Genomic DNA, 57671 nt, shown 5'->3' with positions numbered 1-57671 from the left:
AGTTGGCAAGCTGTTCATGTGACTGCCAATCGTCATGATCAATCGACAGTATCGGTATCCCGTTGTGTCCATGAGAGGTATGGTCCTTATTGTCAGCCGGTGTTGTCCAACTGGAAGAAGGCTCTTGTGCTGCCAAACTCATGTGACTGAGGGGTGAAGTATCATTAACAAGTGGTTGTTCAATACGCTGAAAACCCTTTAAACCTGAAATATGGTTAGTAAATTGCTGCCGGCTCCCATTTGAACTCTCATACCAATACTGGTGCATACGCCTATTCCCCTTATTAAAAAAATGTGATGTTTACATTAGCCTATGCCATATTCCTTTTTGTGGATGGTTAAATAACTAGGTCTACAAGCCCCTATTTAAAAGAATGGGTGCGTGATCCAGTAGATGTATGTGCCTAACACCACGCTCGGTTTTAAGAAAATATCTGTAATAAATGCTTGTCCGCTTCCATATGTATGAATGGAGACGTATCCCGGCTGAATGGTTGCCGGCTGCGAATTTTTCACACTGGAGGCACAATCATGAAAAAATTCAAACCACTCATCGTACTAGCATCGCTTCTTATTGCCCTGACCCTTATCATTCCGGCCGTGCTCGTGTTACCCTTTTCAGGCGAGCATCAGGCGAGCGGGAAATTAGGGGAAGACTTAACGAAGAAGGGGGGCTCCCAGACAAAAGAGGCGAATGCCACTCCTCAAGCCACGGATCCTGCGGTTGAAGTCGCGGTATTCCGTTCGGCCAAATCGAAAATTGAGACTGTCCAATTAGAAAACTATCTTGTTGGTGTGGTGGCGGCGGAAATGAATGCGGATTTTAAAGAGGAAGCTTTGAAGGCGCAGGCGCTGGCGGCAAGAACCTATATCGTAAATAGACTAGTTAACAAAGATACAATTGGTGTACCAAAAGGAGCGCAGGTCACCGACACACAAAACAATCAAGTATATAAAAATGATGATGAGTTAAGGAAGCAATGGGGCGCTGATTATGAATGGAAAAGGAAAAAGATTTTGGATGCTGTCCGGGCAACAGGGGGGCAGATTTTAACTTACGATGGAAAACCGATTGATGCTCTGTTTTTCTCAACGAGCAATGGGTATACCGAGAACTCAGAGGACTATTGGCCAAGTAAATTTCCTTATTTAAGAAGTGTATCGAGCCCTTGGGATAAACAATCACCGAAATTTACCTCACAAAAGGTGTTGCCTGTTAAAGAGTTTGAATCATTGCTTGGTGTGAAGATTGGTGCCGGATCCACAATTGGAAAAATTGTCGAGCGCACAACCGGCAAGCGTGTCGGAAAAGTAGATTTTAATGGGAAGGTTCTAACTGGAAAGGATGTCCGAGACAAACTAGATTTGCGGTCGTCTGACTTTGTCTGGGAGCGGAAGGGTGACAATATTGTCATTACGACAAAAGGCTTCGGTCATGGCGTTGGTATGAGCCAGTACGGCGCGAATGGCATGGCTGAGGAGGGTGCTGATTATCAAGAGATTGTGAAGCACTATTATCAAGGTGTGGAGATTTCACCAGCGGATCCGATGCTTGCAACACTTACGGCACAGAAATAGGTTTTATTATGGATGGAGCCAGGCCTTTGAGCCTGGCTTTTATGTTTGGGGATACCCCCTAGTTCAATAGATGAAACGACTTTCGAGTATCCCTCATAAATTTAGTTACCATCACAACGATAGATCATTTGCACCACACCAGAGGAGAATGTTCTTGTCTGAATCATTTTTAAATGGATTCTCTGTTTTACATCCATAAACAGCGGTTTTCCTTCTCCCAAAACAACAGGGTGAACAGATAATCTAAATTCATCAACAAGCCCCAAATTGATAAAAGTGGTAATGAGACTCGCTCCACCATAGAGCCAGATGTCTTTACCAGACGTGTTCTTCAATTTATTTACTTCTTCCAGAATAGAATCATTGATAAAGATGGCTTGATGATCAGTCACTTTTTGTGTTCTGGAAAAAACATATTTCTTTTTACTATGGACCAATTTCCACATTTCCTTTTCGGTATCCGGGTCATCACTTCTTTTTGGAGTATATTGTCCCCATAAATCGTAGCTTTTTCTACCATAAAAAATGGTATCAATTTGATTCAAGAAATCAGTAAACCCCATTTCAGGATCCATGATGCACCAATCAACTTCTCCATTTTTCCCTTCAATAAAACCATCTAACGTAACCGCTAAATCTAAAATAATTCTTCTCTGGTTTACGTTATTTGTCATAACTCTTCCTCCTTTTATCATTCCCAGTTACCACGTGAACCCGCCCGAGCAGTCCCGCAAGCCGCATAAACTTCCCTTTAAACAGGGCCCCGCGCACAAAATAGAAGCTAACGCTAATTCCAGTGAAATCTTTGACGAGGTCAAACCATGAAGCCGAGCGGTAGGCGTAGAAGGATTGATGGAATTCATCACTAACACCGTAAAGGGCTGCGAAAAGGGCACAGGCCACGTTTAAAGAAGACGTGAACGGGCGGCTGCGTGTCAGAAAGGCGAGCACGAGTAAAAAGTATAATATCGCGAACTCTATTAAATGGAGCGACTCTTTCAGATTGCGGTCGATAAAGGAATTGGGCAGCTCAACAAATTGATTAGATGGCAGGCTTGATTGAATAAATACCGCCGCCATGTAGAGTAAGGGCAGCAGTCGCAGCACCCATTTTAAGACTTTCATATCAGTACCTCCGATAAATTTTAAAAATAAATGCATAAAAACCCTCGCGCTGTCGAAAAATAAGTTTTAAAAAAATTTTTGGACTAGTGTATATAATTCTAGTTATCTGTTCAGAATGATTGCTGAGGTGATGAAAATGAGAGAGGAAGAAAACAAACGATCTTCTCAAAGTTCCAGCGTAAAACGCTTTTTCAAAAAGCGTTGGGTATTTCCAGCCATCTATATCGCAAGTGCAGCAATCATTTTAACCGGGGTTCTTTGGTATCAAGCAAGCAGCAGCAACACCGATAAGTATGATTACAAGTCTACGGACCTTGCCGGTAAAAAGGACCAAACACCAGCGGTTGAAGTCAACAAGCCATTTGAAAACTTTAAAATGCCGGTGGACAAAGCCACTGAAGCAGTTGTGAAAACCAAGTTCTATGATTTCCAAGGCAAAGCAGAAGACCAGGAATCAGCATTAGTATTTTACAACAATACGTACCAACAAAACACAGGTATTGACTTGGCGTTGAAAAACGGTGAAACGTTTGATGTCACGGCATCACTTAGCGGAACCGTCAAACGTGTAGAAGAAGATGCAACCCTCGGGAACGTCATTGAAATTGAGCACGACAATGGTATTGTAACACAATACCAATCCGTTAAAGACATAAAAGTAACGGTTGGCGAGCAAGTAAAACAGGGACATGTTCTTGCCAAGGCTGGGCAAAGCTTGTTCAATGAAAAAGCTGGAACACATGTACATTTTGAAATTCGTAAAGACGGCGTGGCAGTTAACCCAACAAGCTACTTTGATAAACCATTGAGCTCGTTGCAGGAAAATACCGAGTCTACAGAAATGCCGAAAAAGAAGCAAGAAGAACAAAAGATTGATGATCCTGCTTCCGACACTGAAGACGAATCAACCAATACTACAGATAATCAAAACTCTTAATAGCGTATCAAAGGGGAAGGGGAATACTTTTCCTCTTTTTTTTATATTCGGATTTTTTTCCTATTTCTAGCATATTGTTTATAATGGTAGAAAAGGGAGGGATTATGTTTGAAAAAAATAATAGGGATTCTGTTGCTGCTTGTCGTGATGGCCTCGATTGCCGGCTGCAGCAAAGAACCGACACCGGAGGAGCGATTTTCCGACTACATAGCACTTTGGAACAAACAAAAGTTTACGAAGATGTATGATTACCTTTCTAATGATGCAAAACAGACGATCACCAAAGATGAGTTTACCACTCGCTATCAAAAAATATACGAAGATCTTCAGATTACAGGCCTCAAGATTGATTTCAAAAAACCAAAAGAGGATAAAGATGCGAAGGAGAAGGTTACCTATTCTTTTAGTGCAAAAATGAACAGCATCGCAGGACCTATTCATTTTAGCCAAAAAGCGAAGTTACAAGAAGAAAAAAGAGACGATAAGAAGAACTGGTATCTAGACTGGAATACTGGATTCATTTTTCCAGAATTGAAAGAGGGCGATACGATTGGCCTCAGTACGGTTGCCCCGAAACGCGGGGAGATTGTGGATCGCGATGGGGACGGGATGGCGGTCAATGGGCAGGTGTATGAGGTTGGCGTGGTAGCCGGAAAGGAAGATCCGGCGGTTCTAGAGTCGCTTTCGGCGCTGCTGGGGATGCCGAAGGAGCAGATTACAAAGGCGCTCGGGGCGAACTGGGTGAAGCCGGGGCTGTTTGTGCCGCTCAAGAAGGTGTCGATGGATGACCAGGAGCGGATTGCGCAGTTGGTGGCGCTAGAGCCGGTGCAGACGCGGAAGGTGGAGGCACGGGTGTATCCTTTCGGGGCAGCCGCGGCACAGTTAGTGGGGTATGTGGGCTCGATAACGGCGGACGAATTGGAGAAGCGGAAGGACAAGGGCTACACGGACAAAGATGTGATTGGGAAGCGCGGGCTTGAGCAGGTGCTGGATGAGCAGCTGAAGGGCACGAGCGGCGTGAAGATTGTGATGAAGAAGAAGTCTGGGGATGCGGTGCTGGCCGAAAAGCCGGTGGTGGATGGGAAAAATGTAAAGTTGACGATTGATGCCGATGTGCAGGAGGCCGTGTTTGCGGAGATGACGGGTGCTAGTGCTGAGGGTGCAGCCGGTACATCGGGTGAGGCCGGGACGGCAGCGGTGATGAATCCTGTGACCGGTGAGACACTTGCGCTTGTCAGCAGCCCGTCGTTTGACCCGAATCAGGCGGTGCTAGGGTTCTCAGCGGAGGAATGGAAAGGGTTGCAAGATGACCCGCGAAAGCCGTTGACGACGCGGTTTAAGCAAGCATATGCACCAGGCTCGGTAATGAAGCCGCTGACAGCTGCGGTGGGCTTGGCAGGTGGTTCGATTAAGCCTGAGGAGGGAGTGCCGATTCTTGGCAAGCAATGGCAGAAGGATAAATCGTGGGGCGGTTACTTTGTGACGCGGGTGCATGCCGGGACGGATCCGGTGAATTTGGAAAAAGCCCTCGTGTATTCCGACAATATATATTTTGCCCAGGCGGCGCTGAAAATAGGGAAACAAGGATTTACGGATGGGTTGAAGAAGTTTGGCTTTGAGGAGGACCTCGGATATCCGTTCCCGCTTGAGAAGTCCGTGATTGGCGGCCTTGACAATGAGATTGCGCTTGCGGATTCGGGCTATGGGCAAGGGCAGGTCCAGATGAGTGTGGTTCATTTGCTTGCGTCCTATACACCGTTTGTGAGTGGCAACGACGGCAATATGATCAAGCCGATCTTGCTGGCGGATGAGGCGCAGGGGCAGGTGCTGAAGGAGGCGGCGGTCTCGGCAGAGCATGCGGGGCTGATTGCGGCAGATTTACGGAAAGTCGTGGGTGACGCGGCAGGTACGGCACATGCGGCGGAGATGGCGGATTATCCGTTGGCGGGCAAGACGGGCACGGCGGAGATGAAGCTAAAGCAAGGCGAAACTGGGACAGAAAACGGCTGGTTCATCGCATACAACCCTGACGATCCGCGGCTGATGGTCGCGATGATGGTCGAAGGTGTCCAAGGTCGCGGCGGCTCCGGAATTCCGGTGAAGATGGTCAAAAATGTCTTTATGAAAATCAAATAGTGTTCAGCGGGGCCTTGCTAGTGGTGGTAGTGTTAGCTACACCACTAGCGGGGCCTTTTGTTATTTGGGCCGACTGAAAGGACAGTAGTAAGCGGCTAACCACTTTCCTGTCCACTTTGAACAATTTACTCTCGGGTTTTGGAGATTTACTTGTCACCTTTCGGGATTTATTCTTCACGTTAGGTTTCCCACCCTAGCTTATTCTTCGATAAAAACCTGCTCGGGATGCCACTGATATCTCCGCAAATCGATTACTCCGTTCAACCCTACCTGGACACCCTCCGCTTCAAGCGACATCCACTGCTCATTGTAGGAATCGTCCTCCTGAATGGCAATTTGACCCTTAGCATTGATGACCCGGTGCCAGGGTAGGTGGTGTTTCTGACTCATGGAATGAAGGATGCGGACGACCTGGCGGGCTGCACGAGGGCTTCCGGCAAGCCCGGCGATCTGTCCATAAGTCATAATCTTACCTTCTGGTATGTTTTGAATAATTTCCACTACTGCTGCTGTAAAAGGTGTCATAGGGATGATCCTTTCTGATGAACATTTATTTTCTCCCATTATACTTGAAATGTGCTGAAGCTTGCTGAAAAGGAATCGAAATTTGCCTCATATTAGGCGAGTTTGAACCAGAAATACTGATATTAAGTGGTTTAAAATCATTTTTTCGCTCGACAAATTTCTCGGGAAATAACGACATCCGCAGACGATTTCCTCGAGAAACCCCTTGGGACACGTGCATTCCCCCGAATGTCGAAAAAAGTGAAATTGTCCTATTTTCAAAAGATCCGACGAACACCCTTGTCCCGATTGTGGATTTTGTGCATAAACCCGTATCCAAGCTAATAAAATGGTTACAAACCTTTACAAAGAGAGTGTTTGAGGTGAAGAGTCGTTTGAAATTAGCGGGCATTCAGTCGGAGACATGATTATTCATTGTATTGTCAGAAGGGTAATACTTTCTGCCGCATGGTGTAAATAGTACTAATGGTGACAGGCACCATTTAGGAGACAGCAATAGTGTAAACGGTGACAGGCACCATTTACACAACACACACCTTTATAACTGTGCGGAAGCAGTATTCGTCGAAGTGATAAGCGGGTCTCATTTCACACTACTCACATCCATATTAGGGAGGGCGAGAGTGTGCACGATTACATCAAAGAGAGAACTATCAAGATTGGAAAGTATATCGTGGAGACGAGGAAAACGGTTCGCGTGATTGCGAAGGAGTTTGGCGTATCCAAAAGTACAGTCCATAAGGATCTAACAGAGAGACTTCCTGAAATTAATCCAGAGCTGGCAAACGAGGTTAAAGAAATTCTAGATTATCATAAATCGATCCGTCATCTCAGGGGTGGAGAGGCGACAAAAATGAAATATCAAAAAGAAGAAAAGGAAGGGGAGGCTGTTAAATAAACAGCCTTTTTTTCTTCAAACAGTACCACTTTTAAAAAAATTCCTCCTCTACCGACACATTTCCACAAAAGTCTACGTATTTTTATTAAATCGTTATGGAAATTTTAATGAATATGGTAGAATAGACAATTAGGAAAAGTATGTGGATTTTGTCTCCAAGGAGGAACGAAAAAAGAATGTTTGCAAGGGATATTGGAATTGACTTAGGAACGGCCAACGTGCTAATTCACGTAAAAGGCCGTGGAATTGTGCTGAATGAACCTTCCGTCGTGGCAATTGATAAAAATTCAAACCGCGTTTTAGCTGTAGGTGAGGAAGCTCGCCGCATGGTTGGCCGGACACCAGGAAACATCGTCGCCATCCGCCCGTTAAAAGACGGCGTGATTGCAGATTTTGATGTAACAGAAGCAATGTTAAAGCATTTTATTAATAAACTAAACGTTAAGGGCTTTTTATCGAAGCCGCGCATTTTAATCTGCTGCCCAACGAACATTACAAGTGTTGAGCAAAAGGCTATTAAGGAAGCTGCTGAAAAAAGCGGCGGCAAAAAGATTTACCTTGAAGAAGAGCCAAAAGTGGCAGCAATTGGTGCTGGAATGGACATCTTCCAGCCAAGCGGAAATATGGTAGTAGACATCGGGGGAGGAACAACGGACGTTGCTGTGCTTTCAATGGGCGATATCGTGACTTCTTCCTCCATCAAAATGGCCGGCGACAAGTTTGACATGGAAATTCTCAACTACATCAAGCGCGAGTACAAGCTGTTGATCGGTGAGCGCACGTCTGAAAATATTAAAATCAATATCGGCACCGTATTCCCAGGTTCTCGTTCGGAGGAAATGGAAATCCGCGGCCGTGACATGGTGAGTGGTCTACCGCGCACGATTACAGTTCGTTCTGAAGAAATCGAAGGCGCATTAAGAGAATCAGTTGCTGTGATCGTTCAGGCGGCAAAAAGCGTTCTTGAGCGCACACCACCAGAGCTTTCAGCTGACATCATTGACCGCGGCGTCATTTTAACTGGCGGCGGCGCATTGCTGCACGGCATCGACATGCTGCTTGCAGAAGAGCTGAAGGTACCTGTGCTTGTTGCGGAAAATCCAATGGACTGTGTGGCAATAGGCACCGGGATCATGCTGGATAATATCGACCGCATTCCTAATCGGAAATTAGGGTAAACCTTTTTTGGAAAAGTAAATCTGGCTCCTAAGAGGAGTTCGGATTGGTAAATGATGTTCGACAACAATCTTCTTGATTTGGGTCGTAGGACATCTTACCATATAAAAAGTCCAATGTAGCAGGCAGGACAAGCCTCGCTCATTGGGCTTTTTTTGGCTGGACCCTGGGTCCGATCATCAATTTTTCGCCAAAAATCTATCCTTTTTTGCAAGAATTGACTTTTTTCTGTAAAATATTAATGTGTTATCGTGAATAATTTTTTATAATAGAGAAAATGGACTTTTTGTAAAGAAATTTTTATAAAATAATTAGGATATAATAGGAAGTAAACTTGTGATCCGAACGGAATTCGGTTAAAGGGGAATAAGGAATGTCTGCAGATAATCTAAACCAGCAGCAAGCAAGGACGAGAGAAGAATATAAAAAAGGTAACCACGATGCTGACCACGAAAAAAGACTAGTGAATGTGGAAAAGGCGGATGCCGTTCCAAGTCCAACTAAACGCATCCGAATTCGCATGATTCCCATTTGGCTTCGTTTGCTGCTTTTGGTTGTTTTCATCTTTGTCAGTGTGGTAGCTGGTGCGGCTGTGGGGTACGGCGTGCTCGGCGGCGGAAAAATGGCAGATGTGTTTAAAGAGTCAACATGGACGCATATACTTGATTTAGTGGATAAGAAATAGCGGTAATACAGGAAAAATAGGGAAGGGACCCGGATTGCCCTTTCCTTTTGTCTATCATTAATAGTAGAATAAGGGGTAAATACTTGTTCCTAGTAGGAGGTACTAATTACATGCTTGATATTGAACAAATTAAAGAAATTATTCCGCACCGCTATCCGTTTTTATTGGTTGACCGTATTTTAGAGGTGGAGGAAGGAAAACGAGCTGTTGGAATTAAAAACGTTTCTGCCAACGAGGAATTTTTCAATGGCCACTTTCCGGATTATCCTGTCATGCCGGGTGTTTTAATCGTGGAAGCTCTTGCGCAGGTAGGGGCAGTCGCCGTTTTGAAAAAGGAAGAAAATCGCGGCCGCTTAGCTTTTTTTGCAGGAATTGACAATTGCCGCTTTAAAAGGCAAGTAAAACCCGGCGACCAGCTTCGCCTTGAAGTAGAAATGGTGCGGATCCGCGGGCCGATCGGCAAAGGCAAAGCCGTTGCGACCGTTGATGGCGAGGTTGCTTGTGAAGCAGAAATCACGTTTGCGTTAGGGGACAAAAAAGAATAATGTTGGATAAACGACTGGGATCTCGATCCTGGTCGTTTTTTTCGTGGATAAATGTTCCTGTCAACAATTTTTTCACAGTGGGGAAGCTAAAAACAGACCATTACATCTCAGCGGTCAATTATTTAGTGAAAGGGGCTTTTCGCTTGAAGAGAAAGTTATTTTTATTACTCGCAGGTTCTGTCCTATCCGGGGTGCTGCTTGTTGGCTGTAACAATAATGATGATCAAAATCCGCCACCACCAACAAATAATAATGTGAACACACCGGCGGACAATGATTTAAATGATAATTTCGATCGGAACAACGACTTGAATGATAACTTCAATCGGAATAACAATTTGAACGATAACTTCGATCGGAACAACAACTTGAACAACGATCATCACTATCCAGAGTCAGAAGACAAAAATACGGATACCGACAAAGACCCGGGTAAGGACAACAATACACCAAGAGAAGACATCATCGAGGATGACATCGACAGAAACGACGCAGACAACAAAGACGAATAAAAAGAAAGGGTGGCAGGCGGCTATTTCTTGGTGCCTGACACCCTTTATACGGTATTGACAGTGGCAAGTGCTCAAATGGTGCCTGACACCCTTTAGAATTCGCCGCCGGTTGCTACTAATGCTACTACTAGTAAAATAATAGAGACGATGATTATGATGTAAAGCAGTATGGATACGATGGTTATAATCCAGCCGAGAACTTTGCGTCCTGTTCGAATGAAATAAATCCCTAAGGCAATGGGGCCAAAGAAAAAACCTAAAATAGCCCAAAGCCAGCGACTTTTATTGTGCTTCGGCGCATCAAGGTATAAAAAAATAGCAATTATAATACCGATGATAAGTCCAAATGATCCTTTCAACATGTTTCCCCCTTTATATAAAAATTTACCAATACTATTAATATCACAATAATTGGCAGAAAATCAACAAAAATGTAAATAATCCCCCGAATTTTATCCAAAAGAAAAAACCAGTCCGAGGACTGGCGGCTTTTGTCGAACGAATGTCTAGCAAACAGATTAAGGATTTTTTACTTTAATTTTTGGTTTGCTCTTTATCTTTTCCTTGAATTCCCTGAGGAGATCTTCGCCTTCCAGCCCCTTTTGCATCAAATTGTCGAGCAGGAGCTCGGAATAATCGCTTTTATTGCGGCGCAAATGGCCTTCAAACAAGACGCTAATGTAGTTTTCAAACTTAAGCAGAGAGGAAATCTTGGTTTGAAAATAGGCCGGAGCGTTCTCCTTCTTCGTGATCACCGCTTCCACAATAATATCCTGATTCTGCTCGGAAATTTTTTTAAAATAATCATAGAGGGACATGTTTGTATACGCCTCGAGCAGCCAGGTGGAGTGTTCGTCCTCCTTATTTAAAATCAAGCCATCTACTAATGGCACCTCGACAGAAGAATGATCGCCAACGACATCCAATGAGTACAACTTAAACGATTTCATAGCAGCCTCCTGTTTATTTTTCCTAAATTATAACATACGCGACAGAAAAACAAATGTCGAAAAATATTTGTTGAAATTTGCAGAAACTGCCTTATGTGAAAAAAGTCCCTATTTTTTGACAAAAAAAGGGGTGATAACCGGCAGTCTTTGACAAAAACCACGCTGATAAACGCATTATCGCTATTTTACAACAATCAGACCTTGGGACTATGATAGAACCATCAAAGAAAAAGGAGTTGAAAGAATGATAAATCAGGTTACACTTGTTGGTCGGCTGACGCGGGATCCGGAATTAAAAAAGACGCCGGATGGGACGGCTGTATCACAAATATCGCTGGCAGTAAATCGCCACTTTCGCAACCATAATGGTGAAATTGAGGCCGATTTTGTACCGTGCACATTATGGCGGAAGGCCGCGGAAAATACGTGCCACTATTGTCGAAAAGGATCAGTTATCGGGATTACGGGCAGACTCCAAACCCGCCATTATGATAACAAAGAAGGCAAAAGGGTGTATGTTACAGAGGTGGTGGCTGAAACGGTCCGTTTCCTGAGCGCCAAACCACATGATGCTTCGCCTGAGCCCAAAAAGGAGGAAATGCCAGTTGGAAATTAATGATGACGCTGTCAACAACCTGGAGCAACTGCTGGAAAGCTTAATTAAAATGGTGGGAAAGGCCAATAAAAATGTCGACAGCCTGCAGAAACGCGTCAGTCAATTGGAATGGCTTATAAGAGAGCAGCAACTAGAGAACAAGGAACGTGGCCCCATTCAAATCTACTCCAGATACCCGCACGAATCTGCAAACAAATTTCCCATACACCTTTGAATCCTGGATTACTCGACCAAATACACCACAGATCTGCTTCATGAATTGTTTTTTGAAAAGACTTCCCTCGCACTGGTTCCGGTTGTTAGAGAAAATCAAGCACGCCTCCGTTATCATCCTCATTTTTCCGTCCGGCAGCCATTGCCGGATTTTTTTTATAAAGAGAAAGTATAAAAATCAGCGGCCCGGGAAAACTAGTAAAAAACCCCCCTGTTTTTTTAAAAAGAAGCCGCTGAACATGTGTCAGCGGCTTCTTCGATGTTACATTTTGTCCTTATGACGTTTATCTAACTTAATAAAGTTTACAATACAGTCTGCATAAAAACTCCTGCGTTTCGGACCGATGAGGGAAAGGTCAACAAGAGCCTTTTTTAATTCCGGTTCCAGTTCCACAAGCTTCAAAATCAGTCCAATGTCCGGATCCTCCGGATTTTCCTTCAGCACAAATCCGGGGGCCTCAACGTTTGGCAGCAACTGATCAAGCTCTTCCACCAGGTAGTCCTTCTCTACATTATATACTTCCGCAAAACGAATAACTGTTTGGTAATTCGGTATCGCTTTCCCTGTTTCATAACGACTGACTGTCGAACGGTGCATGTTCATCATGTTAGCCAGTGTTTCCTGCGACCAGTTTTGCTTGTCGCGCAGTTCCCTTAATTTTTTCGATAAAGACATCCTTTTCACCGCCGTCATAACATTGATGTTTTTAACTTAACGGTTTAAAAGTGTGCAAAGACCAAATGTGACAGTTGTGCACATTGATGATTGTGAAAAACGTGCACACCCTTTGAAAAAGGATTCTATTGGATAGGGGGCGTGCAGGAAAATGAATAGTATTGTCGAATAATAATGTTCGATAATTGTAAATTAATGGAGGTCCTTTATTTGAATAACACCAGTTCCATCATCCTGATTGGTAAAAAAGCTACAAACCAAGAATTACAGATCACATGCAAAACCAGCTCATTTGAAGAAGGGCAACTAATACCCAAATCAACTAAGAACTCTCCCTACCGAACCATCCCACTAGATGATAATGCAAATATTTCCTTTTATTTTCGGGATTGCAATGTAGAGTTTAATCTTGATGAACGATCGCTTTCGATTGCTGAGGGTGGTCGATTGCTAACAGAAGAGGATGCCTTCGACGTGTTAGCGGATTTTGCGATTAAAGAAGGGAGTAAGATTTCCTTCCTAAGAATTCCACCATTGCGTAAAAAACGGATGGGCAAGCGAGAGAAAGTGCAGGTCGTGTCAGAGGAGAAGAAACTTGTGGGGGATCTACCATAAATCGGAAAAGATGAATGAAGGGGCCACCGGAAACAACAACCGGGGCCTTTTTTGTATTCCCCACTCATTGCTCATGATGAGCTGTCCGCCCTACATGGACACTGTCCATGAATGGTGCCTGTCACCCTTAGTGCTATGTCCGTAGTGACAACGAAATTACCCCAAAAGTAGACACTGTTATGCCACAGATTTGACACTTTTTCGGAGGATTAAGACAAAATGTGATACACATTTAATATTTTTGTAACATAACTGGTACATTGGTTTGTTATAAATAGGGTACTAAGGAAAGGAGAAAGTGTATGCAAACGACAAGAAAGCGTATCATTCTCGTGTTACTTACCATGATGTTATGTGTATCAGGTTCAATGGTTACATATGCACAATCAAACAGCGATGCCCTACATAATGCCAAGCAGCAGCTAGACGAAAAAGAGAGATTAGTAGAGCAAAAGGTACAAGAACAGAAATCGGTCACTAAAGAAATACAAAATATTAAGCAAGAGTTAGAATCTGTTTACAATGAGATTACAAAGAACAAAGAAGAAATGGCAAAAACTCAAGCGAAAATTGATGAAACGAACAAACTCATCGAAGCGAAAAAAGAGGAAATTGTTGTGCTTGAGGACAAAATGCTCGCCCGCCAAGATATTATGAAAAAACGGGCAGTAGCGATGCAGCAAAATAGCAACGTCAATCTGATCGTGAACCTATTCTTTGAATCTGATAGTATTTCAGATTTCATCCAGCGTGCCAGTGCTGCGTCACAACTAATGGATGCCGATAAAGATATTTTGACGGCACAAAAAGAAGACCTTAAACAGATTGAAAAAGATAAAGAAGAGATTGATCGTCAAGAGAAGGTTTTAGAAGAAGGTCAAAAGGCGCTTGCTGCTCAGCAGGCAGAACTTGATCAAAACATGCAAAAACGACAACAAACCCTGTCTGCCATGCAGGAAAGATATACCCAAATTGCTCAGCAAGTAGCGCTTGCCGAGCAGGAGAAATCCGGGCTTGAAAATCAGATGAGAGATATTCAAGCTAAAATTAGTGCAGAGCAAGAAGCGGCAAGTGCGCGGGGAGCTGCTGCATCCGCTTCGTCAACCCCATCTCAAGAAAATGTCGGTGTGGCGATAAACGGGAAAGAGATGTATGTTACAGCGACCGCATACACTCCATTTGATGGTGGAACCATTACATCGTCTGGCTATAATATTGCAGCCAATCCAAATATGAAATTGATTGCAGTGGATCCGTCCGTTATCCCAATGGGCAGCAAAGTATGGGTAGAAGGGTACGGGGTAGCCATTGCTGGTGATACAGGCGGTGCCATTAAAGGTCATAGAATTGATGTACTTATGCCAACAAAGGCAGCTGCGTATTCATGGGGCAGAAAAACTGTAAAAGTTGTAGTTTTGAATTAGAAGCTTAACATCATACACGGAATGCAAAAAAGAGACCTAGCACGGGGAATCAACCTGGATGGGTCTCTTTTTTTGTTCTTTTGAATCCTAAAATTGGATATTTATGTTAAAATAGAAATAGAAAGTGTGGCGAGAATCCCCAGTGTAATGGAGGGAAGATATGTTAACGATCCCTAAAAATAAGTGGCTATTGTTTGGTTTATTACTCACGCTAGTGATGGGTTCAAATGTATTGGTTTATCATGCTGAATGGGCCGGCTCTCCTCCACCTGGAATGGCATTGGGCTCCTTATTTGACTTCATCATTACCGTGCCGTTACTTGTTTACGTTTTTATCATAAGAAAACGCTATTCGCTGAAGTATGTGCTGCCTGTTATGATCGCGGGATATGGTGCCGCAGGATTGATTATTCCAAAAATCTACCTATTAGGCTTTTCCTTTGTAAAATATATCTTATTTGCTGGCGAGGGTGCGTTTTTAGTAGTTGAGCTCTATGTAATCTTTAAGCTACTGGTGAAAATTCCGGCGATCATCAGAAGTTACCGGACAACCGAAATCGCAGCTGCAACGGAAAACCCAACCTTTCAACATCGAATGGAACAAGCATGGAATCAACAGATGAGACCCACTCGGGTGCGCGATATCTTTTTCTCCGAAATGACGATGGTTTATTACAGCATATTCTCTTGGAGGAAGAAACCTATATCTGGAGAGCGATCGTTCACCTATCATAAAAAAACAGGTGCGATTGCACTCTATATTATGCTCATTCACGCGCTTGTCTTGGAATCGGTCGGGTTTCACTTTCTGCTTCATTCATGGAATCCTACGGTCGCCATCATCGCATTGGGGCTAAATATTTATACGTTATTATTCTTTGTAGCAGAAATCCAGGCCATTCGCCTTTGTCCAATGATCATTACCGACACCCATTTATACCTGCAGGTCGGTTTCATGAAAAGGTTAACTGTACCTCTCAAGGAAATTAAAAGTTTTCACTATTATCAAGGTCCTGAGAAATTAACAAAAGTGGAAGCGCAGCATGTTTTTGATGCAACCGTAGCAGACTTTATGAAGGAAAAACCTACCTTTGAGTTGGAGTTTGTGCAACCGGCAGAAGCTAAGCTCCTCTATGGATTTAAGAAAAGGGTAAGGAAAGCGCACCTAAGGCTTGATGAACCGCAAAGGTTTTACACTGCACTCTCCGAAAAAATGAATAACATGGGCAATGTCTAAAAGTGCTTGTTAAGAAAAAGGGGGAAGATTCAAGTGAGTTTATCAGTGACGTTAGTAGTACTTGGCGGTTACCTTTTATTATCGTTGATTCTATTACCTATGCAGTATTCCTATGTGAAGGAATTGAAAAAAATGGACCAAAAGCGGAGGGAGCAGGGAATCAGCCAGAACGAAATGTATGACAGAATGGGTTTTGAACAACAGCAATTGAGTTTCAATGCGCAAGGAAACCCGCTATTTATCGGCGCAAATATATTCGCAACCATCCTTTATAAGTGGAAACATAAATAGAAAAAGAAAAATGCAAAGGCGCGGAGCCTTTGCATTTTTCTTTGCTGCCTTTTGGATGGATGGTGCCTGTCACCAATAACCACCCAGCTACCTTTGCCATCATCCTAAATAAACTAAGTTCTTCAGTTCATCGGTTGATAATTCGGTGATCCAGTTTTCGCTGGTGATGATTTGGTCGTTTAGGAATTGCTTTTTCTCGAGCATAGCGTCGATTTTCTCCTCAAGCGTCCCAGTGCAAATCAGCTTATGCACATGGACGAACCGTGATTGGCCAATCCTGTACGCACGGTCGGTGGCCTGGTTCTCAACGGCCGGATTCCACCAGCGGTCATAGTGGATGACGTGATTCGCCGCAGTCAGGTTCAAACCAGTTCCGCCCGCCTTCAACGACAGCAGGAATACAGGGAATTCTCCATCTTGGAATCGCTCAATCATCGTATCACGCTGCATTTTCGGTACGCTGCCATTCAAAAACGGCACCTCAACCCCAAATTTCTTCTTTACAGTCGCGCGGATCATTTCGCCCATTTCGATATATTGCGTGAAGATGAGACAACTTTCACCCTGTTCCAGAACAGCATCCACCAGCTCAACAAGCTTCTCCAGTTTATTCGACCGCTCTAACAGCTCGCGCCCTGCCGCCCGCTCCTTTAAATAGAGGGCGGGGTGGTTACACAATTGTTTCAAGCGACTAAGCATTTGTAAAATTAATCCCTTGCGTTCAAAGCCCGACAATTTTTCAATTTCAGCAAACGTGTCATGAATCAACTGCTCATACAAGGAGGCTTGTTCTGCCGTAAGTGGGCAGTACTCCTTTTGCTCCAGCTTATCAGGGAGATTAAGGGCAACCTCTTCATCCCTTTTCGTCCTGCGCAGTAAAAATGGCCGAATCAACGATTGGAGCTGCTGAACCTTTTCCTTCTTCTCATTCTTTTCAATCGGAATGACGAACTTCTTCTGAAACTGGCCCAAACTGCCAAGATACCCATGATTGGTAAAATCAAAAATCGACCACAGTTCGGAGAGACGATTTTCCATTGGTGTGCCCGTTAACGCGATATGATGGCGGCCGCGTAACTTGCGCACCGCCTTGGATTGCTTTGTCTGCGCATTCTTGATGTTCTGCGCCTCATCAATCGCGATCGAGCTCCAAACTAGCGATTGAAACTCTTCAGAATCGAGGTGGCTTAATCCGTAAGACGTCAATACTACATCGGCAGCTTGCACTTTCTCAGAAAAAGCCTCCTCCTTTAGGCGGTTTGACCCATAATGTAAATATACTTTCATCTCGGGAGCGAAGCGCTCCAGCTCCTTCTGCCAGTTCCCCAGCACAGACGTCGGACAGATAATCAACGCCGCATTCGTCGGAACCTTTTTCTTAGGAGCATCCGCTCCCGCCGCGTCTCCAACAACAGTTTTCCTCTTCCGCGTAGTGCTATTGGTGACAGGCACCATTTCACTACCCTCCACCGTGTTAATAGTATCAACGGTGTCAGGCACCACCACTGAATCCCTGACTTTCAGCAGGTAAGCGATGAGTTGGACGGTTTTGCCGAGGCCCATGTCGTCGGCGAGGCAGGCGCCAAAGCCGTGCTCCCGCAAGAACCAGAGCCAGCTCATGCCAAGCTGCTGGTAGGGGCGGAGTTCACCGTTCAGCCCCGAGGGAACATCCGTTAAAGGGATTTCATGCACTTCCGACAATTGCTTGATCATCTGTTTCCATTGACGATTCAATTCAATTTGAATTTTCGCAAACGCCTTCGGATTTTCCAGCTCGTCGCCCTCAGACTCGCCATGATCTACCAGCTCCTGCTCAAGCAAATCGCGGACATGCAAGCCTTCCTTTTCGGCACGCTTCATCAAATCCTGAATTTGTCGAATAAACTGCGGGTCGAGCTTCACCCAACGACCACGAATATAGACAAGCCGCCGCTTTTCTTCGACAAGCTGCCCAAACTCCTCCTCGGACAAGTCGACACCATTCATCGAAAACCGCCAGTTGAAATCAAGCATCGCCTGCAGCCCAACAAACGATGGGCGGTGGCTTGACCCACCCTTCAGCGATGCCTTCACCTTCAAATTGGCATTTTTCATCGCCTGCCACCAGGAAGGAAGAAGGATTTCAACATCCAAGGCAACGAGTGTCTCACTGGCCTCCGTTAAAAACATCCACGCTTCTTCTTCGGTAAGATGCGTTTTAAAATGGCCATCCTCACCGCCCAGCCATGGAATCAACCGAACCCAGCGTTCCCGCTCACGCCCCACCTTATCTAAAAAGGGCCGCCACTTCGCAGGAATCTTTCCGGTACTAGCACCAGCGCCATCCACATCAACAACGTGATCGTCATTTTTCTTCCCTCGTAAAAATACATCCAGGCTCCACGCACCTTCGCCATCAACCGGTTCATCCAGCCGCAGCCCAATCGTAAAGGGTGTATCGCTTTCTTTAATCCCAACCCACTCAAGCCAGCTTTCCTCATCAAAATAACGAGCCAGTTCCACACCCGAAATATTTTGCTTTTTCAACAAATCGAGCTTCGGTCCGAACAGTTCCTTCATCGCTGAATTTCTTGTTAAATAAGCATCAAGGGCGCTGTTAAATAAAGAGGATATGTAGCTCTTCGTCGTGCCAAGGTTATTTTCCAAGGATTCAATGGACTCATCGCCGTCGGCAGTGAGTTCCTTAACGGCTGGACCCGCATTCTCATCCAACACCTTTTGCTCCCAAAAAGACGAGTCAAATTCATCCTTTACCCGCTCCGGCAGTTTCCAGCGGAAATCACCAGAGGGCCCCCAAACCGAAAAATCCGGGAGCCAATCTTTTTCTAGAATACCTTCATGAAGCGAAAAGGCGGCCGCCAGACAAATCTCAGATTGATCATTCCAGTCCCACTCGATAAAGCGATTGAACGACTCTTTAGCAAAAAGAGAGACCAGCTGCCAGCCTGTCACCACTACGCCTTGAACCCCGTTCACCGTCTCCGTTTCCAGAAGTGTGCCAAAGAAGCTTTCCTCATGGCTGCTAAAAACAAGGTTCTTCCACCTGGACGGGTTCATAGTGGAACCATGTTCATTCTGAGCCGTTAGCAGATAACGACCATCTCCTAATGTAGTTGTCAGTAATTTCATAAACCTGGTTTTCAGCATGATCAAACGTACTCCTTCAACGGGGGCAGGGCTAAAAACAACCGCAACCCATAGATATAAAAATTATGCACAACAACTGTCCGTCTGGGGTGGAATGGTGTCCGCGAAGGGTGTCAGGCACCATTCGTGGAAGCACCATTCCACGTCAGCCTTCTATCAATTTACTCCGACGGCATTCCTCTTGAAAGGCCCGCAGCCGCTTGGTCCGTTCCAGCAGGGTATCCAAGAAATAGTGCCAATCGTCGACGCGCTTCAGCTTCTTATACAACGTCCGCAGCTTCTTCAAATGCCGCACCGCCATCCGGTAGCTACCGCGATTCTTCTGGTCAATCTCACGCTGCGCCGTCTGGTGCAGCATCGCGAGCAGCACCTCCGGCCGCTCCTTCTCAACCACTTTCAAGCGATCCTTCGGCAACTCATAAAAGTCCAACCCAACAAACGCCTGGAGCTCCCCCCAGCGATCATACTGCTTGCGCTCAAACAACAAATACTCATACTCCCCAAAGCTATACGGCAGCATCACAAGCAACGCCCGCTCGTACACATCCAAGCGGTCCTCCTCCGCACAATACGGCGCCACCGCCCGCAGTGCATTCCGTACAAACGTCGCACAGCTATGATACCCGGTCAACAACTCCAAATACGGCTTTACCTTTTGCAAAAACAACTCAATTAACGGCCCGACCCGGCGCCACGCCTTCAAGCCCGATAAATAATCAATCCAATACACCAGATACGGCGCAATCTCCTCCGCACGAAACAGCCCAATTAACTTCAGCGCCTTCTCATCGTCCCCAACCAGCAAATTCAAATGAACCCCGGCCGTCATCAACGGCAGCGGATTCTCCCAATCCTGCAGCCCCTTCAGCCCAGCCTGAATCTTCACCAATTCCGCCTCACGCCACGGCTTCTTTTTGAAAAAGTGCACCCACAACAGCCGGTATAAATAAATCCGCTCATACTCAAGGCCGCTCGCACACGTCAAAAGCGCATACGCATCGTCCTTCAACTTCTCAATAAACTCATCAAACGCAAACGGCAGCGATTGAACGCCAATTTTCACCGCCAACCCCTCGGCATCTTCCATTAAATGATGGAACACATGCAAATAGGCACGCTTCACCGAGGCCTCATCATGCCCAAGCCGCTCAGACAATGCCGCCATCTTCCGAAACGACACCACAATCGCAACCAACTCATAAAGCAAGCGCCACTCCTGCTCGACCGGGGCACTCGCGTGAATCCGCCGCTCATAAATCCCAAACAACTCCGGAATCACATACGGGCTCGTATGCTGTTTCGAGGCAAGCAGCGTATCAAAACTCACCTCAAACGAATGCACCCAGCGGCCATAATCCGGCTGCAGAATGCCATTCGCCTTAATCAAATCCTTCGCCGTCTGCATCCCCCAGCCAGCCGCCGCTTTTTGCGCGCGAATCGGTTCGCGGAAGGAAGAAACCCAATCCGCCACACTGCCTAGCTTCGAATACGCACTGAAAAACACCGCCAGCTGATGGCGGCACAAGCCTTCCGTCGGGCACGAGCACTCACAGAGCGCCAAAAAGTCGAGATCAAGCAGCACCTTCACCGGCGTCACATCCTGCACCACCGCCGTCACCGTATGCTCCCCGCTATCCACATGCTGCACCAACCCCTGCCGGTACAGCATCAGCCCCTTTTGCACCAGCTTCGCATCCTCCGCCGCATTCGGGCTCAGCAGCTCCCGCAGTTCCCCGGAAAATTCAAGCAATAATTCCGTCGCCTCCAAGATTGCAACCCCCTCTTTTTGGAAAAATAAAAAACGCCTATCCAGCCAATTTCTATAAAATGTATGTACGTCCGTCATCAAAAATCAAAAAATCCATATTCCCCTATTATACCCAAAAAACCATGATTAGAGGAGAGGGAAGTCTTTTAACAAAAAAAAGCCGCCCGCTTTACATCACGGGGTAGGCTCAGAATTGGGTTGGTCATTTTTAGATAAAGTAGAAAAATACTCAAACAACTGCGTAAGATACCTGTTAAGCTCAAACCCGTCTTCATTAGCAAACTCCGATAATAGCAAACTATTTTCCTTCATCACATAATCCCTCCCTATCTAAAGTATGGACAGGGAATGACTCTTTTAAACATAAAAAAAGCCAATCTTCAAAAATAGAAGACTGGCTTTCGAATGCTAGTAAAACCGCTTAAATGCAGCGAAATGGGCGCTATAATAGGTACTTTTTAAATTGGAAATCATGATGCCGTGCTTCTCGTCGGCGTGGATAAATTGATCGCCGCCGAGGTAGATGCCCACGTGGGAAATTCCTTGCTTATATGTATTTTGGAAAAATACGAGATCGCCAGGCTTAGGGTTGTCCACATAATAACTGCGATCATAGAACCCAGCTGCCGAATAGCGGCCGATTTTCGTACCGGATTTGTTCGCAACATAATAGATGAACCCGCTGCAATCAAAGCCGGAGAGAGAGCTGCCGCCCCAAACATAAGGGATGCCCATTAAGCTCTTTGCTACAGTGACCACATTACTTGAATCAACAACAGTCCCGGGTGCGGGTGCTGTAGTAGTGGCCTGGCCCGTTACCGTAAGCTTTTGCCCCACGTAAATCATGTCGGAAGTCAGGTTGTTAAGTGCCTTCAAGTTCTGGACGGTCGTTTGGTATTGCATTGCAATTTTCCCAAGAGTATCACCGCTCTTGATGATATACTCACTCGTTTCGGCAGAAGGCTGCACGGGTGTTGCCGGTGTCGTTACTACTGGTGCTGCAGGCGTGTTCTGCTGCACACCGGAAACCTTCAGTGTTTTCCCGGCATAAATCAAATCGGACAATAAATTATTTAGTGATTTCAGCTGTGAAACACTCATGCCAAATTGAACCGCAATTTTGCTCAGGGTGTCGCCACTTTTGATGGTATATTCACCAGTCGATGCCGGTGTCGTGGGAACGGTTGTGGATGGTGCCGGTATGGTAGGCTGCGGCGCTGTCACGGTAATAGACTTTGCCGGAGATACCTTCAGCTGCTGCCCAACATAAATCAAGGTACTCGTCAGATTATTCCACTGTTGGAGCTCAGCGACCGTAATATTATAACGGTTGGCAATTTTGATCAATGCATCGCCGCTAACAACGGTATAGGTATCTTGCTGTACCGCTTCTACGGTTGTGGTCGCTGGACCCGTGGAAATTTGCAGAATTTGATTTTCAAAGATTAGATCGGATTTCAAACCGTTCTGGGCTTTAATCTCATTAACACTTGTCTTATATTTCGAAGCAATTTTCGATAGGTTGTCACCCTTTTGTACTTTGTACGTATCGGCAAGGGCAGGCCCGGCAAAAAGCGTCGAAAAAACAGCAGTTGTCGATACAGTGCGGACAATAGATTTCTTCATCTCGTAAAAATCACCTCATAGCTTCATATTTTTATTAATTTTACCATAGTTTGCTAATGTCTTGGCGAAAAAATTGCGAAACACGAAGAATTTCCCGAGAAATTAGAAAGATTTGCCGAAAGCGTGGGAAATGGGGTGAAGCAGGGGACGGTTCTTTTGCTTCACATGAGCAAAATGAAAGGTTCATCTTTTGAACTAAACCTTTACTTCAATATGCGATAACGAATGCTTCAAGAAACGTTACCTGTTAGTGGAAAATTAGCTACTAATGTAAAAAGCGGGCCCAGATGAGAGAATTAGCATGGTTCGATAAATAAGCGGAGAAATTTCTCTTAATTATCAAATAGCACAGAAAATAGCTTAAATAGACGGAAGGAATCCGACTATTGACTCAAAAAAAGTAAAAATGGGTATCTTACCTGTGCTTAATCGGAAAACCTCCGCTTAAATAGCCCGAACCGTGCGCTATTCTCCAGTCTAACCGAAAAATCTCCGCCTATTTTAAAATTCACTGGTTACTCAATTAAGAAAAAGACTTCTTAATGTTTTGTTATTGTGGGCACAGATTGAAATGGTAAGTCGCTGCTATAACAAGCCAACCAGTCGAAGTCCATGGAAAATCCCGTCATCATCAACGGATTTTGTCACATATTTGGCGGAAGCTTTTACTGTTTCTTCCGCATTCCCCATGGCGACACTATTTTTTACAGCTAAGAGCATTTCGATATCATTCAGCCCATCCCCAAAAGCATAGTGTCGTTCGGGAGGAATCGCTAATTTCTGTACGATCTTTTCAATTCCCTTCGCTTTCGATCCGCCCTTTGGAAGGATATCAACGGAAACAGGATGCCACCTAATAAAATCAAAGTCATGATAGTCCCGTTCGTATGGCTGTTCTTCCCCTTCTGGACAAAATAGGAGAGTTTGATACAATTCACGCCCTTTGTAGTAGTGCGGGTCGTGCGAAGGGAAACGATCAATTTTTAACGTTTTAATGCTTTCCTTAATGTAAGTATGTTCCGGGACGTTTGCCCTCATATCTTCATGGTCCATAAAGACAACAGGGTGCTCGTTTTGAAGCGCTGTTTCCGTTAACTTTTGCAAAGAGGTGACATTTAATGGATTGGTATAGATTACTTCGCCATTTAACACAACATATTGTCCGTTATAACTGACAAATGTATGAATATCCAATTCTTTACGCAAATCAGCAAACATAAAAGGGGCCCGTCCCGTTGCAATCGCTACAACATGTCCCTGTTCCTTTAATTTAAAAATGGCCTCTTTCGTTGATAGGGGTAATTCTTTATTGGAGTTAAACAAGGTACCGTCAATATCAAAAAAAATAACGCTTTGATTCATCACGTTCAAACCTACTTTCAAAGTTAATCGTTAAATAAGATTACAAAAACACCCACATTATATGTAAGTGTTAAATATAATACGTAACGATTATTTTTTCCAGTTTACTGCTGGTGCCTGACACCACTTTCCAATAACTGGGTAATTATCCCCGTTTGAATACTCCGAATGCAGGACTAAATTACCAAAAATTGTGAACAGAGAGGAGTTTCTCCTTTTTATAAAGAAATGATATAAGAATATTCCACTATAAGGGAGAGAACACCATGAGAAGTAGCCGTCCATATAAATCTCCAAATGCTGCCATGCTGTGGTCACTTGTGCTGCCAGGTTTTGGACAGTTGTATAACAAGGATTATTTTATGGGAATAACGCTGCTCGGATTAGAGTTCTTGATCAATCTAAAGTCCAATCTCAATCTGGTTCTGGTAAACTCCTTTAAAGGTGACATTCTCGCTGCCCATCAACCAGTTAATTACAGTTGGGCGCTGTTTTACCCATCTGTCTATGGATTTGCGATGTGGCAGGCGTTTAACACAGCGAGGGTCAATAACCACAAACTGACAGGCAACGAGGTTGAAAGAAGAACGTACCTTACCGGTTTCTTTATTGGTCTGGTAATTGGCATGGATTTCGGCCTATTTTGGCATGACTGCCGCTATATAAAGATGCTCCCATTTTTAGACTATCCCGTTTTTAACGGAATCGTGTTTGGGGTGGTGCTTGGCCTAGTAGGTCATTTTATTGAAAAAAGACACTATCGAAATAGAGAGTGATTTGCCACATCTATGGAGCGAAGGGAAATACGTAATCGACAGTAAACGAAGGTTATACGACAGTAATTAGGGCGTATCCGACAATAAATGAAGGCTAACCGCCAGTAACTAAAGCGTATGCGATAGTAAATAGCCGTGGTCGACCACTTCCACTAAATTTCAAGGGCACTTGTAAAAATTAATCAACTACCTCCGAGTTACTTCAACAAAAAGCTACTAGTAAGCGTTGAAATGCCACAAGAATGTAAAGTTAGCTTCACTCCATTTTTAGGAAAAAACCTCCATAAAGTGACAATTCTAGTTTTTTACAATTTATAGTAAATAATCTAAGATATTCTTATTGATTATTATGTTTTTCGGCAATATTAAAAGGGTATTTCATTTAATGCCATAGTTCTAGTTCTAGGTATAAAAATTAAACATATGTATGAGTAGTTGAAATCCAACCCATAATAAACATAACTGGGGTGATTTAGATGTCAAATTATAGTGATTTTTTTCATAGTTCTGTTCAATCTCCATACACATCTTACAAAATTGAAGATAAAAGTTTTAAAGAAAGAAATAGTCTTGTTTTGGAATTGTATAGCTACATCTCATGGGTTGAAAAAAGTATAAAACACCTTGATGGCATTGGTAATATTACAAAAAAGCTAATCCAAAATGATACTTCTGTTGATGTAACTTTAGATGTTTATGATGCATTTAAATCCTACTTTAAGAAGGAAGTTAAACTATTACTTAACGAACTATTTAAAACCATTATTCGCGAACCGTTAGATCAAAATAATATTGATAGGTTTGAAAAATTATTAAATTTAATAAAGGAACCATTTGAAGAAGTAAAAAATTATCCTTTAAACAAAAAATTACATGTGGAAGAACTTAATGGTTGGTTTTTATCACTAGTGGAAACCTTAGAAGGTTCCGTCCATAAATTGTTGAAATTCATAAAAAAGGTGGGATACAATTTGGTTTTATCATCTCAAGAAATTGCCGTGATAGCCAGGACAAACCCAAAAAAGGTATCTACCAATTATGACAATAGAAACGATTTTTATGGGGACTCTAATATAGGTGGCAAAATGCCATCTTCTTGTGTTACTGCTGCATAAGGAGGATAAAGAAAATGACAGAATCCAAAGAATTAATAGATTTACCTGATCCAGATGATTCTATTTCATATCAAGAGTTTGTTTCTAATATAGAGATTGATAGTGTTAATATTAGAAAGTTGAATATGGAATCAGTTGTAGCTCCTAATGAGATTGCTAATCTTATGAAAGATGGCAATAGAATAGAAATTGATCTAGAGCATGAATTTAAGTTAGAAAAAAAATTAGAAGAAAACAACTCCTTTTTTGCTTTAGGTATTGTACAAGTTGCTGCAAGAGTTAAAGACAATGTTTTATTTCTAATCGAAGTAGAATTAGTTATAGAGTATGATACCTCTTTAAGTAAACAGGTAATCCCTGATGAGATTTACAATGATTTTGTCCAAAACAACGTTCCTGTGAATCTTTGGCCATATGCAAGGGAAGCAATTCAAAGTGGAACGACAAGGATGGGTTACCCTCCATTAACTATTCGACCGTATCGCGTACTTATGTAGGAGATTAAAAAATGATTAGGTTAGAAGGAACTGAAGAACATCCTCGCTTTAATAATAGCGATCATATTGTAGAAAATTTTAATAAATATCTTACAAATTCCTTTTATAGGTATGTGATTATGCTTTCTATTCAAGGTACATACAAATTTAGAGATCCAAATAATAGAGTTGAAAATGCCATAAGTGAAGCTTCTTTAATGATAGATACTACTCCTGATGAAGGTGAATTAGCTAGTTTAAGAGAGGTACTTTTAATTTTTGTTTTATCAAAGAGATATATGGATGATTTCAGAGGACCCTTATTTGAACAAATTATCCGTTTTTCAGGGCCAGAGAATCCTATTAATAACTATAATCCCAAATGTAATTCCCTTGAAGAAGGGCAAATCTTTTGTGAACGTACATCGTACAATAATGGTGATTGTGATAAAAATGTAGATCTAGTTTTTTTTGAAGAGGGGCTTAGGATTAACCCCAATTGTTTTGAGGTTGAGAGATTCATAGCGTGTGAAGTTAAGTGTAATATAAATTCATTTATAACTGGAATAGTTAATGCCTTGAGAAAAGGTAAAGAGTTAATGGCAATTAGCAATTATACAAAATTATTATACCTAAAAGAAATAGTTTCGCATTTTCTGGGATTGTCTACAGTACTTATTTGTACATTAAATGGGATAAGTGCTTTTTCAAAAGGTTTCCTGAAAGATCATGATCTAGAGTGTTTAGGTATCTGGGAGCCTACGAATTAATAATTGGGCAAAAAAGGAGGCAATTTTATTTGCCTCCTTTTTTGCATTCTAATAGTTGAACCAAACCAACAGATGTGCCAAGCATGGGTGCAGATTCTGACCCCAATACCTGAAAATTTTATTTTGCTGGGGAAGCAATAGAACTAGAACCGTCCCCTGCATCACATGAATACCCGCTGCACCAGCCAAATGGCGCCCATGGCTACGATGGCGTAGGATCCATAGGTGACGATTTTTCGGGAGCTTTTCAGCTTGAAGAGATAGGCCAGCAATGGGAGCAGCAGCAGCACGATGGACAGTTGTACGGCTTCGATTCCTAGGTTGAAGTTCACTAAGGCAACGGCGAGATGGCTTTTCGGAATCGCCATTTCTTTTAAAATAGAGGCAAAGCCGAGACCGTGAATGAGGCCGAACATAAACGTGATACTCCAGCGATGGCGGATCTCCTTGCGAAAGATATTCTCTAAGGCGACGTAACAGATACTGAAAGCAATGACAGCTTCGACAAACCGGGAAGGCAGGGTGACCACACCCAATACCGCCAAGCTAAGTGTGATGCTATGGGCTAACGTAAAGGAGGTCACAATCGCCGCGTATTGTTTAAAGGTTTGCTTGCGCAGCAGCAGGGCAAACAGAAACAACAAATGATCATACCCGGTCAAGATATGTAGCATGCCCAGTTTGAAAAAGGAAAACCATGAAGAAGTGGACGATGTTTCGGCAGGTTGCACGGCCGCTCCGTCCTCATCAGGCTGCATAGCAGACCCAGCGCCCAACCCCGAGCCCTGTTCTTGCTGCACTTCCGTTACCAGCATCGTCCATGTTCGCTCCGACCCCTGCAGCACTGCCTCACTCGTTTCGCCCCGATACGAAGCCGAAATCAAGTTCACATAGTTGGTGCCCGTGTCATTGAAATAAAAGCCATCAGTAAAGACAACGGTCTCTCCAGGAGCAACCGACGGAAAGGTCATATCAACAGAAAGGAATTCTTTGTTTTCCTTTTTGACCAGCTCCATTTTTTTAACGACAGGTGTCTGCTCTTTGTTATCCACATCAAGGGTAAGGCCCTCGGTGATCAATTCCTCCAGATGATGGCGCTCCTTTTTGATTTCAGACTTTTCGAGCACCCAGTTTTTGTTGGCATCGATTTTGGGCAGTAATTCAAAAATCGATAAGGTATCAAGCGTAAAGACGATTTCTGTCTTTTTCTCTTCCATTTTGATGGTTGTATAACTAGCACTGTAGGCATGTGCCGAAGTATGTTGAGGATAAAGACAAAGAGCAACGAGAAAAACCAAGAATAATGGCCGGAACCTTCGAATTTTGTCGTACATCAAGATCACGATTACCCTCCTAGTAAAATAGCTTTTGACTTAATATAAACATACCCCGAAAGCGTTTGTATACATGGAAAAACTTTTTTATTAACCATTTTGAAACGGTATATCTTTTATTCTGAAAATTTTGTAGAATAATAGAGCAATTTAAATTTTTATAAGAAAGAGAGGAGTTTGGCACGAGGGTTGAATGGAAAAGGGGCGGAGCGCCGCAAAAGGTAAACAGTATAGACAAGGAACGTGGGAAAGATAAATTTCAGCTTAAGGTTAGTAGTATCTTGGCTCTGCTCACACCGCCTTATTGGCATGGTTTGGTACTTTGAAATAGTTTCCATACGAAATGGTGACGAGTAACGCTATACCATTTCTTGTGAAAAAAGGAGGAGGAAGAATGAAAGGGAAAAGGTGGAAGTTTAAGCGCTGGACAAGCACGTTTTTAGCCGCACTCCTATTGATCAGCACGTTTTTGCCAAGCAGTCTCATTGGCAGAGTATTTGCGGAACAGGCCGATCATATCGTCATTTCTCAGTACTTCGGCGGGGGAGGCAATAAAGACGCTCCATACAATAAGGATTTTATCGAGTTATACAACCCGACAGAAGAAGATGTTGTCCTAGATGGCTGGTCTGTTCAGTATGCTTCTAAAGCAGGCACAACATGGTCAGTGACCCCACTAAACGGGACAATTAAGGCACATGGCTACTACCTCATTTCTGAAGGCGGCGGTTCAACTGGTGTAGACATTCCAGAGGCAGATGCAAAAGGGTCCACCGCTATGTCTGGAACTGATGCAAAAGTAGCCTTATTTAAAGATAAAACTACTGCGGCTACAGGCCAGAAGCCGGAAGATACAATTGATTTTGTAGGCTTAGGTGCAGCAGATGCCTTTGAAGGCAGCGGTAAAGCTAAAGCACCGTCTAATACCACAAGCGTCCAACGCCGGCCGTACGCTAACGTAGACCCGGCTCCGGGCAAGGGCAACGCCTGGGATAGCGATGATAACGCGGCGGACTTCTACACAGGGCCAGTTGCAGCACCAAGAAACACAGCAAGCCCAACGGAAGCCCCGATGGTTCCGGTAACAAGCTTGCAGCCAAAAGGCACAAACATTCAAGTGATCCAAGACGGCACTTCGGTTAAAGTCACAGGGCAACCTGAAGCAGCAGAAAATGGGTCAACAATCACTATATATGAAACCGTTTCTAAGGGAGAGGCGCTGGCAACAACAACAGCATCAGCCGACGGTTCGTTCACGGCCGACTTCACTTCCACAAAAGCACTGTCCTCCGTTTTCGTCGCAGCGACACAGACGGACCTGGATGAAAGTGCGGCCATCCAAATCAATGTAGCCCAGCCAAGTGCGTCTGTGGCACAGGAAAAGTTAAGCTACGTGATCGCCGATGGTGTGGGGACATTAATTGGCGGGGCAGGTACCGCCGCAGCAAATGCGATCATCAATGTGTATCCAAATGATACAGCCACCAAGGCGGAAAAAGTAAATGCAGCCGACATCATCGCAGGAACTGCAGGAGATTTTCAACTAACCATTAACGACAACCCACCAAATACCGTTTATGTCACTCAGATGACAACCTCTGCGAAGGGGATGATGTTGGAAAGCGTCCCAGTATCCGTGACAAAGGCCGATACAACCGCGATTTCCAAACTTGAAGACGTTCGAGCCTCAGATGCGAAGGGTCAACCAGTCAACCTCAATAAGTTTTTTACCATTGAAGGGGTAGCAACGGTCGATAATCAGATTCTTGGCACGCAAAAACAAAACTTCTATCTCCAAGATGAGACAGCTGGGATCAATATCTTTGCGACTTCACTAGAGACCGCCTTTAAGGTGACGAAAGGCGACAAATTACGGATTACAGGGAAAGTGTTAGTGTATAATGGCTTAACTGAATTCGAACCGACCTCTATTGAAAAAATAAGTGAAGGCAACGCCATTCCAGCAGCCAAAAGCATGACCATCCTTGATCTAAACACCTATGCTACGGCAGAACCGGCCGAGGGAAGCCTCATCACCGTTACGGGAAAAGTTTCGGCAGTGGCCGCTTCCGGGGCCAACTACAACGTTACGTTTGTCGATGAAAATAACAAAGCGACGACCCTAAGAGTCATGGGAGCTACGGGCATTAAGCCTGACACCGATCTTATGACTGGAAAAAGTTATACGGTGACAGGAGTATTAGGGCAATATACAACAAATGCATCGGCAACAAACGGGTACCAGGTATACCCACGTGATGTCAAAGACATCGCCCCGATTCTTGGCATCACCCATACAGAATTAAAAGAAGTGTTTAAAGGGACAGATGTGGAATTTGAAGCCCATGCAGACGGTGCCGAATCGGTCATTCTTTATTACCGAGCAAAAGACACCACTGACTATACGGCATTGCCAATGGGGGGTGGCGGCGACGGCCGCTACACAGCAAAACTAGCGGCAGCAAACGTACCGCAGAACGGCTTCGACTATTATATCGAAGCAAAAGCAGGAACAAAGACACAATCGGCAGGTACGAGCGAATCTCCATATGCCGTTACGCTAATCGAGGACACATTTGGACCGGAAATCAGCGGCGAAACACCGCAGAATACGACAAAGGTAGAAAGCCCGACACCGGAAATTACGGCCTTACTTAACGACCCAAGCGGTGTGGACGAAACGACCGTTCACTTGTGGCTTGATGGCAAGGAGCTAACAGCGCCAGAGGCAACGATCAGCAAAACACAGGTAAAATACACACCTAAAACCGACCTTGCACTTGGCACACACACGGTCAAGGTCGCAGCCAAAGACGTAAAAGGCAATCTGACCGAAAAAGAATGGACATTCGAAGTGGTTCCACGTTTTACCGGCGGCCAGCATTACCGCGGGACAACCCATAACCACACGAATATTTCTCATGATGGCGCAGGCACACCTGAGGATGCCCTAAAAGCAGGAAAAGCCCATCATTATGATTGGTTTGCTTTTTCCGATCACTCCCATGATATCGATCCTGAAAAATTAGGAACGGACACGGTGGTTCGTGATGGGATGCAGGAACGGACCGGCGGATCGCAATGGCAGTTAACCAAAGACCTGGCAGCCCAATATACAAAAGATGATTATGTCGTGTTCCCGGCCTTTGAAATGACCTCAACGACGTGGGGCCATTCCAATATCTTCGGTTCCGACAACTTTATCGACCGGAACATTAACGGCAAACAATACCAGGATTTAAACCAGTACTATGCATGGGTGATGACGTACGATGACATCGTCGGTCAATTTAACCACCCGGATATGTCGGCGAATGCGTTTAACAACTTTAAGCCTTACAACAAAGACGTCGATAAGTTATTTACGATGTTAGAAGTAGGAAATGGCTCCGGCCACTATGGCTATGCCAATGCTGAGGGGAAATATTTTTCCGCATTGGATTTAGGCTGGCATGTGGCACCGACGTATGGCGAAGACAATCATGAAGGAACATGGGGTCAAGTAAATGCGCGTACCGTCATCGTAGCGGACGACCTATCGCAGGCATCCTTGCTTCACTCGATGCGCAATATGCGTGTGTACATGGAAGAAGATCCAAACTTCACGTTGGATGTAAAGGCCAATGGCTACTATATGGGTTCAACGGTAGACAGCAAGAGCCTGAAGTTCACCGTCAACGGCAGTGACACGGTCGCGGAAGCCCATAACAACAGCGACTATAGTTATTTGCCAACAAGCTATCAATCCGATGACCGCATCGCGAAAGTGGAACTGATCACAAACGGCAACAAGGTTGTTGATTCGATTACACCTATGGCAAAAGAGTTCGAATGGTCACCATCCTACACCGTTACTGGCGGTCAACAATGGTTTGTCGTCAAGGTAACGCAAATGGACGGCGAACGCATTTACTCTTCACCGATCTGGTCAAAAGAGGAAGCGGTTGACGTCAAAGTCAACAGCATCGATATTGACGGCAGCGTGATCATTGGCGGCAACCCGGCGACGTTAAATGCAACGGTAGCCAACAACGGAACACAAGTCGTGAAAAACGTAAAAGTAGACTTCTATGTTGATGAAGTGAACCAAGAGAATCTGATCGGATCAGACACGATTTCATCGATCTTAACGAAGAGCTCTGCGACAGCGACAACTACATGGGACAGCCCAATAAACGGCGACCATAAACTGATGGCAGTGGCAACTTCCTTAGATGGACTTGATCTTGGGGATGTGTCCTTTACATTACCTGTAAAAATTAAAGAACCGCTCGGGGTGAAAGTCGTCATCGATGCCGCCCACGGCAACGAAAACACGAGCGCTGACAGCGGCACGTACAAAGATAACTTAAAAGCCTTCACCCTCATGCTGCAAAAAGAAGGCTACACGGTTGTGGAAAATAAAACAGCCCTGACAGATGATGCATTAAGCAATGTAAAAGTTCTCGTGTTAACACATGCGCGAACAGCCCTTTCTGCAGATGAGCGGGCAGCGGTGGCGAAGTTTGTGAAAAACGGCGGCTCACTGTTAATGGCCGGAAAGAGCAATAACAGTACGAATCCGACGATTAATAACGCATTATTAACGGATATCGGTTCGGCTATCTGGATGGGCAACGACGGCGTATTCGATGACAGCAAGGACGGTAACTTCTGGAGTGATCCAAAGGTAAGCCCGTATGCCGTTAGGGTTCACCCGGGATTAGTGTCCAACTATATCACCGACCGCGTCTCGTTTGTCGATTACTATAGCGGCACAAGTTTGTCAGGCGCTGACAATCAGCCGTTAACGGAAGCTGGCAAGGTAACGATTTTAGCAAAAGGAAATGACACGACCTACCAAGGTAACATCAAGGGCGGCTACACCTATGATGCGGTTTCCGATGAAACGGGCGGTTCAGCGATTCCATTGATCGCTTCAGAGGAAATCGGCGACAATGGCCGTATCATTGTTTCCGGGATGAATATTTTCAATGATAAGCAAATGGACGAGTCTTACGAGCCGAAAGGCAACGATGAGATGTCGCTAAATGCGGTCAACTGGCTGGCCCATCGTGAAACAAAGGTCAGCAAGATTGGCGATGCCCGAAAAATGGCTGAAGCGACCGATGTTGTCGTAGAAGGAACAGTGACTACAGGTGCCGGCGTCTTCTTCGATGCCTTCAACCTTCAGGATGAAACCGGCGGAATCATGGCGTTCCAGGAAGTTCCGGAGGGCTCCTTGAAACCAGGCGACAAGGTTCGTGTGTACGGTCATATTAAGATGTTTGACAACAATCTGGAGCTTGAATTTACCAATTTTGCGAAGGATGTTATAAAAATCGGCACAGGTGACCCGCTCGAGCCAAAGGCTGTCCCAACCGGTGATGCGACATCTGCGGCCAACCAAGGCCTCCTTGTAAAAGTAAAAGGAAAAGTCGTATCCAAATTTGATGATCATTCCTATGTCATCAATGATGGATCGGGAGATGTATTAGTGTTTACAGATGGGTACATTGTGAACCAAAGCCATGTTCCGGTACCGGTTCTGAAAACCGGTGATACCTTAGAAGCCGTTGGTTTATCCGGCGCATTTGCGCAAGGTACGCGGATCCGTGTGAGAGACACGAGGGAACTCGTTGGCTTTGATACGACGGCACCAGATGCACCGGTGGTACATGGTGTAACAGATGCGGACGAAACCATCACCGGAACGGCGGAGGATGGTTCGACGGTAACAGCGAAAGTTAACGGTGATAGGATTGGTACGGCAACTGTGAATGAGGACGGTACCTATACGATTACCATTGCCAAGCAAGCAGCGACTACGAAAATTGCCGTAACAGCTACGGACCAAGCCGGTAATGTAAGCAACCCAACAGAAATAACCGTAAGCGATGTAACGCCACCGGCAGTTCCGGTAGTAAACCCTGTCAACGATAACGATGTTGTCATTACGGGTACGGCAGAAGCAGGAGCAACGGTTACGGCAACTGTGAATGGCAAAGAAATTGGCAAGGGTGCCGCCAACTTTAGCGGTGCATTTGCGCTTTCGATGGCAAAGCAAACAGTCGGTTCAACGATTGTCCTAACGGCTGTTGATGCCGCGGGGAATGTTAGTCCGGCAGCCGAGGTAAAAGTAAAAGACGAAAGAGTAACAACAGTAACAGTAAAAACAGCGACATCCGGTACCCAGGTGTTTAAAGAACCTAGCCAGTTTATTGCCACTTCAGAAGGAAGCAGAACGCCTGAGTATCGCTTCACTATTCTTGATAAAAAGGGTGATATGGTCTTCTTCCAAGAGTATGGGGCCAGCGATACAGTGACCTGGACGGCAAAAAATCCTGGGAACTATATCATTGTCGTTGAAGCAAAGGACAAGTATAACGAAGGATTATTGCCCCATTACACGGAGGCTCTTACCGTAATGACCTTTAATGTGGCAGCGGGAAAAGGAAAAGGGAAGAATTAACGAATAACGTAAGATGGAGAGAGTAGGAACAACTACTCTTTCCATCTTTTTTAATGACCGTAGCGAGGATACTTGTTTTGATTTTCGGTGTGCATACAGCACGCGGTTGTTAAAAAGGGTAACTGTCTTTTTAGGTTTTCGCTATCAAGGTGGTAAAAGTTAATATTGGAGACAATTCTACAAAATTTACGAGGAATTCTACAATTGAAAAGATTTTTCTACAAAAATGAAACTTATTCTACAAATTAGAGTAACAATTCTACAAAAACTGGAAACACCTTTCCAAAAGGAAATTGTTGATGAAGCTGATACTTCTCTAGTAAAGGTCATTAAATGTGTCTTGCATACCGTAATATTCTGCATGTCGCAAAGTTGTACTCACCGATGGATTGTTTCTCCTCGGAAAATCCCATCATCTTACTCGACCCTGTGAGTTTTATTAAATTGACTTGCCTTCAAAGAATAAGACTTGGGACCATCCCTCCACGCTCGTTACACATTTCATCGGTACTATATCCCTACTTTCGCAAAAATAAAGTCACTTCGATATTTATTTATCTTATAGACACCATCCCTTATTAAACAAGGAATTTACCGGGATAAAAGTTTTCGTAGGCTTCCCGGCGTTTTTCGATGCTTTCTTTATCAATTACGGTGACGCCCGCTACTATCGCGTTAACAAGCGAAAAGACGGCCGGTGCAGAATCAATCGTTGAAGTGGTAGATAAATTGAGCGGAATCAGAATATCGGAAAGCTCCCGCAGTGGCGATAAAGGCGAATCAGTAATGCCAATCACAAATGCCCCCTGCTTTTTCGCCAGCTCCGCCAGCTCTAGTGTCATCGATGAATAGCGGTGAAACGAAATCGCAATAAAGACACTTTGGCTGTCAACGGTCGTCAATAAATAATTAATATCATCGATCCCTGGCTGGACCAAATGGGAGTGGCCCTTAATGATATTTAGTGTGAAGGATAACCAATGGGCAACAGCAAATGAGGTCCGCACCCCGGTTACTAAAATGTTAGTAGAATCATAAATTTTCCTGGCAGCCAAGTGAATGTCATCCATATTGATTTTCTCCATCAATGTCTGGATATTGGCCATATCCCGCTGTAGGCTGCGCACAAAAAAGGTGGGATGAGGGTCATTGCCCTCTTTGTCGGCTAGATACTCCTGGATACTGCTCTTTTGAAAAATAAGATGCTTCCGTACCTCATTCTGCAATTCACTGTAACCACTATAACCAAGTGCATAACAGAAACGAATCACTGTTGTTTCACTGACCCCTGCTTCCTGACCCAAATGGCTTGCGGAATTCATCGCGACTGACTGGGGGTGATCCATCACATATTTTCCAACCTTCTTATGCCCAGAAGAAAAGGACGGGTAGTTTTCTTTAATTTTTTCAATGAAGTTTGTCACCTGCACAACAACTCCCAAATTCCATATCAATATATCTATTTGAAGTCTATACTTCTTTAGCTTTAAAATGAAGCATATGCTTTTACATTAGCAGATGACAGTGGAATTGACAATATAAAATTTTACTTACACAAATTAAAGATAGACTATTGTGAAAAGACAGAATATATGATAAATTTTTAAAAAAGTATAAACTTCATTTTTTGAAAAAAGGAAGTATAAACTTTCAATTCTGTTTGGAAGCTGAAGGCTTCGCTTCAAAAAATGAAAGTCCAATCATGATATAAGGGGGAAAGAGAAATGAAGAAAATTAGTTTGCTAGTTTTAATGTTGATCCTGGCGTTCTCCATGATCGGTTGTTCTGCAGCCGAGGAAACAGGATCAAAGAAATCGGAAGCCGAAAGTGGAGAAAAGGTAAAGGGTGGAGAACTCCAGGTAGCCTATAATGCTCAGCCGCCAACACTTGATCCGCTGTTATCAACAGCTGTTGCAACCCGTGACATTACCAGACATGTCTATGAATCTCTTGTTACCTTTAATCAGAATTTCGAAGTGGAGCCAATGCTCGCCGAATCTTATGAAGTCAGTGAGGATGGCAAGAAGATTACCTTCAAACTAAGAAAAGGAGTTAAATTCCACAACGGCAACGAAATGACAGTTGATGATGTCGTGGCCTCCATGAATCGCTGGAAGGACGTAACGCCACTTGGCAAATCTTACTTCTCTGAAGCTACTTTTACTGGCGAAGGTGATGATACGGTCGTCCTTGACATGCCGAGCCCGCTTGCAACCGCACTGGGAATGCTTGCTGACCCTGGACAAGCCGCCATTATCACACCGAAGGAAGTCAATGACTCTGTCAATGAAAAGGGTTTGACTGAGTTTATTGGAACAGGTCCTTATAAGTTCGTTGAATGGAAGACTGACCAGTATGTTAAATTAGAAAGATTCGATGGCTATCAATCTCTTGAAACGAAAAGCAGCGGTTTAGCTGGTAAAAAAGAAGCACTGGTTGACTCGATTTACTTCCAGTTTGTCACGGATGCCTCCACTCGTCTGGCAGGGATCCAAACCGGAGAGTATGACATTGCCAACGCGATTCCGTTTGATAATGCCGAGCAATTAGAATCCAACCCGGATGTCAAAAACCATGTCGACCACAACGGTTTTAACGGTGTGGTGTTCAACAAGAAGGCCGGATTCTTTAAAGATGTGAAAGCGCGTCAGGCTATTAATGCAGCTCTTGACGAAGAGGAAATCTTGATGGCTTCCTTCTCAAATGACAAATTCTATCAGCTGGAACACGGCCTCATGATCAAGGACCAAGTGGACTGGTACAGCGAAGCCGGAAAGAAGCTTTATAACCAGCATGATGTAGAAAAGGCGAAGCAGCTATTAAAAGAAGCAGGTTATAACGGTGAGGAAATTGTGATTTTGGCAAGCAGGGACTATGAAGACCATTACAATGCTGCGGTGGTTGTCCAGCAGCAACTTGAAAAAATCGGCATGAAGGTGAAGCTCGATGTGTACGATTGGCCAACCCTTCTACAAAAGCGCGGCGATGAAAGTGCCTATGATATGTTTGTTACCGGGTTCCCAACCGAGCCGACTCCTGCGAAGTATGTGTTCCTGGATTCTGCCAACCAATGGCCAGGCTGGACCAATGATCCGAAAATGGATGAACTGTTAGAAAAGATTAACACAGCAACTTCACAAGACGAGGCAAAAAAATATTTTGCTGAGCTTCAAGGAGAATTTTATGACTATCTGCCAATCATTAAATTTGGTAATAAAACAACCATTACAACAACTCGTTCCAACATCAAGGACATGGGCTTCCTGCAAGGAATCATCCTTTGGAATGTTGAAAAACAAAAGTAACCTAGGTCTTACAGGGAGTGGTGAAACGCTTTGAAAGGATATATTTTAAAACGGTTATTATCGTTGATACCTGTATTATTGGTTGTAGCCGTTATCGTGTTTCTGATTATCCATATGACACCCGGAGACCCGGCATCCGTAATGCTGGGCCCGGACGCCAGTCCCAAAGAGGTCGCCGAGCTGCGTGATCAGCTCGGCCTAAACCTCCCGCTCTATCAACAATTCTTTAGTTGGTTTGCTGGCGTTCTGCAAGGGGACTTAGGCTATTCCTTCTTTATGAGTGAGTCTGTTCTCCATGCCTTTATTTCCCATTTAGGTCCGACGTTCTCTTTAGCGGTTCTGGCCCAAGTATTTGCGATTGTTTTGGCCATCCCGCTTGGCGTTATCGCGGCGAGAAAACGTGGTTCGGTTGTCGATCAGTCATTTATGGGCTTTTCGCTTATCGGGATTTCCGTGCCAAGCTTTTTGCTTGGATTGTTTTTAATCTTATTGTTTGCCGTTCATTTGCGCTGGCTGCCAGTGGCAGGGTATAAGCCATTAAGTGAGGGACTTGGTCTCCATATCAAATATCTGATTTTACCTGCAATTGCCTTAGGGATGATGCAGGCTGCACTGATTGCAAGAATGACACGGTCTTCGATGCTCGATATTTTAAATGCCAACTTTATTAAAACAGCCCGCTCAAAAGGGGTTAAAGAAAGAATGATTGTCTACAAACACGCATTGCGTAATGCTTTTATTCCGATATTAACCATCATCGGGCAGACATTTGGCACACTGGTTGCCGGTGCGGCAGTCGTGGAAACGGTCTTTAACATTCCGGGAATCGGGCAGCTCGTCGTCAATTCCGTCGAACGCCGTGACTTCGCGGTGATCCAGGGGACGATTTTGCTGGTAGCGATCAGCTATGTGACCATTAATCTAATCATAGACTTACTATACGGCGTAATCGATCCACGCGTCCGTTTAAGCAGGAAATAGAAAGGAGGCGCTAATGATGCAGACAACACCTGTCACCGAAAAAATAGAATTAACCGACGTTAAACACCTTATAAAGAAAGAGCGGCGGGAATTATTGTTTCGGCGATTTTTTTCCAATAAATTAGCCCTCACTGGAAGTATCATCATTCTCTTCATAGTCTTGTTCACCGTGGTTGGTCCGTTCCTGACTTCCCAAGATCCGTATGAGTTAAATGCCAAAGAGAGGCTGCTCGCGCCAAGCTCGGAATATCTATTTGGAACGGACAATTATGGACGTGATTTATTCAGCCGTGTTGTTCACGGTGCCAAGGTTTCGGTCGGGGTCGGTTTTGCAGTAGCGTTAATCACCTCGCTTGCCGGAATGGTCATCGGGCTTTATGCTGCTTATTTCCGGTCATTGGATAATCTGTTGATGCGCCTCTGTGACGGGCTGATGGCTTTCCCAGCCATCTTGCTGGCGATTGCGATTATGGCTGCGCTAGGGCCGCGGGTAGAAAACGTCATTATTGCGTTAGGAATTGTCTTTACACCTTATGTAGCAAGAACCGTTCGTTCTTCTGCCCTTGTGGTAAAAGAACAAACTTATATTGAAGCTCTGAAGTCGCAGGGGGCCGGTGCCACGAGAATTATCTGGTCAAACATCGCACCCAATGTGATTTCACCGCTTGTCGTCCAGGCCACATTTATCTTTGCGGATTCGATTATCACGGAAGCGGCGTTAAGTTTCTTGGGTGCTGGAATCCCGGCACCGGCGCCAAGCTGGGGGAATCTCTTGTATGACGGGAAAATGGTTATCTTTAATGCCTGGTGGATGACAGTATTCCCGGGGATTGCCATCATGCTGACGGTGCTTGGTCTTAACCTGTTTGGCGACGGCCTGCGCGACTTGCTGGACCCTCATAATAATAAGGCGAAGAAATAACATGTGAAAGGAGGGCGGATGGAATGCAAGAAAAACTATTGGAAGTAAAGGAGTTAAAGACGGTTTTTCGCACCGAGCGCGGTGAGGTGACGGCCGTTGACGGCGTATCCTTTACGGTCCATGCGGGTGAAACGTTGGGTGTCGTTGGTGAATCCGGCTGCGGCAAAAGTGTCAGCGCGGAATCGATCCTAAGGCTACTGGATGAATCCTCGACCCGGTATGATGGTGAAATACTTTATCAAGGCAAGAACCTTTTGCATTTTTCGTTAAAAGAAATGCGGGACATTCGCGGCAATGATATTTCGATGATTTTCCAGGATCCGATGAGCTCGTTAAATCCAGTTTACACCGTCGGTAACCAAATCGCCGAATCCATCATTCTTCACCAAAACTGCAATAAAAAAGAGGCCTATGAAAAAGCCGTGGAAATGCTGCGCTTAACAGGGATTCCGTCCCCGGAAAAACGGGTTCACGAATATCCTCATGAGCTTTCCGGCGGGATGCGGCAGCGGGTAATGATTGCAATGGCCCTGTCCTGCCAGCCGCGGCTGTTGATTGCCGATGAACCAACAACGGCTCTTGACGTAACAACGCAGGCGCAAATTCTGGATTTGATTAATGAATTGAAAGAGGAATACAACATGGGCACGATCATGATTACCCATGATTTGGGCGTTGTCGCCGAGGTTTGTACGAGAGTGGTCGTCATGTATTTGGGCCAAGTCATTGAAGAGGCGGATGTAGAGACTTTATTCCAATCACCGTTTCATCCCTATACCCTCGGATTATTAAAATCAATTCCACAGCTGACCGGAGACCGTTTGGGGAAACTTCATGTCATCGAAGGGAAGGTTCCAACCCTGCATCAGGTTCCAAAGGGCTGCCGCTTTGCGCCCCGCTGCGAATTCGCAACGGACAAATGCCGGGCGGAAATGCCGGAATTGAAGGAAGAAGTGAGCGGCCATAAGGTCAGATGCTGGAACTATCAAGATGTAATGAAAGCAGGGGAGGATCGCTATGTCGGTATTAGCAGCTAATAAGGAAACTCCGCTCTTACATGTGAAGAATTTGAAAAAATTTTTCCCGGTCACAAACTCTTTGGGCAGGGTGACGGGTCAAGTCAAGGCGGTAAACAATGTGTCCTTTGAAATCAATGCCGGTGAAACGTACGGCCTCGTTGGCGAATCCGGCTGCGGAAAGAGTACAACCGGCCGGACCGTGATGCGCCTACTTGAACCGACTAGCGGCGAAGGGATTTATCAGGGGAAGGACCTTTACTCGCTGAAGGGTAAGGAGCTCCATAACATGCGTAAGGATTTGCAAATGGTCTTCCAGGATCCGTATTCCTCATTAAACCCGAGAAAACGAATCGGCCATATTTTAGAGGAGACGCTGAAAATCCACCGAATCGGCGATAAAAAAGAGCGGATGGAGCGAGTGATGGACATGCTGAACCGGGTCGGGTTCCAGTCTGAGCAATATTACCGTTATCCGCATGAGTTTTCTGGTGGGCAGCGGCAGCGGATCGGGTTGGCGCGGGCGTTAATGGTGAATCCAAAGCTGATTATTTGTGATGAACCGGTCTCGGCACTGGATGTTTCGATCCAGTCCCAGGTGTTGAACCTCCTAGAGGAAATACAGGATGAATTCCATTTATCCTATTTGTTTATTTCCCATGATTTAAGTGTGGTCCGGCATATTTCCGACCGTATCGGGGTCATGTACTTGGGGCAATTGGTGGAAGAGTCTCCGACGGATGAGCTATATGCCAATCCGCTGCATCCGTATACAAAGGCACTATTGTCAGCGGTGCCAGTGCCAAATCCAACGGTGAAGCGCGATCGGATTAAGCTAAGTGGAGAGGTTCCATCGCCGCTCAACCCCCCATCCGGTTGTGTGTTCCACACACGATGCCCGCATGCCACCGACATCTGCAAACGGGAAGTCCCAGTCAAGAAACGGGTCTCCGCCGACCACGCCGTCGCGTGTCATTTGTTTTAAAGGACATATTCAGATCAACCAACAAATATTTTTATAGCAGAGGGAGGAAACAAATAGATGAGGATTGAAAAAGTGGTTCTTCGAAAATTGAAGATGGATTTGAAATTCCCGTTTCAAACCAGCTTCGGAACACAGACGGACCGGGAGTTCATTATTACAGAAGTGTATGATGAGGCAGGCCAAGTCGGCTACGGAGAATGCGTCGTCAACTCCAATCCATTTTATAATGAAGAAACAGTTCAAACCGCCTGGCATATTATGAAAGACTTCCTGATCCCGTTCCTGTATCAAGGCGGGGAAATCAGCCATCCCAAAGAAGTGAGTGATCTGTTCAAACAGGTGCGTCGCAATAATATGGCGAAATCGGCATTGGAAGGTGCGATCTGGGACCTTTATGCCAAGCGGCAGGGCAAGCCGCTTGCCGAGGTAATCGGCGGCACAAAAGACAAGATTTCCGTCGGCGTCAGCATTGGGATCCAGGAAACAAAGGAAGCACTCGTTGCCACAGTTGGCAAGCATCTCGAGCAAGGCTTTCAAAAAATTAAAATCAAAATCAAGCCTGGGAAGGACATCGAGATGCTTCAGGCCGTCCGCGAGCAATTCGGCGATATTCCGATGATGGCCGATGCCAATTCGGCCTATACCCTGGATGATCGTGAACTGTTTAAGCAGATGGACAGCCTTGGGCTTATCATGATTGAACAGCCGCTAGCCCATGACGATATTATCGACCATGCGAAACTGCAAGCGGCAGTTCAGACACGGATCTGTCTCGATGAAAGCATTCACTCAGTGGAAGACGCAAGGAAAGCGATTGAACTTGGCAGCTGCAAAGTCATTAATATCAAAATTGGGCGAGTAGGTGGCATCACAGAAGCGATCAAAATTCATAATCTTTGTAAGGAAAATAATATTCCAGTCTGGTGCGGTGGCATGCTCGAGTCGGGAATCGGCCGCGCGCATAACGTTGCGATCACCACTCTAGATAACTTTACCATCCCGGGCGATACCGCACCATCTGCACGTTATTGGGAGCAGGACATCATCGAGCCGTGGATTGAAATGGATGCCCAAGGGAACATCGAAGTGTCCAAAAAGCCTGGAATCGGCTATGACATCAATCAGGCTGCTTTGGAAAAATATACAGTGGAGCAGGTAAGTTTTTCGAAATGAACGGGTAGGAAACTGCCTAGTAACAAAGGAGATTTTTTAAATCATGAATGAAACTTTGGCCGTCAGCAATCTTAAATCACAACTCTTTGACATTTTTGATTACCTCCATCAGCATCCGGAGGTGAGCTGGAAGGAGATAAACACCACGAAGTACATCGCCAGCCTGCTTGAGGAATGGGAGGCTGATGAAGTAAGAACGTTTGAGGATTGTCCGGGGGTGGTGGCGGAACTTGGTAACGGGCCGCTAACGGTGGGACTGAGGTCGGATATGGATGCCCTGTGGCAGGAAGTGGATGGCACCTGGAAGGCCAATCATTCCTGCGGACACGATGCCCATATGACATTGGCATTAGGTGTGTTCATGACTTTGAAAAAACTGAACGTGAAACTGCCGGGGAAAGTTCGATTTATTTTTCAACCGGCAGAAGAAAAAGGAAACGGTGCCTTACGGATGGTAGAAAAAAAGGTGATTGATGATGTCGATTATCTGTACGGCGTCCATTTGCGTCCGGAAGTCGAAGTGGCAAACGGCAAAGCAGCACCTGCGATTGTCCATGGGGCCGGCCGGTTTGTTTCGGGGAAAATCAACGGCGAAGATGGCCACGGTGGCCGTCCACACATGAGCACAAATGCGATAGAAGTGGCCGCGGCAATTGTTCAGCAATTGAACGCCATTCACTTGAATCCCATCGTCCCTTATTCGGTCAAGATGACAAAGCTGATTGCCGGCGGTGAAAACAGCAATATTATTCCAGGGTCAGCCCAATTCAGCCTAGATCTCCGTGCCCAGTCTAATCAGACGATGGATCAGTTGGCGAAACAGGTCGAGCAGGTGATTTCCGCCGTGGCGGAGTTATATCAAGTCGACATCGATTTTACATATGAGTCGAACGTTGTCGCTGCCGAGGTAAATGAGGAAGCAAAAGATATTATGGCCGGTGCGATAAAGGAAGTGTTGGGGAAAGAAAATTTACTGCCGCCAAGTGTGACACCGGGTGGTGAGGACTTCCACTTTTATTCTGTCAAGCGTCCGGACGTGAAAGCAACCATGCTTGGCTTGGGCTGCAGCCTGTCACCGGGTCTTCACCATCCCAAGATGGCGTTTGACCGTGAGGCATTAATTGTTGGGGTAGAAATCTTAACGAGAACGATTTTAGCCACGTTTGAAAAAAACGGCTTTAAAGTAGAGTTTGAATAACAGATGGCAGGAAAGGATCCGGAACGGGTCAATGAGGGGGAACCAGCAGTGAAAATTGAAAAGGTGAAATTTGAACGTTTAACAATGCCGTTATTGTCTCCATTCCAAACTAGTTTTGCAACGGAAACAGACAGGGAATTCATCCTTGTTAGTGTGTACGGCGACGGCCATGTAGGCTATGCGGAGTGTGTCGCGATGGATGCTCCGGTATATAATGAAGAAACGATTGATACGGCGCTCCATATTGCCGAGCAATATATTATTCCAAAGGTATTGGAAATGGATATTGAGACTCCGAACGATTTTTCTAAAGAATTTGCGTGGATGCGCCGTAATAACATGGCGAAATCCGCGATGGAAAGTGCTATTTGGGATCTATACTCGAAGCAAAAGGGGATCTCGCTGGCACAGGCACTTGGCGGTGAAAAGGAAGAGATCGAGGTTGGCGTCAGCATCGGAATTCAGCCGACAGTGGAAGATCTGTTAAGCTCTGTGGAGAAATATCTTGCTGAAGGCTATAAAAAAATTAAAATCAAAATTAAACCAGGTTTCGATGTTGAACGCGTCAAAGCAGTACGCGATCGGTTCGGCTACGATGTGCCGCTCATGGCAGATGCGAACTCTGCTTACACACTGGACGATATCGACCTTTTGAAGCAATTGGATCAATTCAAGTTGATGATGATTGAGCAGCCGCTCGCTCATGATGATATTATTGACCACGCAACACTGCAAAGTCAGATTGAGACACCCATCTGTCTCGACGAAAGCATCCATTCAGTAGAGGATGCCCGGAAGGCGATTGAACTGGGCGCCTGCAAAATTATTAATATCAAAATCGGCCGTGTGGGCGGACTTGCTGAAGCGAAGAAGCTTCATGACTTATGCAAATCTTACGGAGTTCCGGTCTGGTGCGGCGGCATGCTCGAATCCGGAGTCGGCCGCGCCCACAACATCGCGATCGCGTCATTGGCGAACTTCACCATTCCAGGCGACACCTCTGCTTCGAAAAAATACTGGGCCGAGGACATCATCGAACCAGAAGTCGTCCTAAGCAAACCTGGCATCGTCTCCGTCCCAACCAATCCGGGTATCGGATATGAGGTTAGACAGGAAGTGGTAGATAAATATTTACTAAGCTCGAAGGTGTACACACGATAGGAATCCATTCAAGGGTAGAGGAATTATAGCCTCTCCCTTTTTCATTTCGGGGAGCCGTGGGGACGGTTCGAGACCTAGGGATCTTGGGGGAGCAATTGTAATGGGTGCCTGACACCCCCATCGACAAAATTCATACAATTTCCACAATTATCAACTGGAAATGTATTTACAATCACCAATCCTTCTAGTAAAATAGGTAACTAGTATACATAGGAAGGAGATATAGGAACTTGGAGCGGAATGCTAAGGGAGATAGCTCGAATAGCGCCGATTTTTCGGAGATTGTGAAGAAGGCGTATGATAAGGGCGTAAATGAGACCGAAATGACGCTGGAAAAATTGCTTGAAGACATAAAAGCGGATTTGAGACAATTGGTTGTCTGCTAAATATATATATAAATAGAAGAAACAGAAGGCTGTTAGGTGATTACAACTTGATGGCTTTTTTTGTGTCTAAAAAAATTGAGGGAAAAGCAGTATGATAGATAAGGAAAGATACGGACCAAATAATAAAATTTTCTATATACAGGGTGAGTGTAAATGAAAAAAGTTGGGTTAATCATGAGGAAGATACAATTTACGGAAGCACACGGACCGCGGATTTATGCGGATCGTTTAAAAAAGCTTTGCCGTGAATTTGGGGTAGACATTGTATTTATCTCCCCGGAACGGCATGTGAGCGGCTATGATCATCTGCCTGGGTTCGAGCATGAAAAGGGGGATTTGGTCAACTATGATGTGGTGCTCGACAAACTCGAGGCGGAGAAAATCGAGCATGTCATTTATACCGTTTCAGGATTTACCTTTTTAAAGATGTTTATCAAAAATAGTGTGTTATTCCCGCATAGTTTTCCAGACCCGGCGTTGACGGGCTATGAAATGATGAAGCCCTTTTACCAAATGGTCGATAAGGCGATTGTTCAAACCGAATTTCTAAAAAGGGAACTACATTCAAAATTTGGGGTAGACGATGCGACCGTCATTCCGATTGGGTTTGATGAAAGGGCAGCAGAGCATTATTTTGATCCTGCACAAATCGTCGACAACCGCGTCCTTTGGATTGGAAGGGATGAAGAGAACCGGCAGCCTGAGCTGGTCTTGGAGTATGCGCGTCAAAATCCGGACAAAGAAGTATTTATGGTGTTCGGTGGCGAGCGCTACCGGGAAAGTGTGAAGAAATATAAGATTCCAGACAATGTGAAGCTGCAGTTTGCCCTTTCGCAGGATGAAGTATTTTCGCTGATGAACACGGCCAAGGTCTATTGGAATAGCTCCAAATTCGACACCTTCGCCATGCCGTTAACGGAAGCCCTCGCGATGGGGAAAATCATCGTCAAGCCGATGCATCCCTGTTACGACCATATCAATTCTAGACACGCCTTTTCTGGCGATGAAAGCAACTGGTTCGAGCTCGTGAATATGGCCCTTGCTACACCCCACAAGTTTTCATTGGAAAATCGGATGGCAGCCTTCGAGAGATTTTCAAGCACCGTGATGAAGCAAGGGTATCAAGCCTTTTTTGAAAATTGGCTAACAGACACCGTTGAAAAAGAAAAACCATCATATAGTTTGGTGTAAAGTAGAGAGACTGTTGCTTCTGAAAAAGTAAAAGCCATCTTAATGGCAATGGTTTTTCTGTTTGCATTCGTTCATTCTTGATATAAGGAACAGCGTCTGGGTAAGCTATTTCGTGAGCTATCCAGATAGGCTGTCAACGAGAGAATAGGAGGAAATGGATAAATGGAACATCTAAAAGAAAAATATAGTCTGGACAAGTTTTCATTAGCCAAAGTAAACTATCTAGACCTAAAGTTTAATGATCAACCTCCCGTTTTATCAGACCAAACATTAAGTGAAAGAAAAGAAAAACTCTTAACGGCGATGAAGGAAAAGGGGGTGGATCTTATTTTTATCTACGCTGACCGCGAACATGGTGCCAACTTTGAGTACTTCACCGGCTTCATTCCCCGGTTCGAGGAAGCGTTAGTAGCGATTGACGCGACCGGGGCGTCAACCTTATTCCTTGGGAATGAAAATGGGAAGCTGGCAACCTATTCGCGCTTGGAAGCAGATCTGGTCCATGTCCCACATTTTTCCTTGCCCAATCAGCCAATGGACAATCATAAAAGCTTCAAAGATATCATCGGGGATGCTATTCATTTTGGCGGAAAAAATATCGGGGTTGTCGGCTGGAAAGTATTTACCAGCAGGGTAGAGGAAAATCAACAGTTGTTTGATGTTCCCTATTTCATTGTAGATGCTTTACAACAGCTGGCCCGGGAACATTCAGCAAAGGTAATGAATGGCAGTGCGCTGTTAATGGGTGAAAATGGCGGAATCAGAACCATCAATAATGCCGATGAGATTCACTATTATGAGTTTGGTTCCAGTTTGGCTTCCGATTGTGTACTAGACGCCTTACATCATCTCGAAATCGGACAAACCGAAACGGAATTGGCCTCATTCCTCTCGCGATTCGGACAACCGCATAATGTCACCACCATCTGTGCGACCGGGGATCGCTTTACGAATGCTGTCCTTTATCCGAGAAAGAAGGAAGTAGCGCTTGGGGATAGGTTTTCGATCACAACCGGCTATAAAGGGGGATTAGCGAGTCGGTCAGGGTATGTCGTCACCAAAACGGAGGAACTGCCAAATGAGGTGCAAGATTATTTAGCAAGAGTGGCGATCCCTTATTATGCAGCGGTTGTGGCCTGGTTAGAAAATATAAAAATCGGGATGACAGGCGGACAATTATATGATGTAATGGAAACGGTCTTACCGAAGGAAGATTATCACTGGCATTTAAATCCGGGCCATTTTACCGCGGATGAGGAATGGTTATCTTCGCCGGTATATCCGGAATCCAGCACGGTTCTAAAGAGCGGCATGGTATTCCAAATTGACATTATTCCATCTGTTCCCAACTATGGCGGGGCCAGTGCCGAGACGGGGATTGCGTTGGCTGATGAAGCCTTACGGAACGAAATAGCCAACACCTATCCCGAGTTATGGGACAGGTTTGTAAAGAGAAGAATGTATATGGAACAGGAATTGCATATCCAGCTCCAGCCTGAAGTCCTGCCGCTAGCAGACACGGTAGGATACTTTAGACCCTATCTATTAAATAAGGAAGAGGCACTATTATTTCAACCGAATCCATGAAGGCACTGCCGGTAGGATAAAGGGATACTTTAATGAAAAGGAAATGATCAGGATGTTTAAAAAGCTTTTTGGCAAAAAAGAAGAAGTAGAAAAAACCATTGAAGTAAAGGCCTATGCAACAGGCAAAATCGTGAAACTAGAAGATGTTCCAGACCCTGTCTTTGCCCAAAAGATGATGGGGGACGGAATTGCGATCGAGCCTGCTGAAGGAAAAATCGTTTCACCGGTTAATGGTGAGGTGATACAGGTGTTTCCTACCAAACATGCGATTGGCATTAAAGCGCTGAATGGAGCGGAAATCTTACTGCACATCGGACTGGAAACAGTCTCTATGAATGGCGAAGGATTTACTGTCCATGTGAAGGAAGGGGACAAGGTAAAAGCGGGCGACTTGCTTGTGACGGTTGATTTAGAATTAGTGAAGCAAAAAGCAAAAGATATTATCACCCCGCTAATTATTACGAATCCTGACTCCATAGAAGCAGTAGAAAAGCCGATGTCAGCAGGAAATGTCACAGCCGCGGAAGAAATGATCTTAACGGTAACAGCTAAATAGGAAAAGGGTCAGACAAATCATGACGTGTTTGTCTGACCCTTTTTTTAATACCGTAGTATAAAAAAACCCATGCCTTGTATAGTCTTGTGTGAAGATAGTAGATTGGAGACAATGGGTTGTTTGGTAAATATGTATAGATCCACAAGGCCGTTGGGATTGAGGATCATTTTGTATTTACACGCAACATGAGAATAACAGGCAATCATTTTACTGTTGTGAATGGGGATGATGAGAAATAGTTCTTTCCTTCCCACATCGAATGCATTCATTCGTATAGTAACTATATTTATGATTTTTTAGAAAAAAACAAAAGATAGCCTTCCATTTCATTTAATCCGTTCACCTCATATTCGCTTCATGAATGCATTCACTTTACCAAACGAAGATTAAAGGAAGGTTACAAACAGATTATATTACTTTTTAAATATAGTAACTTCATATTACAGAACAATAGTATCTCTACAATCACGCAAGAGTGGAGGGCCTAAATTTCAACCGGCCCCCACCATTCATCAAGCATCACTGATAATAGCGAAATCGATTCCGTCCCCCCGCTTTTGCGGCATATAAGGCATGATCGGCGTGCTTCATTATTGTTTTTATGTCCGTCCCGTCCTTCGGGAACAGGCTGATGCCAATGGAACAAGTAGCGATAATGGGTTCAGTGGCACCGAGCAACCAAGGATGCTGCAAAGTTGCCAAGATGGACTCGGCCACCCTCGTGACCGTTTCCATCCCGTCCATACGCGAAACCAGGATGGCGAACTCATCCCCTCCCAGTCTGAAAAGGGATGCCTCCGCAGGAAGGACGTCCTGAATACGAGCGGTCAATTGTTTCAGCAATTCATCGCCTATATCGTGTCCCATCGTATCATTGACCCACTTAAACCTGTCGCAATCGAGAAAAAACAGGGCAAACCTGCGATCCTCGACTCCTGCCTTATCAACCGTTTCGGCCAAAATCTTATATAAAGCCCGCCGATTCAGAATACCTGTTAAGGGATCAAGATAGGCAAGGTCCTTTAGGGTCTGTTCATAATGCTTCCGTTCCGAAATATCACGAGACACCACAATATAATGGGTTAAGTTCCCCGCTTGGTCAAAATAAGGATTGTAATGGGATTCTACATACAAGGTATGACCATCCTTGTGTTGTTTTCGATATTCCATCTTCACCAATGAACGTTTGTTCATCATGTCAGCGAACTCCTGGATGGAAGTCTCGCGATCGTCAGGATGAATAAATAGAGGAAACTTGAGTCCAATTAACTCAGTTGGGCTGTACCCTAACACGGTTTGATGGGAAGGCGAGGCATACTGAATAATGCCATCCTTATCAATTAAGCGGATCATATCAGAAGAGTTCTCCGCAATCATCTGATAATTCCTTTCAATTTTCTTTCGCTCCGTTTCGTCCCGTGTGATTGCAGCACAACCGTAAATCTCCCCGGTAGCATCTCGTAATGGGGAGATAGAGACGCTTACATCAATCAGTCCACCATCCTTCCGTAAGAACTGAGCTTCCCAATGACGAATCGAGTGGCCTGCAAGTAACTGGACGCGTTGACGCTGTTCCACCTCCCAAAGTGATGCAGGGATAATCGGCAGCTTCTTGCCAATCAATTCTTTACTTCCCCAGCCATACATCTCCTCAAAGGCGGGATTTACATATCGAACCTTGTTATCAAAAGTGGTAATATTAACAGCGTCAGTCGTATTGTTCAAAACGGAAGCAAGTTTCTCTTCCACCTCAAGTAAAGTGGTTTTCAGCCTGTTGCTTTTTCTAATATAAAGGAAGTAGGTGATTACGGCCATCACGGCCAACCCCACAAGCATGAAGATGATCGACAAATACGATATATGAAATACAAACATAATGAGTGATGTCCCCCTCAGGATTTTTAGGGGCTCGTCAAGTGGCAAGGATCCTTCACGAGTTTTTACCATAGCAGATAGTTTTCCCCATTCTCTCTTGGATTATTAATTTTACCATAATCCGGTTCCATGAAGGAACAAACGATTATATAAGACTGGAGAAGTAGAGATCATTACAGCCGTGGTCCATTAAAAAATCACTTTCCTACTATTATAATGGAGCGAGAATACAGAGAATAGCGCAATTTGGGGGAATGGAAAGTGAGAAAAATTGGACCAAAAGGGATGAAGTGGTTAAAAATCATCCATGTTTTTTTAGTAGTATTATTCTTTGGGGGAATTTTAAGTTCGGTGGTATTAAATCTTCATCTTGATTTTTCCAACTATGATGAGTCCTATCTTGGCTATAAAAGCTTGATCATTATTAGTGATCAAATCGTCAGATGGGGGGCAATTGGCACCTTACTAGTGGGATTCACCTACGGCTTTTTCACCAATTGGGGATTTTTTAAGCATCGATGGGTGGGTGTGAAATTTGTCCTTTATATTATTCAAACCATCGTGGGGATCTTTGTGGTGGATCAATTGATGGTAGCGAATATGGAATTATTAGAAACGCAAAAGGAATTCGCTTTACGTAATCCGGTTTTCATTCAAAATCATGAGATCCGGCAAGTGGCGGTCTATTTTCAAGTGGCAGTCACCAGTTTCATTTTTATTATTTCATTTCTAAAACCGTGGAAAAAGAAAAAACTTCAAGCGAAATAGCTGGTGTCAATGTTCCGATTAACCGCATTGACACGATTTCGGGATGGGACCGTCCGATAGTTACTTTGCGTCATAAGGTGAATAATTCTTTAAAACGAGGAAGCTGCTGAAATGGCGGCTTCCTCGTTTTTTGATGCCGGCAGGTGGGTATGAGAGTGGGAATTGAAAAATAAAAGCGAATCTTTCGATTCGCTTGGATAGCAATTACTTACTAATTAAATATTGTAAGATATAGTCACTCCATACCTGGTTCCCTTTGTCGCTAGGTGCACTTTGATCCGGATTCAAAAACTCTTTGATGGCTGAAGTATTTGAATCAGGCCATGCGGTCCAGTGATCCAGATAGGCAATTTTATTCTGCTCGGCCCATTTCTGTAGTTCAGCTACCTGGTTTGGGTAGATTTTTGCCTGATAGAGAGGGTAGGATGGCTGAAGAATAAAGGTTGTATTCGGATTTTTAACTTGTACCTCATCGATTATTTTAGCGATATCATTTAAGGTTGTATCGATTAATACGACACCGTTATTTTCAAGAATAAACGGCTCAAGGATAATTAAATCTGCTTTATCAGCAGCGATTTCCTTCTGTTTATTTTGAGTTACTAATTGGGTAGTGGTGGAATTGTAGGTCTTTAGGTTAACCTGAACGTTCTTGTCCCCAAATGTCTCTAATAAATTCTCTTTTACTTTCGGGTACATACCAGCTTTTTCGGAGCCAATGGCAGGTGAACCGACAAAGAGCACCTTAAACGGTTTCTTTTCTTTTTGTGTTTGTTTAAAGCGGTCTATGGCTGTTGCCGGCCAGTTGCTCGTATAAGCAGCAAGGTCACCAGTAACTTTGTCATTTTCAGACGTTTGGGCTGATGTCATCTGTTGGTTGTCTAGAGAACTAGACGTTTTCTTTGGTGCGGCTTCTATCCGTTTATTCCAATAGGAATGACCGAAGATGAGAACGGCTGCGCAGGCAAGCCCTAATAGGATCGTAAAAAAATTCTTCATTATATAAAATACCCCCAAATATGATTGCAAATTTAATTATAGCAGAGAACGTTTTGAAAATTAATTCCAATTTCAATTTATATCTACAAAAATTTACAAAAGAGTGTAGAATAAGAAAAGTAGAGACGACAAAAATGCCTAAAAAGTTACAAATATGACGAAGTAATGACAAATAGTATGGTATACTAGTTGTTGGTTTAATTTTCAAAGATACAGGGGAGGACCACATGGAGGAAACAATCAGCTTAAAAGAGTTGCTGCAGACCTTGCGCAAACGAATACGTTTAATAGTGAGCATAACATTCATTGCTGTATTAATCAGCGGTATCGTGAGCTACTTTTTCTTAACACCAATTTACCAAGCTTCGACACAACTTCTTGTTAACCAATCAAAAAATGAACAAAGTGCAGTTCAATATAATGAAGTACAGACAAACCTTCAATTAATTAATACCTACAATGTTATTATAAAAAGTCCGGCGATTCTCGAATTGGTTATTAAGGACTTAAACCTCGATATGACCGCTAGCGAATTAAATGGAAAAATTACAGTGGGCAATGAAACAAATTCGCAAGTAGTAAATTTATCGGTACAAGACACAAGTGCAGCAAGGGCTGCAAAGATTGCCGACAAAACAGCAGAAGTATTCCAGAAAGAAATTGTAAAAATTATGAGTGTAAATAATGTCAGTATTCTGGCGAAGGCTGAGGTAGGAGAGCATTCATCACCAATTAAGCCACAGCCACTATTGAATGTTGCAATAGCTTTGGTAGTGGGATTAATGGTTGGTGTAGGAGCAGCCTTCCTATTAGAATACTTTGATAACACAGTTAAAAATGAAGAAGATATTGAAAAACTAATCGGCGTACCGGTTCTTGGTACAATAGCCATTATAGATGAAGCGCAAATGAAAAAAATGCAAAATGGCCGAGTTAAACAAAATGCTAGTTTAAGAGGTGAGACAATTGGCTCTTAAAAAGGGAAAACAGATCGCAAGTAATAAAAGATCTTTAATTACAATGGTGGATTCTAAGTCACCGATTTCTGAGCAATATCGGACAATCAGGACGAATATTCAGTATTCCACAGTTGATAAAAACGTAAGAACCTTAATGGTTACTTCTTCAGGACCAGGGGAAGGGAAATCAACAACAGTAGCGAACCTTGCAGTTACGTTTGCACAGCAAGGGAAAAAGGTTCTATTAGTCGATGCAGACATGAGAAAGCCAACTGTTCACTATACCTTTAATCAAACAAATACGTTTGGATTAACGAGTGTGTTAACCAAACAACTACCATTGGAAGAAGCTATTTCTGAAACAAGCGTAGAAAATTTATTTGTACTGACGAGTGGACCGATTCCACCCAACCCGTCTGAGTTGCTAAGTTCAAAATCGATGGAGCAAATCTTCCAAACATCGGAAAAGTTGTTTGATATTATTCTGTTTGATACGCCGCCTTTATTGGCAGTGACGGATGCGCAAATTTTATCGAATCGTTGTGAAGGTACTGTGCTAGTTGTCTATAGTGGGAAAACGGAAAAAGAGCAAATGATTAAGGCAAAAGAGCTACTTGATTCTGCACAAAGTAAATTGCTAGGTGTGGTTGTTAACCATAAGAGGATTCAGGATACCAATTACTACTATTATTATGGTACAAAATAATTTTATTCGACATGTTTCGCTATGTACGATGTGGTGAAATGGTGCTAGAATAGTAAAGTTATAAAAATGACAGTTAATTGGAAGAGGAGTGGGTCGAATGATTGATATTCATTGTCACATTTTACCGGGAATTGATGACGGTGCAAAAAATGTCGAAGATAGCCTAATCATGGCAAAGGAAGCCGTGAAGGAAGGTATTCATACGATCATCGCCACTCCTCATTTAAATAGTCAATATGATAACCGGATGCCGTCGATTCTCACAAAAGTAGATGAATTAAACCGAAGTCTGCAAGAGGCAAACATTAGTATGAGGATTTTACCCGGTCAGGAACCGAGGATCTTTGGGGAAATCCTAGCAGACTTAGAATCCGGTGACATTCAAACATTGAATGATAGCCAATATTTATTCATCGAATTTCCATCAAGCCATGTTCCAAGGTATACAGAAAAACTCCTATTTGATATTCAAGTCAAAGGATTAACCCCGATCATTGTACACCCGGAACGAAATGCCGAATTGATTGAACGTCCAGAGACTCTATACAAATTGGTTGAAAAGGGTGCGTTAACACAGGTAACGGCGTCAAGTCTTTGCGGTTACTTTGGGAAAAAGATCAAAAACTACTCGATGCAATTAATTGAAGCTAATCAAACTCATTTCATTGCTTCTGACGCCCATAATGTGGTCAATCGAACATTTAAAATGGACGAGGCTTTTAGTTTAGTAGAATCGAAGTTTGGAATGGACTACGTGTACCTTTTCAAAGAAAATGCAGAGCTGTTGATTGAAAAGAAAAATATTATCAAAGAAATCCCTGTTGAAATAAAAAAGAAGAAGAAGTTTTTGTTATTTTAGCCGACTAAACTGATAGGCTTTTACTGATTGTAATGCTATACCTAAATCAGGTGCGTGTTCCTGACCGGCGAGGCTCCCTGTCCGTTATCCACGGGGGCACTCGATTGTGCTGTGGGGCAAATCTAGGTCCTTAGACGCATGTCGTCAAAAATATGTTGTGAGGACGAGGTAAATGCCCCCTTAAAACCATAATAAATATCTAATGAAAGAACAGGTGTCAACACATGTATTTCCATTAGATATTTATTTTATGTGGTGAAGGGGCAGAGTGACTTAATGGTGAATTTGTCATTCTGGTTTTATCGATATAAATACAGTTAACTCTTTGGTTTTAGTAGAGGTTAGCACTGCTCACACCGCCTTTGCTCTTTGAATGAATTACAGTTCATTAGTAGATGGCTCAAGAATGCCATAGTTTATTTATTATAATTAGACAAACGAAAAATTTGAGGAGGAAATAGCATTGAAAAGGGTAAGAAAAGCAATTATTCCAGCTGCTGGCCTCGGGACAAGGTTTTTACCAGCAACAAAAGCCATGCCGAAGGAAATGCTTCCGATTGTCGATAAGCCGACCATTCAATACATAGTCGAAGAAGCGGTTGCAGCCGGTATTGAAGATATTATCATTGTAACAGGTAAGGGAAAGCGTGCCATTGAAGATCATTTCGATAATGCAATGGAGCTTGAGCAGAATCTAGTTGAAAAAGAAAAGTTTGAACTATTAGATAGGGTAAACTACGCTACTAACCTAGCAGATATCCATTATATTCGCCAAAAGGAGCCAAAGGGGCTTGGACATGCAGTTTGGTGTGCACGCAATTTTATTGGCAATGAACCATTTGCTGTCCTATTGGGAGATGACATTGTTCAGAGTGAGACACCTTGCTTAAGGCAGCTGATCAACCAATATGAAGAAACATTCTCTTCAGTGATTGGAGTGCAAACTGTCTCCGAACAAGAAACACACCGTTATGGTATTGTTGATCCTTTATCACAAGACGGAAGATTATATCAGGTTAATAACTTTGTAGAAAAACCAAAACAGGGTACTGCACCATCAAACCTTGCGATTATGGGCCGCTATATTTTAACACCGGAAATCTTTATGTTCCTTGATCAACAGGAAAAAGGCGCTGGTGGGGAAATCCAATTGACTGATGCGATTCAAAAGCTAAATCAGATTCAAAGAGTATTTGCCTTTGACTTTGAAGGTAAACGTTTTGATGTTGGTGAACAACTTGGGTTTGTCAAAACAACGATTGAATTTGCTTTAAAGGATAAAGTACTAAGACGAGATTTAATAGAATTTCTACAATCTACAATAAAAAGTCTAGAAATAAAAGCCAAGTAGGTTTGAAAGGAGATAAGGTAGGTTGAAAACAAAAGAGAATCACAATGATTTTTTTAATGAATATGATGCTATGTCTTTAACTAACCAGACTCTTTTAAGTAATGAGATTAGATACGGGAAATATATATATGTAAAAAGAGCATTGGATATTATTTTTTCAGTTGTTGGTTTATTAATAACTTTACCAATTATTATTGTTTTTGCCTTACTTATTAAGTTAGAAACACCGGGACCGGCTCTTTTTTTTCAAGAAAGAGTCGGTTTTAATGGGAATTATTTTAAAGTAATTAAATTACGTTCTATGGGAATAGATGCGGAAAAATCAGGAGCACAGTGGGCTCAAAAAGATGACCCAAGGGTGACAAGGGTTGGAATGTTTATTAGAAAAACTAGAGTTGATGAACTTCCTCAATTGTGGAACGTCTTAGTAGGAGACATGAGTTTAGTTGGCCCAAGACCAGAAAGACCAATGTTTACTGCTCAATTTAATAGGGAAATTCCTGGTTTTGTAGAGCGCTTAAGAGTAAAACCTGGTTTAACTGGTTGGGCACAAGTGAATGGTGGTTATGACATTACCCCTAAGCATAAACTTGATTTGGATAGGCACTATATTAAACATATGAATTTCCGGTTGGATTTCATTATTATTTTGAAAACTATTAATGTGTGCTTAACTGGGAATGGAGCCAGATAATAATAATATTTCTGTTTAATATTTGTGTAAGTTCC

At 44.0% G+C, this 57671-nt stretch carries 52 protein-coding genes (1 of these 52 running past the window's edge); 37 read left to right on the top strand and 15 right to left on the bottom strand.

What is annotated here, in order from left to right; all coding sequences use genetic code 11:
* A protein-coding gene (locus G6554_RS12565; RefSeq protein WP_166242322.1) for a hypothetical protein crosses the window boundary here: on the bottom strand, nt 1–72 show its 5' portion. 99 nt of this gene lie to the left of the window's left edge; the window shows 72 of its 171 coding nt (coding positions 1–72); it begins with the start codon at nt 70–72; its stop codon lies beyond the left edge, outside the window.
* Between the two features lie 459 nt (nt 73–531).
* Between G6554_RS12565 and spoIID the strand changes: the two genes are divergently transcribed.
* Complete coding sequence (gene spoIID / locus G6554_RS12560; RefSeq protein WP_166242320.1) at nt 532–1578, top strand: stage II sporulation protein D; 1047 nt, start codon at nt 532–534, stop codon at nt 1576–1578.
* Nucleotides 1579–1679: 101 nt separating this feature from the next.
* Here spoIID and G6554_RS12555 read toward each other — a convergent pair whose 3' ends face one another.
* Entirely contained in the window at nt 1680–2252 is a 573-nt protein-coding gene (locus G6554_RS12555) for a dihydrofolate reductase family protein (protein ID WP_166242318.1), read from the bottom strand.
* Entirely contained in the window at nt 2242–2703 is a 462-nt protein-coding gene (locus G6554_RS12550) for a VanZ family protein (RefSeq protein ID WP_166242316.1), read from the bottom strand. Before G6554_RS12550 ends, G6554_RS12555 begins: the two co-directional genes overlap by 11 nt.
* A 136-nt stretch (nt 2704–2839) precedes the next feature.
* Between G6554_RS12550 and spoIIQ the strand changes: the two genes are divergently transcribed.
* Nucleotides 2840–3640: a stage II sporulation protein SpoIIQ gene (gene spoIIQ, locus G6554_RS12545; RefSeq protein WP_166242314.1), complete on the top strand. Its 801-nt coding sequence runs from the start codon at nt 2840–2842 to the stop codon at nt 3638–3640.
* 108 nt (nt 3641–3748) lie between these two features.
* The gene (locus G6554_RS12540) at nt 3749–5776 is read left to right on the top strand and encodes a penicillin-binding transpeptidase domain-containing protein (protein WP_166242312.1); all 2028 of its coding nucleotides are present in this window, start codon (nt 3749–3751) and stop codon (nt 5774–5776) included.
* Between the two features lie 198 nt (nt 5777–5974).
* Here the strand turns inward: G6554_RS12540 and G6554_RS12535 are convergent, their stop codons facing one another.
* On the bottom strand, nt 5975–6301 hold the full coding sequence (locus tag G6554_RS12535) for an MGMT family protein (protein ID WP_166242310.1): 327 nt from the start codon (nt 6299–6301) through the stop codon (nt 5975–5977).
* 625 nt (nt 6302–6926) lie between these two features.
* Here G6554_RS12535 and spoIIID point away from each other — a divergent pair.
* The 5 genes from spoIIID to G6554_RS12510 all read left to right on the top strand — a co-directional run bounded on the left by spoIIID (nt 6927) and on the right by G6554_RS12510 (nt 10117).
* A complete protein-coding gene (gene spoIIID, locus G6554_RS12530) occupies nt 6927–7199 on the top strand; it encodes a sporulation transcriptional regulator SpoIIID (RefSeq protein ID WP_007086083.1) in 273 nt (90 codons plus the stop codon).
* A gap of 176 nt (nt 7200–7375) precedes the next feature.
* Nucleotides 7376–8377, top strand: a complete 1002-nt coding sequence (gene mreB, locus G6554_RS12525; protein ID WP_166242308.1) for a rod shape-determining protein — start codon at nt 7376–7378, stop codon at nt 8375–8377.
* 371 nt (nt 8378–8748) lie between these two features.
* Nucleotides 8749–9060, top strand: a complete 312-nt coding sequence (locus G6554_RS12520) for a DNA-directed RNA polymerase subunit beta (protein WP_166242306.1) — start codon at nt 8749–8751, stop codon at nt 9058–9060.
* A 110-nt stretch (nt 9061–9170) separates the two neighbouring features.
* Entirely contained in the window at nt 9171–9605 is a 435-nt protein-coding gene (gene fabZ, locus G6554_RS12515) for a 3-hydroxyacyl-ACP dehydratase FabZ (RefSeq protein WP_166242304.1), read from the top strand.
* A 143-nt stretch (nt 9606–9748) separates the two neighbouring features.
* Complete coding sequence (locus tag G6554_RS12510; protein WP_166242302.1) at nt 9749–10117, top strand: hypothetical protein; 369 nt, start codon at nt 9749–9751, stop codon at nt 10115–10117.
* 92 nt (nt 10118–10209) lie between these two features.
* On the opposite strand, the gene G6554_RS12505 is transcribed toward G6554_RS12510, so the two are convergent.
* Nucleotides 10210–10479, bottom strand: coding sequence for a hypothetical protein (locus G6554_RS12505; protein WP_166242300.1), 270 nt, complete (start codon nt 10477–10479; stop codon nt 10210–10212).
* Nucleotides 10480–10635: 156 nt separating this feature from the next.
* Nucleotides 10636–11067: a YwpF-like family protein gene (locus G6554_RS12500; RefSeq protein ID WP_166242298.1), complete on the bottom strand. Its 432-nt coding sequence runs from the start codon at nt 11065–11067 to the stop codon at nt 10636–10638.
* Between the two features lie 244 nt (nt 11068–11311).
* Between G6554_RS12500 and ssb the strand changes: the two genes are divergently transcribed.
* Together ssb and G6554_RS12490 are read left to right on the top strand one after the other, a co-directional pair.
* Nucleotides 11312–11683 (top strand): single-stranded DNA-binding protein, encoded by a 372-nt coding sequence (gene ssb / locus G6554_RS12495; protein ID WP_166242295.1) that lies wholly within the window; start codon nt 11312–11314, stop codon nt 11681–11683.
* On the top strand, nt 11673–11897 hold the full coding sequence (locus tag G6554_RS12490; RefSeq protein ID WP_166242227.1) for a hypothetical protein: 225 nt from the start codon (nt 11673–11675) through the stop codon (nt 11895–11897). Before ssb ends, G6554_RS12490 begins: the two co-directional genes overlap by 11 nt.
* A gap of 261 nt (nt 11898–12158) precedes the next feature.
* Here G6554_RS12490 and G6554_RS12485 read toward each other — a convergent pair whose 3' ends face one another.
* Nucleotides 12159–12572 carry a helix-turn-helix domain-containing protein gene (locus tag G6554_RS12485; protein ID WP_166242293.1) on the bottom strand — a complete coding sequence of 138 codons (414 nt, stop codon included), beginning with the start codon at nt 12570–12572 and terminating at the stop codon, nt 12159–12161.
* A gap of 210 nt (nt 12573–12782) precedes the next feature.
* On the opposite strand from G6554_RS12485, the gene G6554_RS12480 reads away from it, so the two are divergent.
* The 4 genes from G6554_RS12480 to G6554_RS12465 all read left to right on the top strand — a co-directional run bounded on the left by G6554_RS12480 (nt 12783) and on the right by G6554_RS12465 (nt 16139).
* A complete protein-coding gene (locus G6554_RS12480; protein ID WP_166242291.1) occupies nt 12783–13187 on the top strand; it encodes a hypothetical protein in 405 nt (134 codons plus the stop codon).
* Between the two features lie 302 nt (nt 13188–13489).
* Complete coding sequence (locus G6554_RS12475; RefSeq protein WP_166242289.1) at nt 13490–14611, top strand: 3D domain-containing protein; 1122 nt, start codon at nt 13490–13492, stop codon at nt 14609–14611.
* 160 nt (nt 14612–14771) lie between these two features.
* Nucleotides 14772–15848: a hypothetical protein gene (locus G6554_RS12470; RefSeq protein WP_166242287.1), complete on the top strand. Its 1077-nt coding sequence runs from the start codon at nt 14772–14774 to the stop codon at nt 15846–15848.
* A gap of 33 nt (nt 15849–15881) precedes the next feature.
* A complete protein-coding gene (locus G6554_RS12465) occupies nt 15882–16139 on the top strand; it encodes a DUF3949 domain-containing protein (protein ID WP_166242285.1) in 258 nt (85 codons plus the stop codon).
* Between the two features lie 99 nt (nt 16140–16238).
* Here the strand turns inward: G6554_RS12465 and G6554_RS12460 are convergent, their stop codons facing one another.
* The 4 genes from G6554_RS12460 to G6554_RS12445 all read right to left on the bottom strand — a co-directional run bounded on the left by G6554_RS12460 (nt 16239) and on the right by G6554_RS12445 (nt 24045).
* Complete coding sequence (locus G6554_RS12460; protein ID WP_166242283.1) at nt 16239–19286, bottom strand: DEAD/DEAH box helicase; 3048 nt, start codon at nt 19284–19286, stop codon at nt 16239–16241.
* Between the two features lie 145 nt (nt 19287–19431).
* Entirely contained in the window at nt 19432–21054 is a 1623-nt protein-coding gene (locus G6554_RS12455; RefSeq protein WP_207343030.1) for an SWIM zinc finger family protein, read from the bottom strand.
* 408 nt (nt 21055–21462) lie between these two features.
* Nucleotides 21463–22680, bottom strand: coding sequence for a C40 family peptidase (locus G6554_RS12450; RefSeq protein ID WP_166242281.1), 1218 nt, complete (start codon nt 22678–22680; stop codon nt 21463–21465).
* A gap of 585 nt (nt 22681–23265) precedes the next feature.
* Nucleotides 23266–24045, bottom strand: coding sequence for a Cof-type HAD-IIB family hydrolase (locus tag G6554_RS12445; protein WP_166242279.1), 780 nt, complete (start codon nt 24043–24045; stop codon nt 23266–23268).
* 263 nt (nt 24046–24308) lie between these two features.
* Between G6554_RS12445 and G6554_RS12440 the strand changes: the two genes are divergently transcribed.
* The 4 genes from G6554_RS12440 (at nt 24309) to G6554_RS12425 (ending at nt 27179) form a co-directional block, all read left to right on the top strand.
* Nucleotides 24309–24818 carry a DUF5683 domain-containing protein gene (locus G6554_RS12440; RefSeq protein WP_166242277.1) on the top strand — a complete coding sequence of 170 codons (510 nt, stop codon included), beginning with the start codon at nt 24309–24311 and terminating at the stop codon, nt 24816–24818.
* 476 nt (nt 24819–25294) lie between these two features.
* The gene (locus tag G6554_RS12435; protein WP_166242275.1) at nt 25295–25933 is read left to right on the top strand and encodes a hypothetical protein; all 639 of its coding nucleotides are present in this window, start codon (nt 25295–25297) and stop codon (nt 25931–25933) included.
* A 14-nt stretch (nt 25934–25947) separates the two neighbouring features.
* Nucleotides 25948–26430 carry a protein-export chaperone SecB gene (locus tag G6554_RS12430; RefSeq protein WP_166242273.1) on the top strand — a complete coding sequence of 161 codons (483 nt, stop codon included), beginning with the start codon at nt 25948–25950 and terminating at the stop codon, nt 26428–26430.
* Nucleotides 26431–26441: 11 nt separating this feature from the next.
* Complete coding sequence (locus G6554_RS12425; RefSeq protein WP_166242271.1) at nt 26442–27179, top strand: hypothetical protein; 738 nt, start codon at nt 26442–26444, stop codon at nt 27177–27179.
* A gap of 161 nt (nt 27180–27340) precedes the next feature.
* On the opposite strand, the gene G6554_RS12420 is transcribed toward G6554_RS12425, so the two are convergent.
* Nucleotides 27341–28513, bottom strand: a complete 1173-nt coding sequence (locus G6554_RS12420; protein ID WP_207627609.1) for a HupE/UreJ family protein — start codon at nt 28511–28513, stop codon at nt 27341–27343.
* Between the two features lie 394 nt (nt 28514–28907).
* Here G6554_RS12420 and G6554_RS12415 point away from each other — a divergent pair, with 394 nt between their 5' ends.
* On the top strand, nt 28908–34964 hold the full coding sequence (locus G6554_RS12415) for a DUF4350 domain-containing protein (protein ID WP_166242267.1): 6057 nt from the start codon (nt 28908–28910) through the stop codon (nt 34962–34964).
* Nucleotides 34965–35542: 578 nt separating this feature from the next.
* Here G6554_RS12415 and G6554_RS12410 read toward each other — a convergent pair.
* Nucleotides 35543–36388: an SIS domain-containing protein gene (locus G6554_RS12410; RefSeq protein WP_166242265.1), complete on the bottom strand. Its 846-nt coding sequence runs from the start codon at nt 36386–36388 to the stop codon at nt 35543–35545.
* Between the two features lie 300 nt (nt 36389–36688).
* Here G6554_RS12410 and G6554_RS12405 point away from each other — a divergent pair, with 300 nt between their 5' ends.
* The 12 genes from G6554_RS12405 to G6554_RS12350 all read left to right on the top strand — a co-directional run bounded on the left by G6554_RS12405 (nt 36689) and on the right by G6554_RS12350 (nt 49425).
* Nucleotides 36689–38269, top strand: coding sequence for an ABC transporter substrate-binding protein (locus G6554_RS12405; protein WP_166242263.1), 1581 nt, complete (start codon nt 36689–36691; stop codon nt 38267–38269).
* A gap of 30 nt (nt 38270–38299) precedes the next feature.
* Nucleotides 38300–39250 carry an ABC transporter permease gene (locus G6554_RS12400; RefSeq protein ID WP_166242261.1) on the top strand — a complete coding sequence of 317 codons (951 nt, stop codon included), beginning with the start codon at nt 38300–38302 and terminating at the stop codon, nt 39248–39250.
* Between the two features lie 16 nt (nt 39251–39266).
* Nucleotides 39267–40172 (top strand): ABC transporter permease, encoded by a 906-nt coding sequence (locus G6554_RS12395; RefSeq protein WP_166242378.1) that lies wholly within the window; start codon nt 39267–39269, stop codon nt 40170–40172.
* 23 nt (nt 40173–40195) lie between these two features.
* Nucleotides 40196–41209: an ABC transporter ATP-binding protein gene (locus G6554_RS12390; protein WP_166242259.1), complete on the top strand. Its 1014-nt coding sequence runs from the start codon at nt 40196–40198 to the stop codon at nt 41207–41209.
* A complete protein-coding gene (locus G6554_RS12385) occupies nt 41190–42173 on the top strand; it encodes an ABC transporter ATP-binding protein (protein WP_166242257.1) in 984 nt (327 codons plus the stop codon). The genes G6554_RS12390 and G6554_RS12385 overlap by 20 nt, the downstream gene beginning before the upstream one ends.
* Nucleotides 42174–42230: 57 nt before the next feature.
* Nucleotides 42231–43346 carry an o-succinylbenzoate synthase gene (menC, locus tag G6554_RS12380; protein WP_166242255.1) on the top strand — a complete coding sequence of 372 codons (1116 nt, stop codon included), beginning with the start codon at nt 42231–42233 and terminating at the stop codon, nt 43344–43346.
* A gap of 43 nt (nt 43347–43389) precedes the next feature.
* The gene (locus G6554_RS12375) at nt 43390–44544 is read left to right on the top strand and encodes a M20 peptidase aminoacylase family protein (RefSeq protein ID WP_166242253.1); all 1155 of its coding nucleotides are present in this window, start codon (nt 43390–43392) and stop codon (nt 44542–44544) included.
* Nucleotides 44545–44592: 48 nt separating this feature from the next.
* The gene (gene menC / locus G6554_RS12370) at nt 44593–45705 is read left to right on the top strand and encodes an o-succinylbenzoate synthase (RefSeq protein ID WP_166242376.1); all 1113 of its coding nucleotides are present in this window, start codon (nt 44593–44595) and stop codon (nt 45703–45705) included.
* Between the two features lie 230 nt (nt 45706–45935).
* Complete coding sequence (locus G6554_RS12365; protein ID WP_166242248.1) at nt 45936–46091, top strand: YwzD family small protein; 156 nt, start codon at nt 45936–45938, stop codon at nt 46089–46091.
* A 153-nt stretch (nt 46092–46244) separates the two neighbouring features.
* The gene (locus G6554_RS12360; RefSeq protein WP_166242246.1) at nt 46245–47282 is read left to right on the top strand and encodes a glycosyltransferase; all 1038 of its coding nucleotides are present in this window, start codon (nt 46245–46247) and stop codon (nt 47280–47282) included.
* Between the two features lie 162 nt (nt 47283–47444).
* Complete coding sequence (locus G6554_RS12355) at nt 47445–48869, top strand: M24 family metallopeptidase (RefSeq protein WP_166242245.1); 1425 nt, start codon at nt 47445–47447, stop codon at nt 48867–48869.
* Between the two features lie 52 nt (nt 48870–48921).
* A complete protein-coding gene (locus tag G6554_RS12350) occupies nt 48922–49425 on the top strand; it encodes a PTS sugar transporter subunit IIA (RefSeq protein ID WP_166242243.1) in 504 nt (167 codons plus the stop codon).
* Nucleotides 49426–49944: 519 nt separating this feature from the next.
* Here G6554_RS12350 and G6554_RS12345 read toward each other — a convergent pair.
* On the bottom strand, nt 49945–51300 hold the full coding sequence (locus G6554_RS12345; protein ID WP_166242241.1) for a PAS domain S-box protein: 1356 nt from the start codon (nt 51298–51300) through the stop codon (nt 49945–49947).
* A gap of 261 nt (nt 51301–51561) precedes the next feature.
* Between G6554_RS12345 and G6554_RS12340 the strand changes: the two genes are divergently transcribed.
* Nucleotides 51562–52068 (top strand): DUF2269 family protein, encoded by a 507-nt coding sequence (locus G6554_RS12340; protein WP_166242239.1) that lies wholly within the window; start codon nt 51562–51564, stop codon nt 52066–52068.
* 204 nt (nt 52069–52272) lie between these two features.
* Here the strand turns inward: G6554_RS12340 and G6554_RS12335 are convergent, their stop codons facing one another.
* Complete coding sequence (locus tag G6554_RS12335; protein WP_166242237.1) at nt 52273–53067, bottom strand: SGNH/GDSL hydrolase family protein; 795 nt, start codon at nt 53065–53067, stop codon at nt 52273–52275.
* 227 nt (nt 53068–53294) lie between these two features.
* On the opposite strand from G6554_RS12335, the gene G6554_RS12330 reads away from it, so the two are divergent.
* From G6554_RS12330 to G6554_RS12310, 5 genes are all read left to right on the top strand, one after another.
* The gene (locus tag G6554_RS12330) at nt 53295–54044 is read left to right on the top strand and encodes a YveK family protein (RefSeq protein WP_166242235.1); all 750 of its coding nucleotides are present in this window, start codon (nt 53295–53297) and stop codon (nt 54042–54044) included.
* Complete coding sequence (locus tag G6554_RS12325; protein WP_166242233.1) at nt 54034–54732, top strand: CpsD/CapB family tyrosine-protein kinase; 699 nt, start codon at nt 54034–54036, stop codon at nt 54730–54732. The genes G6554_RS12330 and G6554_RS12325 overlap by 11 nt, the downstream gene beginning before the upstream one ends.
* 97 nt (nt 54733–54829) lie before the next feature.
* A complete protein-coding gene (locus tag G6554_RS12320) occupies nt 54830–55591 on the top strand; it encodes a tyrosine-protein phosphatase (RefSeq protein WP_166242231.1) in 762 nt (253 codons plus the stop codon).
* A gap of 463 nt (nt 55592–56054) precedes the next feature.
* A complete protein-coding gene (gene galU / locus G6554_RS12315; protein ID WP_166242229.1) occupies nt 56055–56942 on the top strand; it encodes a UTP--glucose-1-phosphate uridylyltransferase GalU in 888 nt (295 codons plus the stop codon).
* A 70-nt stretch (nt 56943–57012) separates the two neighbouring features.
* A complete protein-coding gene (locus G6554_RS12310) occupies nt 57013–57636 on the top strand; it encodes an exopolysaccharide biosynthesis polyprenyl glycosylphosphotransferase (protein WP_166242374.1) in 624 nt (207 codons plus the stop codon).
* Nucleotides 57637–57671 lie beyond the last annotated feature (35 nt).

Source organism: Bacillus sp. MM2020_4 (assembly GCF_011250555.1).
Classification (GTDB): Bacteria; Bacillota; Bacilli; order Bacillales; family Cytobacillaceae; genus Neobacillus.
This window is presented reverse-complemented; position numbering and strand designations above follow the sequence as displayed.

Excerpts from the sequence above, each read along its gene's own strand:
- G6554_RS12450 (WP_166242281.1), bottom strand. The coding sequence starts at position 22,680 with ATGAAGAAATCTATTGTCCGCACTGTATCGACAACTGCTGTTTTTTCG.
- G6554_RS12520 (WP_166242306.1), top strand. The coding sequence starts at position 8,749 with ATGTCTGCAGATAATCTAAACCAGCAGCAAGCAAGGACGAGAGAAGAA.
- G6554_RS12440 (WP_166242277.1), top strand. The coding sequence starts at position 24,309 with ATGAGAAGTAGCCGTCCATATAAATCTCCAAATGCTGCCATGCTGTGG.
- G6554_RS12475 (WP_166242289.1), top strand. The coding sequence starts at position 13,490 with ATGCAAACGACAAGAAAGCGTATCATTCTCGTGTTACTTACCATGATG.
- G6554_RS12550 (WP_166242316.1), bottom strand. The coding sequence starts at position 2,703 with ATGAAAGTCTTAAAATGGGTGCTGCGACTGCTGCCCTTACTCTACATG.
- G6554_RS12360 (WP_166242246.1), top strand. The coding sequence starts at position 46,245 with ATGAAAAAAGTTGGGTTAATCATGAGGAAGATACAATTTACGGAAGCA.
- G6554_RS12350 (WP_166242243.1), top strand. The coding sequence starts at position 48,922 with ATGTTTAAAAAGCTTTTTGGCAAAAAAGAAGAAGTAGAAAAAACCATT.
- fabZ (WP_166242304.1), top strand. The coding sequence starts at position 9,171 with ATGCTTGATATTGAACAAATTAAAGAAATTATTCCGCACCGCTATCCG.
- G6554_RS12385 (WP_166242257.1), top strand. The coding sequence starts at position 41,190 with ATGTCGGTATTAGCAGCTAATAAGGAAACTCCGCTCTTACATGTGAAG.
- G6554_RS12555 (WP_166242318.1), bottom strand. The coding sequence starts at position 2,252 with ATGACAAATAACGTAAACCAGAGAAGAATTATTTTAGATTTAGCGGTT.
- G6554_RS12335 (WP_166242237.1), bottom strand. The coding sequence starts at position 53,067 with ATGAAGAATTTTTTTACGATCCTATTAGGGCTTGCCTGCGCAGCCGTT.
- G6554_RS12390 (WP_166242259.1), top strand. The coding sequence starts at position 40,196 with ATGCAAGAAAAACTATTGGAAGTAAAGGAGTTAAAGACGGTTTTTCGC.
- menC (WP_166242255.1), top strand. The coding sequence starts at position 42,231 with ATGAGGATTGAAAAAGTGGTTCTTCGAAAATTGAAGATGGATTTGAAA.
- G6554_RS12420 (WP_207627609.1), bottom strand. The coding sequence starts at position 28,513 with ATGTACGACAAAATTCGAAGGTTCCGGCCATTATTCTTGGTTTTTCTC.
- G6554_RS12500 (WP_166242298.1), bottom strand. The coding sequence starts at position 11,067 with ATGAAATCGTTTAAGTTGTACTCATTGGATGTCGTTGGCGATCATTCT.
- G6554_RS12425 (WP_166242271.1), top strand. The coding sequence starts at position 26,442 with ATGATTAGGTTAGAAGGAACTGAAGAACATCCTCGCTTTAATAATAGC.
- ssb (WP_166242295.1), top strand. The coding sequence starts at position 11,312 with ATGATAAATCAGGTTACACTTGTTGGTCGGCTGACGCGGGATCCGGAA.
- G6554_RS12330 (WP_166242235.1), top strand. The coding sequence starts at position 53,295 with ATGGAGGAAACAATCAGCTTAAAAGAGTTGCTGCAGACCTTGCGCAAA.
- G6554_RS12485 (WP_166242293.1), bottom strand. The coding sequence starts at position 12,572 with ATGTCTTTATCGAAAAAATTAAGGGAACTGCGCGACAAGCAAAACTGG.
- G6554_RS12415 (WP_166242267.1), top strand. The coding sequence starts at position 28,908 with ATGAAAGGGAAAAGGTGGAAGTTTAAGCGCTGGACAAGCACGTTTTTA.
- G6554_RS12470 (WP_166242287.1), top strand. The coding sequence starts at position 14,772 with ATGTTAACGATCCCTAAAAATAAGTGGCTATTGTTTGGTTTATTACTC.
- G6554_RS12345 (WP_166242241.1), bottom strand. The coding sequence starts at position 51,300 with ATGTTTGTATTTCATATATCGTATTTGTCGATCATCTTCATGCTTGTG.
- spoIID (WP_166242320.1), top strand. The coding sequence starts at position 532 with ATGAAAAAATTCAAACCACTCATCGTACTAGCATCGCTTCTTATTGCC.
- spoIIQ (WP_166242314.1), top strand. The coding sequence starts at position 2,840 with ATGAGAGAGGAAGAAAACAAACGATCTTCTCAAAGTTCCAGCGTAAAA.
- G6554_RS12395 (WP_166242378.1), top strand. The coding sequence starts at position 39,267 with ATGCAGACAACACCTGTCACCGAAAAAATAGAATTAACCGACGTTAAA.
- G6554_RS12430 (WP_166242273.1), top strand. The coding sequence starts at position 25,948 with ATGACAGAATCCAAAGAATTAATAGATTTACCTGATCCAGATGATTCT.
- G6554_RS12460 (WP_166242283.1), bottom strand. The coding sequence starts at position 19,286 with ATGCTGAAAACCAGGTTTATGAAATTACTGACAACTACATTAGGAGAT.
- G6554_RS12435 (WP_166242275.1), top strand. The coding sequence starts at position 25,295 with ATGTCAAATTATAGTGATTTTTTTCATAGTTCTGTTCAATCTCCATAC.
- G6554_RS12375 (WP_166242253.1), top strand. The coding sequence starts at position 43,390 with ATGAATGAAACTTTGGCCGTCAGCAATCTTAAATCACAACTCTTTGAC.
- G6554_RS12320 (WP_166242231.1), top strand. The coding sequence starts at position 54,830 with ATGATTGATATTCATTGTCACATTTTACCGGGAATTGATGACGGTGCA.
- G6554_RS12310 (WP_166242374.1), top strand. The coding sequence starts at position 57,013 with ATGTCTTTAACTAACCAGACTCTTTTAAGTAATGAGATTAGATACGGG.
- G6554_RS12535 (WP_166242310.1), bottom strand. The coding sequence starts at position 6,301 with ATGACACCTTTTACAGCAGCAGTAGTGGAAATTATTCAAAACATACCA.
- G6554_RS12405 (WP_166242263.1), top strand. The coding sequence starts at position 36,689 with ATGAAGAAAATTAGTTTGCTAGTTTTAATGTTGATCCTGGCGTTCTCC.
- G6554_RS12355 (WP_166242245.1), top strand. The coding sequence starts at position 47,445 with ATGGAACATCTAAAAGAAAAATATAGTCTGGACAAGTTTTCATTAGCC.
- mreB (WP_166242308.1), top strand. The coding sequence starts at position 7,376 with ATGTTTGCAAGGGATATTGGAATTGACTTAGGAACGGCCAACGTGCTA.
- G6554_RS12505 (WP_166242300.1), bottom strand. The coding sequence starts at position 10,479 with ATGTTGAAAGGATCATTTGGACTTATCATCGGTATTATAATTGCTATT.